This is a genomic window from Microbulbifer sp. ABE4_465 (assembly GCF_056160765.1).
The window spans coordinates 288358-345358 of sequence record NZ_JBSWXV010000003.1 but is presented as its reverse complement, the minus strand read 5'-3'; the positions used below and the strand labels follow the sequence as shown (position 1 = coordinate 345358).

Sequence of the window (57001 nt, the reverse complement as noted above, 5' to 3'; positions counted from 1 at the left end):
CCAGCTGATTGCCGTCCAGATAGACGAAGCTGTAGATAAGATGCGTGAGCTTGTTGAAGTCATAGCGCGCCAGGTCATGCCCGTCGCCCATGTAATAGCCCATTACTGCCAATTCGTCCGCACTCACCGGGGGTACATCCGCGCTCTCTTCCGCACAGGCAGCACCACCCAACATCACCAGCCACAGACCACACCAACGCCACCAGTTCCCCATCGCGAGTTCTCCTGCGTTATACCTCGTTATGTATTAGGGCTTGGATTCACCCTTGTTCCTGCGGTCATGCTACCGCCTGCAGCACACGGATGACAACGCTGTCACTCACAAATGCATCAACGCTGCGCACAGTGAGGCGCAATTGGCGCATGGGAGCAATGCGCCCGGCATCAAATGACAAGTGGCCGCCATGCAAGTTGGTTAGGATTGATCTAAAAGAGAATCCAAAGATTACCGAGAGAAAAGCATGGACAATCCGCATACAGCGTCAGAGATGGCCAGCACTCATACCGTCATGAACCAGCCTCGCCCACTGCAGGGTCATAACCTTTACGCTGGGGATACGGCATTGAAAGAGGCAGTGGCACGCAACGGCGGTCACTGGGGTGAAGACGACCTGCAACGTTACGGTGAAATCTGCGGGCGCCCGGAGTGGATTGAACGCGGTTTTCAGGCCAATCACTACAAGCCGGAGTTTGAACCCCACGACCGGGTAGGCAACCGCATCGACCAGGTCAATTACCACCCCGCCTACCACCAGCTGATGCAACTGGCGAAAAGTGAAGGGCTACACTCGTCGCCGTGGACGGACCCTAAGCCCGGCGCACACGTGGTGCGCGCCGCCAAATACTATCTGCACAGCCAGGTGGAATCCGGCCACGGCTGCCCGATCACCATGACTTTTGCCTCGGTGCCTTCCATCAAGCTCACTCCCGCTCTGGCAAAAGAGTGGCTGCCGAAAATTACCGATCGCGATTACGACCCCAGCAACCGCCCCCACACAGAAAAATCCACGCTCACCATCGGAATGGGGATGACGGAGAAACAGGGCGGCTCCGATGTGCGCGCCAACACCACCACGGCCACAGCAATCGGCGAAGGCGCCTACGAGATCGTCGGCCACAAATGGTTTACCTCCGCCCCCATGTGCGATGCCTTTTTGATGCTGGCGCAAACCGACGCCGGGCTCAGCTGCTTTCTGGTGCCCCGCTGGCGCCCGGATGGGTCGAAAAACCCGATTCAGGTACAGCGCCTGAAAGACAAGGCCGGCAACATCTCCAATGCCTCGTCAGAAATCGAGCTGCGCGGCGCGCTCGGTTGGCTGGTGGGCGAGGAAGGCCGCGGTGTACCGGCGATCATCGAAATGGTCTCGGCCACCCGCTTCGACTGTATGATCGGCTCCTCCGGCGGGCAGCGCCAGGCTGCACTTCAGGCGATATACCACGCCAGCCAGCGCAACGCGTTCGGTAAACGGTTGATCGAACAACCACTGATGCAAAATGTACTCGCCGACCTGCAACTGGAAGTGGAAGGCTCCGTCGCCATGACCATGCGCATGGCGCAGGCCATGGATCACCTGGACGACGAGCAACAGAAACTACTGATGCGCCTCGGTACCGCAGTGGGCAAATACTGGATCTGCAAACGCACCCCGCATCACGCGTATGAGGCGATGGAGTGTCTCGGTGGAAATGGTGTGATCGAGAATTTCATTACCGCCCGCCTCTACCGCGACGCCCCCATCAATGCCATCTGGGAGGGTTCCGGCAACATCCAGGCACTGGATGTATTACGCGCGGTGGCAAAAACACCGGCGGTGCTGACCAACTGGTTTGATGAGCTGGAAAAAAGCAAGGGTAGCGATCTGCGCTTTGACCGGGCACTGGCGCAACTGAAAAATCAGTTCGCGGACCTGGACAATATGGAATACCGCGCACGGCACATTATCGATCAACTGGCGCTGACCATGCAGAGCCATTTGTTAATGCAGGCCGGCAATACCCCGGTTGCAGAAGGGTTTATTGCATCCCGCCTTGATACACGGGGAGCGAACAATACCGGGACCTTGCCTGTAGGCGTGGATGTGAAAACGATTATCGAGCGTGGTAATCCGCTGATTTCTTAACGCCTTTCGCAAGAGCCTGCCCTGCAGGACAGGCTCCTACATGATCTAGTGGTCCATGCGGAAAGTTGTGTAACTGTTCGCTTCGCCAAAGCGCCCTGCTCTGCGTTGAGAAAGCTTGAAATAGAACCACTATTCCTGCGCTTTCTCGCCTTGATCTGAACACTTTGGCTGTGCTCCATAGTTACCGAACTTTCCGCATGGACCACTAGCGGGTCAATCTGAATAGCTTTTGTAGAACTGCTCCGCGGTTCGCCCGCTGTGGCTGGCACGGAGCATGGCGAACTGTTTGGCGGCCGTGTGGAGTTGTTGCCGGTCACCGGTGTAATCCGAAAAGTGCTGATCCACCATTTTCAGGTAGCTTTCCCAATTCGCGGGGTAGAAGCTCAGCCAGAGACCAAAGCGGTCGGCGAGAGATAGAGTTTCCTCTACCGTGTCACCGTGGTGCAGCTCACCATCGACGATTCTGGTTTGCAGGTTGTCCGACGCGCTTTCCGGTATCAGGTGGCGGCGGTTGGAAGTGGCGTACAGCAGTACGTTTTCCGGAGGCAGCTCCAGTGAGCCGGCGAGAATGGTTTTGAGGGCTTTGTAGCGCTCGTCGCCCTTTTCAAAAGAAAAGTCGTCGCAGAACAGGATAAAGCGGTAATTTTTGGCATCGCCGCTGTCGAGCTGGTCGACGATTTCGGGAAGGTCATCCAGATCTTGCAGGTTGACCTCAATACAACGCAGCCCGTCCTCGCCAAAGCGGTTCAATATCCCCTTGATCAGGCTGGATTTCCCGGTGCCGCGAGATCCCCACAAGAGCGCGTGATTGGCACTTTCGCCGCGCAAAAACCGTTGTGTGTTCGCCACCAGCTGGTGCTTTTGCTCGTCAATGCCCAACAGCTCATCGAGCCTGATTGGGTCCAGCCGGCGAACCGGTTTCAGCGCCGCGCGTTTGGGTCGCCATATGGCCGCCAGCGACTGGCTCCAGTCCATCCCTACTTCAAAGGCCTTTTTACTCACGAAAACTCTCCCTTGCCCGGTTTCCTGTAGGAAACTCATTGTGAACAGAGGGAGAGTTTAACGTTACTGTGTTGCGCCGGACTAGAGATACTGCCACCAATACATATCGGAAGTGAAGATGGCAATGTGTGGAAATAAATAAGAATCCGGCAAGTTTTTCCGATAGAGCTCCGGGCTACCAGGGAATATGCGAGCCATCCCAGAAAAGTAACTTACCGGAGTCACTGTCCTTTAACTGTTGCAAGACCGACACAATTCTTTCGGCACTTTGTGTCGCTGAATAGAGCTTGCCGTCGGGAATATTCCGCTGAAAAGGCTTGGACAGAGATGTGTCTGTTGTACCCGGGTGCAGCGCGACCACACAACAGGTATCGATTTTTCTACCCCACTCGATGGAGAGGTTTCGCACCAACATATTGAGCGCGGCTTTACTCATACGGTAGCTGTACCAGCCGCCCAGCTGGTTGTCTTCAATGCTTCCCACTTTTGCGGAAAGCGACGTCCAAACGAGTGGCGATTGGCGTTTGAGCAGAGGGTCAATCGCCTGAGCCAGATGTAAATGCGTGAGGGCATTGACCGTGACACTGTGATGAATCGCCTCACCATCACATTGCTGCAGGTTTTTCTCTGGCTGGTGACCGGGCCAGTGCAGAATGCCGCAGCAACACACGATCCAATTTGGCAAAGGCCATTTGCACAGCCACTCGCGAACAGGGGCAATACACCCGGGATCTTCCAGATCCGCGATCAGGTGATGATGCATATCCGAGATGCGATCCAGATCACCTCGACTGATCGTCAGCAGATTAGCTGTGGGCAATCGTTTTGAGAGAACAGCGCTCAAGGCAACACCCAGGCCGCCGCCCGCACCGGCGATCAGAATACAGTGTGGCGAACCATTGCCAACAGTTTCTTCTGGCATTCCTGCCTCGTCCCTCGTCGCCCCAGCCGCGGCTACTTCTTGGCTTTCGCCGGTGTCTCGGGTGCCATGTCCCCACGAGCCTCGGGCTTGACCACGCGCAGCATTGGCTCGTCGGATCGGAAAATCAAACCGTGAATTTCTGTCGCATTCTGCCCCTGCAACAGTTGTTGTAAAAACTGCACGATCTGCGCGGATATCTCCTGCCCTGGCACCAGCACCGGAATCCCCGGTGGATAGGGAACAATTTCGTCCGCGCAAGTGCGCCCCACCAGTTTTTTCTCTGCCGCCACCCCGTTGTCCATCAGTGGCAGCTCTTGGGTATCCGCAAAGTATGCATCCGCCGGCAGACAGTTGAGATGGGTAAACTCTGGCAACTGTCGGGCGGTCCCCGCATGGCTGCGCTTGCGCGGTTGCCGCGCCAGTTGCTTGAGTGCGTGCACCAGTCGCAGCAGTTTGCTCTCGGTGCTACCCAGTGTCACCAGGACGGTCACTGTGTTGTACGTGGTTTTCTCGACCTGAATACCGAACTGGTCGAACAGTTTGACCTGAATCTCTTTACCGGAGTAACCACTGCCGGATACGTCGATGGTCACTTTGGTTGGGTCCAGGCGAATATTGTCTTTGGCCAGGGTTGCCGGCACCAGATCGTCCAGGGTCAATGCGCGAAACACACCGGTTGCATCCACTTCCCGACGCAAAGTGGCGACCATCTGTGCACAGTGGCGCAAGCGCCCGTAACCTTCCATCACCATCTGTTTACGTGCCACATCGAGACTCGCGATCATCGAATACTGCGGGCTGGTGGACGCGTACATATTCAGGTTTTCGCGGAAACGGAACTCATCGAAATCCGGGTCCTGCACATGGATCATGCTGGCCTGGGAAAAGGCCGACAGCATTTTGTGGGTGCTCTGGGTGACATAGTCCGCCCCGCACTCCAGTGCCGTTGGGCGCAGCTCGGTGTGGAAGTAACCGTGCGCGTACCAGGCCTCATCGATCAGTACTTTCACCCCGCGCTCGTGGGCATAATCGATGATCGGCTTGAGGTCATAGCGCAGGCCGTCATAGGTACAGGAGGTGATCACCAACAGACCCGCATCCGGGTGCTCGTCCAGCGCGGTTTCGATATCCGCGCGGCATACCGGGCCGTAGATGCCGAATTGTGGATGCAGGGTGGACTTGAGATACACGGGTTCCACCCGGTTCATCACGATCGCGTGATGTACCGACTTGTGACAGGCCTGATCGACAATGATCTTGCCACCTCCGCCCAGAATCTGCTGAATCACCACCTTGTTGGCAGTGGAGGTGCCGTTGGTGAGGAAGAACGTCTGTTCGGCACCAAATGCCTGGGCTGCCAGGTCCTGGGCTTCCTGGATCACCGAGTGGGGCTCCAGCAGGCTGTCCAGTACCTGTACGGATACCGACAGGTCGGTATTGAACACGTGCTCACCCATAAAGCGGTAGAAGTCCCCTACCCAGGGGCTGTTGCGCAGACTGTCGCCACCGGAGTGGCCGGGGGTATGCCAGGCATCGCGGGCGGAGAACACATACTCCTTGAGGGTATCGGCAAACGGAGTGGAGGCGCGGCGGGCGATAAACGCCTGTACCAGCCGGAACATATGGTTGAAGTTGCACTCACGGCGGTCGAACAGCTCATCGAAGCGCTTGCGCACGGACGCAGGGGCACCGCCCTGGTCATTCAGGAACGAATCCTGTGCCACCAGAAAAACGTTCAACTGCGCCCGCAAGTCATGCATACGGTCGGCCAGTTGCTCTGCGGCCTTGAGCTCGTCGGCGTCACAGCCACCGTCGATAATCAGCGCCTGCAACTGGTCCTCTTCCCGCAGGCACTTCTCCAGTGCGCTGGTGGCGACCGACTCAAAGCGCAACCCGTAGGGGTTCTCGTGCTGAGCGGCGGTCGCATTGAGTGCGCTGACCCAAATGCTGCTCAGGTCGCGGTCATTACTGACCAGCGCCACTCGGCACTCCAGTGGCTGGCGCTGTTCGCAGAGATTGCCCAGATCAGGCATTGGCAGTTCTACACCCATAACATTTCTTCTTATCTTTCAGCATAGGAGACAGATACTAAATGAGGCTGACGCCGTTTAGGGGTAGACACAAGAAATTGGCGATAAGCACCAGAAAGCCGTAGGGATACGAAATCAATGATCGTCAAATGTGATCACATTAGAATTTTGCGCTCTGAACTTCGCCGTTAAATTGCAAACAGTGCTGAACGCGCACGCGCTGGACCGGTGACAGGTCGTTCACAGAAAAGTAATCAAATGCGGAGTGTTCGGACGACAAGGTGATATCGCCATTGCTGTTTCCCCCGCCGTTATTTCTCGTGCCATGGGCTTTCAAATGCGCGCGGAAGATAAACACATGTGAGTTGTATGCCCGGTGGTAATAGACGCCACTCAGGTAGTCAATGACGATCTCCCGGCCCAGCTCCTCTCTGCACTCCCGGTGCAGGGCCTCGTGAATGGTTTCCCCCAGGTCCAGCGCGCCGCCAGGCAGTCCCCAGTTTTTGTCCGCATAGGTGGCGCGCAGTTGCAGCACCTCACCCGCTTCATTGGTTATGACCGCGTGAGCACTCAGCCTGTAGGTGTCGTCAAATCCCATCCGTGGACCTTATCCGTATTGCTCGGCACCATTGAAGTCGTCTAAATCGTCGTGAGCGGGCCGCTGGCGCCCGCCCAGCAGATTCGTACCGGTGCCGCTTAACTTCCGGTACCCCGGGCCAGTTCAAATCCTATCCCCAGGGTCTGTACCGATTCATCGTAGTCGATCAGGCTTTCCCCGTAGCCGTTGAAGTATTTCACGTAACCGCGCACGCGGCTGCCCATTGGGAAACTCCAGCGCAATTCGCCGGCGCCCTTATTATCGGAGCGCAGGTTATTGCGCACCATGATCGAAATATTGTGGTCGCCGCGCTCTACCCCACCCACAAACTCGAAATGCCCCAGATAAAATTCCAGATCCGGGTTGTCGTCGTCTTCCCTGTCTTCCGGAATGCGATACCAGGGCTTGAAGGTGAAATACAGATTGTCTTTTTCAAAGGCAAAATTGGCGTAGACCCGGTTCCAGCTGCGGGACAGTGGCTCACTGCGGCCGTTGGACTGATGATTGAACGCGATCTGGTTAGCCACGTTCTGAAAGCCGAAAATGGTCCAGTCATTAAGCCAGGTCATGATCAGCTCAGGCTCGTGATTGGTCTCGCGAAATGGCGCGGAATCGTCCGAGTTGTACGCCTGCCAGAAGGAGCGGTTAGTGTAGGCAAAGCTCATAAACGACGCCTTGCCAAGGAAACCCCGCCACACCGGCACCTGGACCGAGAGCTGAAACTGCACCTCGATGGAATCCAGGTCGATCTCATTCTCCGTATCGTAATCTTCCAGCCCGCCCTTGTTGGGCTTGGGGTTGTAGGTTACCGGAAGCAGATAGTTGGTTTTATGGGATGCGAGGGTGAATGGATTCTGCGCCGCGTCGCGGATGGCCTGGGCGCGCTTGCTGATCAGCACATCGGCCGATTCCTGAGGTGGCACTTCCGGGGTCGTCGCAAACACCGGCGTTTCCTCCACCTGGCGGCCCTCGCGGATTACCGACAGCTCACAGCGAATCCGCATCTCTTCCAGTGTGATATTCGCCGGCGCAGTGAGCAATTGCTCACGCAAGCAGTTTTGCAGGCGCCGTTCTTCGCTCTGAAGCGAATCGTCGGTCTGCAGTATCTCGATTTCCTGGTTGCCAGCCTCCGCCGCGGGCATGTCTTCCGCGGCCACCACTTGCGCATTAACCAAGCCCGTTACGGATAGACAGGTACCCGCCAGCAGTACGGTGCAGAGCTTATTGAGAGAAGAGCAATAACGTCGAGCTGAAAACAAAAACTGGCGCTCCTGATTGGATTCAGGGCGCCAGTTTACATGGTTTGCGGACTGATAGTGTGCGGCCGGTCAGCCTATTGACGCACTGCCCAAATCAGCTCAGGGACGCCAAATCCGCTGACCACTCCAGGTCACGTAAACGCACCTGCCACAAACGGCCAGTGCTGCTTGGCCAGTCGTAACCCACCAGCAGTCCGCGCGGGTCCACAAAACAGTGGGCGTCCCGCTCGGCCTCGTCACCCTGATAGGAGAACACGGTGATATCCGGGCCGAGGTCATGGACCCCCTGAATCGTCGCATCACCGGCCATGACCCCGGCGCGACGGTGGCTCACACGGGGAGACAGGAGTTTGCCCCGCTGCGAGGGATCCACGATATCCGGGGCAATCACCTCACAACCAAATTCCATATCGCACAGGCGCAACAGAAGTGGCCCCATAAAAATCCGCATCAGAGGGAACAGCAGCCGGTTCCCCCCCTCCAGCACGATTTGCTGCGGCCCGTTGGGGCCGGTCCAGTCCACCTCGATAGGATCACCCATCGCCGCCACGGCACCATTACTGGGGGCAAGGCGATAGTGGGCATTCACCTCGTCCACCTCATCCTTCCAGTTCACCAGGCACTCGGTTACCAGGCCCGCATCCATCAGCGCGCGTACTTCAATCCCGTGCCCCTGTTCGCCCACCAGCCTGCGGCTGATAAGCAGCTGCCTGCCCTGTTCATCGCGCCCCAGTTGCCAGTCGTCCTGCACCGGCATGGTTCTGCCATCGCAACTGTACTGGTAGCGGCCCTGGGCCAGGTTAGCGGTCATTCGCATAAAAAATTCGTCCGTGATGTCGCTGGTTGCGGTAGGGGATAACCCCGGTGCAAACGCACAAAATTGATGCATATTTTCTGCTCGTTCGCTGGTGAACTCGGATGTGCAGATACGGCTTCAGCATCTTGTAGGGAGCTTTCGCGGGTACTCCGAGGAAATACTCGGAGGCGCCTGCAAAAAGTATTGCACAGCCCCCCGGTTTTGCTGCGCTTTGGTGAAGTTTTTACGAACATTTGTGGAACTATTTTTATCGTAAATTCCACCGCCCCGGGTGATAAACCTCTTCAATACGATGGTGATTTAGTGCTCACCAGTGCAGTTCTTGAGTATCACGCGCGCGTGATACCGCTTTCAGGCATAATCAACGAATTGCTCATTCAATTTGGTAGCAAGATTCACGGAACAACATATCCGGAACAACTTAAGGAGAGAGGCCATCATGCTCGAATGGCTGAACACACATATTGCCTACTGGCACTGGCTTGTACTGGGGCTACTACTCGTCACCGCGGAGATTTTTGTTTCCGGCTTTATCCTGTTCTGGTTCGGCCTGGCCGCGCTCTTTATGGGCGTTTTGCTGATGCTCGTGGGCATGCCAATTACCGCACAGTTGCTGATCTGGGCAGGGCTGTCCGTCGGGCTGGTCGCTGTGTGGCAAAAGTTCATCAAGCCCAACTGGAAGGATCGCACCACCTCCGGAATGGCGATGGAAGCGCTCAGCGGCCAGGTGGGCTCGGTCATTGACTCCAATATCGGCAAGCCTCGCGGACGCATGCGCTTCCCGGCACCGATTCTCGGCGAAGACGAATGGATGTTTATGAGCACCAGCGAAATCGCCGTTGGCGAGCGGGTGAAAGTGATGAACATTTCCGGCAACACGCTGGTTGTCAGCCCGCTCTGACATCCAGATACAAATATACAAAAAAATTTTGGGAGAAATTCAAATGGAAGGGTTATCCGTAGTACTGGCACTGGTGGTGCTGGTGATCATTACCGTTGGCATGGGCGTACGCATCGTGCCGCAGGGCTCCAAGCACATAGTGCAGCGGCTGGGCAAATACCACAGCACCCTGAACCCGGGCATGAACATAATCATCCCCTACGTGGATCAGGTGCCCTACAAGGTAACCACCAAGGATATCGTGCTTGATATTCCCTCGCAGGAAGTCATCACCCAGGATAACGCCACCATCATTGCCAACGCCGTGGCGTACATCAATATCGTGTCGCCGGAGAAGGCGGTGTACGGTGTTGAAGACTACGAAATTGCGATTCAAAACCTGGTGCAGACGGCGCTGCGCTCCATCGTTGGTGAAATGTCTCTGGACTCCGCCCTGTCCTCCCGCGACCTGATCAAGGCCAAACTGAAGGAAGCCATCTCCGACGATATCGCCGATTGGGGAATCAACCTGAAAACCGTGGAAATTCAGGATATCAACCCCTCCGCAACCATGCAGAAAGCGATGGAAGAACAGGCGGCTGCCGAGCGCCAGCGCCGCGCCACGGTAACCCGTGCAGAAGGTGAAAAGCAGGCGGCGATTCTGGAGGCGGACGGCCGCCTGGAAGCGTCCAAGCGGGATGCCAAGGCCCAGGTCGTACTGGCCGACGCCAGCCGTGAGGCGATTGAACGGGTAACCCACGCCATAGGCGACAAGGAAATGCCGGTTATGTATCTGCTGGGTGAGCGCTACATCAACGCGCTGGAGGAACTGTCTACCTCCGCGAATGCCAAAAACATTCTGCTGCCTGCGGATCTACCCAACGCCGTGAAAGGCCTGTTAAATCGATAAAACTGACGGCAGCGCTCCCGTATTACAGGTAGCGCTGCCAGAACTCCGCCTGACCGAACTCTTCGTCGAGGGCATAGGGTTTGAAGCCCACTTTACGATAGGCCGCCTGCGCCGGCAGGTTCTTCTCCAGTACCTCCAGAGTGATCTTGCAACAGCCGCGCGCTTTGGCCTCGGCCACCACCTTCTCAAACATCAATGTGCAGATTCCCGCCCCCCGCGCAGAAGGGCTCACGGTCACATCGTGAATATTGACCAGTGGTTTGCACATAAAGGTGGAGAACCCCATAAAGCAGTTCACCAGCCCCACCGCTTTGCCACCCTGGTATGCCATCACGGAAAACGCACCGGGAAACGCCGCCAGTCGATCCAGTAATTCTGCACGGCAGATGTCCGGTAGCGGCTCGCCGCCACCGCAGGGGTCCAGAGCATATTCATTCAATAGCGCCAACAGATCTGCGCCCTGTTGATCGTCCCGGTAATCGGCTATTACCGTTACCACATTGTTATTCGAATCTTCCAACTCGCCCTGTCTCCTTCTAATCCACTATTTTCAGTTACTGCGCAATCACGGTTTATTCCCCTGCCCGCCCGGCTTGTGCGTCCGCAACAATCTGGGATTGCACCTGAAAAAAGCGACGGTAATTTCGCACCCGTGCCCGCTGCGCCAGCAACCAGCGCACTTTTTTTCGGCGCCGGGACAGTGCCGCATTATGCTTGTTGAAACGACGTGGGCGGCGGATGCTGGTATTGCGAAGTCCCATGATCAGTCTCTTGCCGGTGGCGTGAAAGCAGATGAATTCAACCTGAGGGCGCAGGGTAACAGATGGCGATTACCGATGCAGACATTCCAGCGCAGGCATTCCCCGCCTGACTCAAACAGGATATTCTGCGCAGTCTCTGCACACCAACGGAATGATCCCCTTGTCTCAGCTCCAAGACCTGATAGAAAAAAACCACTCCTGGTCGGAAACCACCCGTAAGGAGAAGCCCGACTTCTTCCTGAAGCTCTCCGAACAGCAATCCCCGGAGTATCTGTGGATTGGATGTGCGGACAGCCGTGTGCCCGCCAACCAGATTGTCGATCTGTTGCCCGGGGAACTATTCGTTCACCGCAATGTGGCCAACGTGGTGGTGCCGTCGGATCTCAACTGTCTGTCTGTTATCCAGTTCGCCGTTGAAGTGCTCAAGGTCAAACACATCATGGTGGTCGGCCACTATGGCTGTGGCGGGGTCAAGGCCGCACTGGAAGACACTCGCCTGGGACTGATTGAAAGCTGGTTGCGCCATATCAAGGATGTACGCGACAAGCACCACACCCTGATCGAACTGTTCAAGGAACAGGACCGGGTTGACCTGCTGTGTGAGCTGAATGTGCTCGAGCAGGTTATTCACGTGTGCCAGACCACCCCGGTGCGCGACGCCTGGGAAAACGGTCAGGAGTTGTCCGTACACGGCTGGGTTTACGGCCTGTCCAACGGGCTGATCAATGACCTGCGGATCACCGTAGAAAACACCGAGCAGATCACGGACATGTACCACCGCGCGCTTACCAGTATTGCCCAGCGGGGCAAAGAATAGGTTTTGTTTGCTCTCGTCTTATTCCCGCCCTAATCGTGACCATTATCAAGCGCCGGGTTCCTTAACTTTCCCGGCGTTTTTCCCTAAACTCCACAGCCTTCAAAGTCGACCACTCGACCTTAACGAATAACGCTGTTTCCAGGGGTAATCATGTCCGACTTCCGTGTGTGGGAATGCCAGATCTGTGGCTGGATTTACGACGAAGCTAAAGGCTCACCGGACGACGGCATTCCCCCCGGTACCCGCTGGGATGACATCCCTGACGACTGGCTCTGCCCGGAATGCGGTGCCACCAAAGACGAATTCGATATGCTGGCGGTGGTGGGTACCGCTCCGGGCCACCAGCCCCAGGCCGACACCGCCAACCCCGAAGCGGCGCCTGCCATCGAAAAACCGGCCGCCTCGACGGCCGCCGCCGGTCGCATCTGGGAATGCATGGTGTGTGGCTGGGTCTACGACGAATCGAAAGGCGCACCGGAAGAAGGTATTGCCCCCGGCACACGCTGGGAAGATATCCCGGAAGACTGGACCTGCCCGGAATGCGGTGTCGGTAAAGAAGATTTCGATATGGTGCTGGTGAGCACGCCCGCCGCCGACGCAGGTGAGTCACAACCGCTCGAAGAGACGCGCCCGATACTCGACGACATCCAGCCGCTGGTGATCATCGGTACCGGCCTCGCCGGTTATCACCTGGCCAGGGAGTTCCGCAAACTCGATCAGCGCACACCGCTGACCCTGATCACCGGCGACGACGGTACCTTTTACTCCAAACCGCTGCTCTCCGCGTCCCTCGCCCATGGAAAAACCCCGCAACAACTGGCCACCGCCAGTGCGGAAGACATGGCGAAAGAACTGAACGCTGAAATCCTCGTGCACTCGCACGTCACCAACCTGGACCGCACCGCCAAGCTCTTGACGCTGGTATCCGACAGCGGCGGCATCAGCGCCGAACTCACCTACGGTCGACTGGTATTTGCCACCGGTGCCAACTGCGCGCCACTGCCGCCCATCGACGGCAACGGATTGTCCCGCCTGTTCCGGGTCAACAGCCTGTCGGACTATCATCGCTTCCGCACCGCCCTGGCCAACCGCAAGCGCGTACTGCTGATCGGTGCGGGCCTCATTGGCTGTGAGTTTGCCAACGACCTGATTCAGGCGGGCTACTCGGTGGATGTAGTGGACCTGCAGCCGTGGCCCCTGGCCAATCTGCTGCCGGAAGCCGCGGGGCGAGATATTCAGCGAGCGCTGGAAAGCGCCGGCGTGCGCTTTCACTTCGGCGCGGGCGTCAGCCAACTGGATCTGCAGGCGGGCGGACTCCGTGCACAGCTGGCAGACGACAGTGTGATCGAGGCCGACATCGCCCTGGCTGCCCTCGGCCTCAAACCCAATACCGGGCTGGCGGAAACCGCTGGTATCGACGTCTCCCGCGGAATCATCACCAACCGCCAACTGCAGACCAGCGACCCGGATATCTTCGCCCTCGGAGACTGTGCCGAGGTCGACGGTCACAATCTCTTCTTCGTCGCCCCACTTACCCAGAGCGCCCGCGCCCTGGCCCAGACCCTCACCGGCAAACCGACACCGGTGCAGTACGGCAGCCTGCCGGTTGCGGTAAAAACCACCCTGCGCCCCACCGTGGTATGCCCGCCCCGTGTGGGCAGCACCGCCGCAGACTGGAAGGTCACAGAGCTGGAAGGCGGTGTAGTGGCAGAGTATCTGGATCACGACGGCAAACTGCTCGGATTCGCCCTTACCGGCAGCGGTATCGCTCAGCGTGATGCGCTCAGTCAGCGCTGTGCGGCATTGATGAACGGAGAAGGATGAACAGCCAGGATTGAAACGGCGACGATAAAGAAAACCACGCATCGGCGGCGCTTTTCCCGTAGAATGGCCACCAGCACAAAATTTGACCACAAATTGATCGAAGTATGACGGCATCCAGTAATTCCGCCCCCTCCACTGCAGACCAGACCCCGCAAGCCCAGGTCTCAAAAGACGGCGCCGAGCGCACCCGCGCCCTACGCGACACGCTCGGCCAGTTCGCCACCGGCGTGACCGTAGTCACCACCCTGGACGCGGCCGGCCAGCCCGTGGGCATGACCGTCAACAGCTTCAACTCTGTTTCCCTGGATCCAGCCCTGATCCTGTGGAGCATCGACCGCAGCTCCCTCAGCTACAGCGCCTTCACCGAATGCGAGCGCTTCGCAGTGCATGTATTGAAGGGCGACCAACAGCACATCTCCAACCTGTTTGCCGGCCGCGGCGCAGACAAATTCGGCCAGGTGAAATGGCACCAGGGCGCCGAGGGCATCCCGCAACTGGATGACTGTGCCGCCCTGTTCCACTGTCGCCGCGCGCAGAATATCGAAGGTGGCGATCACACCATTCTGCTGGGTGAGGTGCTGGAATTCACCGCGGCCGGCGGCGAGCCCCTGGTATTCCACCGCGGCCGCTACCGCGCCCTCGCCGGCGAGTAAACGCCTGGTAGGATTCCCCATCAGGCCCCACGGGGCCTGCATTACCATCCAATACCCCACTTCAAACCTTTCCGGAATAAGCGTGTGTACCTAACGCGCCAAACGGTCTAAAAATCCCCCCCAAAATCCCGCCTCGCCGTTGTGACCCTGTCACCTCGTAGTCATACTTTTAAATCATCATTGGGAGACCTCCGCCACTGTGGACGTCGAAATGCGATCAGCCGATACCCTCTTCTGCTTTGCTCACCGGGGCTACCCCAAACGGGCCACGGAGAACACCCTGCAGGCCATCTCCCACGCACTGGAATTCGATATTGACGGTGTGGAAATCGACGTGTGGAATGTGGGGGGCGAACTGATCGTCAAGCATGACCGCCGCCTGGGCCGCCTGTTGGCGGGGCAGGAGCTGCTCACAGAGATGGCCCCCGCTGCACTGCGCCAGATGCTGCTGCCCGGCGGCGAACAGGTGCCCACACTGCGGGAAGTGCTGGAGCTGATCGGCAATCACGTGCAGCTGAATATTGAGCTGAAAGGCCCCAACTGTGCAGCCCTCGCCGCCAGGGAGCTGGAGTCCTACATTCGCGACAACGGCGCCAGTTACGAGCAATACATCATCTCGTCCTTCGATCACCGCCAGATCTATGAATGCCTGAAGTTGATCCCCCAGGTGCGCCGCGGCGTACTGATCGACGGCGTTCCCCTGGACCTTGCCGCCTGTGCCGAGCCGCTGCAGGCCTATTCCATGCACCACAGTCTCAACTTCGTGTGCCCGGAAATCATCGCCGACGCACAGAAGCGCGGCCTGAAAAACTACGTTTTCACCGTCAACCACCCGCAAGACCTCGCGCTGATCGTCGCCATGGGTGCAGACGGTGTATTTACCGACGAGCCGCAGCTGATCATGGATTACAACGCAGCGAAAACCGCCGAGGTGCTGGCGGAGCCGCTGCAACCCGCCAACGGCCTGAAGGCCGGCTAGCGCCGGCCAGGTCGGTCAATTGCGCTCATCCAGCATTTTCAATAGCTGGCCCACGCTGGGGCGGGTCTTATAGTCCTTGGACACATGGGCCCAGGTGACCTTACCGGACTTGTCCAGCAGGAAAATCCCCGGCGCCGCAACCGTGTGGTGATCCCGCCCGGACCAGTCCTCCAATACAATCCCGTAGGTCTTGTACTTCTCCGCCGTCTCGTCGTCAATCTGAACCACCACATCGAACGCCTCGAGGGCCTTGAGATCCGGATCCGACAGCACAGGGAAGGGAATCTCGTAGGTCGCCTTGGCCATGGCACCGGCATCCGGCTTGTCTGCACTGATCAGCACTGGTGTCACCCCGCGCTTTTCAAACTCCGGCCAGGCTTCCGCCAGCTGGCGAATCTGCACATTGCAGTAGGGGCACCAGCCGCCGCGGTAGAAGATCACCAGAATCGGCGCCTTATAGGCCAACAGCGAGCGCAGGGAAACCTCGTCGCCCTTGTGATTCAGCACGGTGAAATCCGCAGGTTTGGCGCCCGCCTTCAATCCCGCATCACCTGTCCCCAGCGCCGCGTCTTCCGTTACCGACAACTCTGGCATTCGCTCCGGTAATTTCACCTCCTGAGCCTGCGCTCCGGTAAATACACAGAACAACAACGAAAACAGACACACAAACCTTCTCATGGCGACTCCTTTTTCCCAATTGCGAACCTGTATTCAAATTACCATACTCTGAGCAACCCGCGTGGCGCATAATCGACAATTCACCGGACCGCAACAGTGTCCGCGCCACCACAACAGCAGCGAAGCGACTGAGAAGTAAGACTATGAGCAATGATCACCTGGAGAGCGTACTGGAACAGACCTGCGAAGAACGCTTCGAGTACTTTCTGGACCTGGTGGGTGAAGAGCGGGAAATCTGGATACTGATCAACAGCGACGAGCACTTCCTGAAGCTGCACAGCGAAGAGGATGGCGGCTTTGAGTATCTGCCCGTCTGGCCAAGTGTCGAATTCGCCGAGACCTACGCAGCAGCCGATAGCGACCTGAAGCCCAAAAGCATTCCCCTGCCCCAGTTCCTCAACCGCTGGCTGCCCGGACTGAAGAAAGACGGTATAGAGGTGGGGGTTTTTCCCGGTGCCGATAACAGCGTATGGATCACCGAACCCGCAGACCTGGAGAAGGACCTGCGGGATGAGCTGAACCGGTTTTAAGCCTGGAGTTGGATTCCCTCAATGCGCGTGATTTTTCGCCTGCATATACAGCTGGTCTTTTAAACGCGCACGCTCCGTCTTCAGCTCCCTAAAATGGTGATCATCCGTGGCCACACCCCGCTCTTCAAGCCCACGGATGGTCTTGTCCAGCTTGTGGTAATTGTCGTGGTCATTCTTGTACTGGATGCTGTCCTGAACCAGGTGGCGGATACTGTCGGCGAGGTCGGGGAATTCGGTGGCTAGAGTGCGCATGGTCATTGGCTGGGCTCCTCGTGGGTGGAGATTCACCTGTTCATTCTAGTGTCGAAGCGCGAGCAAACCACAAATCAGGCGACACCTACCTATATCAATCTATAACGGGCCTCAATTCGTCTAGCTCAACGGACTCGCGTCTATAGTTCTACCTGAAATCCTCTATCCCCAAACTAAATTGGAACAGGCGAAGGATCCCGTAATGACCGAGCCTCTGGTCGAGAGCAGCTATCGAGCGCAGCGCAAACCGAGATCCGCGTTCACGACTCGTGAAGAGTACCTTGAGCACGAATTGCAAATCATGGCCCCGCGCCGCTGGGCCCCCAATTACCCGTTCCGCGACTACCGCTTTGAGTGGGAAGACTGGATCCCCGCCATGGCAGCCACCATCGGCAAAGTCGTCATGGTGGCCGCCATCGTGGCGGCATTCGCCACGCCGCTGGGACTGTCCGCAGAATTTATGACGGAAAACATTCGCTTCGAAATGTTGATCGCCGCGGCTCTGTTCGCCTTCTTCCTTTCCGGATTCCTGAACCCCACCGCCAATCTTCCCGGCACCCACGGCCCCCTGATCCCCATGATTCCGCTGGTGGTTGCCTCCGGCGGGCACCCCATGGCACTGGGGATCATGATCGGGATACTGGGCTTTATATTGGGTATCACCAAAGGCGGAAGCCTGCTCACCAGGCTGACCAGCAACGGCGTGGCCGGTGGTCTGCTGCTGTATCTTGGGTTTATCGGCGTAACCAGCCAGGTGGGGCGCCTGTTTACCTGGGCGGAAAGCTTCGACAAAGGATACATCGCGTTCGTCGTACTCCTGGCGACCATCGTGATGTACGCCCTGCTCGAGCACTTCCGCAAACGCTGGCTGGCTATTCCACTGGGTTGCCTGCTGGCAGGCATTGTGGCTTTTGCATTGGGCGCACCGTTCGAATTCACCACCGAACCCGGCCTGCCCAACATGAACCCGGCGTACTGGTGGGGAGAAAACACCGGCTGGCAACTGGGCCTGCCGGATTTGAAGGCCTTTCTCGCCGTCACCCCCTTCGCCATTCTGGCGGTCGCCATGTGGTCCCCAGACTTTCTGGGCCATCAGGTATTTCAGAGGCTCAATTACCCGCCGAGAACCGACCGGGTAATCATGAATATTGACGACACCATGATCGGTGCGGCAACCCGGCAAACGGTCGGTAGCCTGTTGGGAGGCGCCAACATCACCTCATCCTGGGGAACCTATATCGTACCGGCCGCCATCGCCAAGCGCCCCATCCCGGGCGGCGCCGTGCTAACCGGTATTCTGTGTATCGCTACCGCTTTGCTGGGCTACCCAATGGACTTGGCGGTTTGGCCACCAGTGCTGAGCATTGCCCTGGTCGTGGGCGTATTCCTGCCACTCCTGGAAGCCGGCATGCAAATGACCCGCAAAGGCAAAACCACAGAATCCGCCGCGGTAGTTATTTTCGCCTCCGCTATCGTCAACCCGGTGTTTGGCTGGTCCCTGACAGTGCTCTTGGACAATCTGGGCCTGATCGGTTGCAAAGAGCGGGGGCAGGAGCTGGGGCACGCTGGCCGGTGGATTATTCCCGGTGTTGTTTTTGCGCTGCTGTGCGTTGTGATGTTGGCGATTGGTATGTTTCCAGGTGTTCCGGCGATGGTGGAAACCTTTAGAATTTCATAGTCATTATGAGGTTCACCGCGAACAACATTTAGCACCCGGTGCAACTCACTATCGCAGCGGGTGCAATATAACCAGGGCTGTGTGTCTCCAAACCCGACACCTCACCAACCCTTGACCGGAATACGGTTATGTCAAGATTTGACGCCGGCGAATTATTCAAGCCGCCAGATTTACAGGCGCTCGAAAAAGGAGGCTTTTTTTCTCGATTTCTTCGTGAAAAGCATCCGGCAACAAGGCCCAATCATGCACTTCAACCAGAATCGGAATGTTACTTTGGCTCAGGGCCTCTTTAAGCGCCCCGAGGCCAGATAAGGGCGCAGAAAGATCAACTGGATTGCGAAGCACCAGATCCAGGTCACTGCCTTCATGGGCCCCGCCTACCACCCGGCTACCACTCGGCTACCGAACGCCCAGACTTCAGCCTCCGGGACCCGCTCATCGAGAATTCGCAACACGCCTTCCGCGTATCGCGGCAACTGATCAAGCCTGGGTGTCATCAGTCATCTCCGACAATGCCTTTTGTCGCGGACTCCCTGAAAATGCCTTCAACGCCTATCTCAACAACTTTCCCGATGCTTCCAGCGACAGCTCAAAACTCTTGATGGCGGCATTACGGAATAGATCGTATTGAACACTGCCCGGCGTTACTTTACCCAACTCCTCGAGCGCAGCAGCCAGTGTATCCACCGTCCGGCACAGATGATCCACGTTTAGAGTCATCTTCCCTTCCAAGAGTCACAAAAATCGCCTTCCGGCCGATTATAGTGCTTACTCACTTAGTCACAACGGGTTCCAGCCGACGCACAGAGCCATGACTCACAGGTCAAAATTAGCCTCACCCCCCGTCCTGTAGCCTTCACCCCTGCCGCGTCATACAGGCGACTCAATTCGGCGCTTCCCGCCATCTTCTCTTTTATCCGCCGCACCACCATTCCTTCCAGCTTGCCCACCTGTAGTCATTAAACTACAATTCATCGGCATGGAAATTAAGCAAACGGACACATTTCGGAAGTGGGAAAGCGGCCTCAGAGACCAGAGGGCTAAAGCCCTGATTGCCGCCCGTATATTCAGGCTGGCCAATGGTCTTTCAGGAGACGCCAAGCCAGTGGGTGATGGCGTTAGAGAAATTCGTATCCACCATGGCCCCGGATACCGCATATATTATCAACAACGTGGAGACACCCTTGTCATACTTCTAAGCGGTGGTGACAAGAGCTCTCAGCAAAGAGATATCGCCACCGCCAAGCGGCTGGCAAAGGAGGTTTAAAATGGCTGAAAAACTTTACAATTACGACCCTGCCGCGGCGCTCGACAGTCCCGAGGCCATCGCCATATTCATGGCGGACGCCTTTGAATCCGGTGATGCCGCCTACATTGCCAAAGCCGTAGGCGTAGTAGCCCGCGCCAAAGGTATGTCTGAAATTGCCAAAGAAACTGGCCTTTCCCGCGAACAGCTGTACAGATCCTTCAGTGAAAAGGGAAACCCCACATTGAAAACGACACTTGCAGTACTGCGCGCCCTGGGTGTTGACATGACGGCGCGAGTACACCATTAGCAAGACTAAGGGCAATTCGCCAGGCGGTAACAGCCCCGGGGATAACGAATAGAAGCCCACTAGCTCCTCCCCCGCCTCTCCGATCACAGATGCTTCAAGCCGATACCAAGAATCATGCCCCAAAGATCAAAAAATCAACCTCACAACCCGCTTCCCGGAACTTTCGCCCTTGCCACTTCAAACAGGTGACTCAATTCCGCACTTCCCCTCACCTTCTCCTTTATCCGCCGCACCGCCTGGCTCACCGCACTGTAATGCACACCACCGAACACCGCGCCAATCTCCGGCAGCGTCATCCCCGCCAGATCCTGACAAAGCCACATAGCCACCGCCCGCGCCGGGTTCGCGCCAGAGCGTCCAGGCCCTGAGCGCTTATAAAGGTCGTCAGCCTGCCGCTTAAAAACCGTTGCAACAGCCTCCACGATCGTCACATATCCAACCGAAACCCCGCCATCAACGGCCATGCCACTCACCTCGGGCGGTATTTCACCAAGCCGTGAGCGCATTTCCTCCTGAAACACCTCACCGCCAAGAAATGGCGACTGCCGCTGACGCTCGTAAAATGCCGCCACCTCCTCATCCACCCCCTGCTCCACAAACTGCCGGTAGCCACGGAACTTGTCCCGGCGGCCCAACCCGGCATAGGTAAAATCCCGATACAGCCAGTCTGGCGATTTGCAAAGATTGAGGTACGCGGGATAGCTGGACCAGGGGTATTCCTCCAACTGATCCACCAGCGGGCGGCGTGTCTCAATTGGATTGCGGTGGATATATCGGGTTAGCGACAGATGATACTGATCCGCCTCCACCAGAATTGCTTTATAGCGCCCCCGAAACAATGGGCCATCTCGCCCCTGCAGCCGGTTAAAGCGCTGCGTGTAAACACCGTTGATATGGCGCATCGCCCGGCTGAGATTGCCTAGTGGGGTATGCAGAAGCAGATGGTAGTGGTTGCCCATTAGACAGTAGGCGTGCACCTGAACCTGAAACCGCTGATGGGCCTCAGCAAGCGTATCGAGAAACGCGGAATAGCAATCCGCATTGAGAAAAGTTTTCTGCCGGGCCAGGCCGCGATTCATCACGTGGTACCAGGCTCCGGGGTATTCGAGGCGTAGTGGTCTGCTCATCTCCTTAATTCCCACGGCTCCAATCCTCGTGGCCGTGCCGGACACGCACGATTAACACCTCCTCATCAGAGCATATCGAATATACGACTAAATGTGACCCTACAGGATGAATTCGAACAGGAGGTGAAATTTCATTTCTGACGGATGCCTCAAGTGGATTTTCAGACAGGAATAAAAACGCCTTCTCCAATTGCGAGTGATAAAGCTCCGCCTGGGGCAGCCCAAATAGTTTTACCCCCTCAAGAAAAATATCGACAACATCTTCTTCCGCCTTCTCTGTCAGGCGGTAGCTCACTGAGCGTCCCCGCCCTCTAATTTTCTCCGTGCGATCACCTTTAGCGCCTCCATGCTCTTATCTCCAACCCCGCTTTCAAAACCCTCGGAAACCAACGACTGCATGTTCGCAATTTTGAGAGCTCGCTCCTGATCCCGCCGAATCAAGTCCCTCATATAGTCACTACTGTTACTGTAACGGCCCGAATGCGCCTGTTGCTCCACCCAGTGCTTCAGCCCTTCGGGCAGGGAGATATTCATTGTGGCCATACCAGCCTCCACTATTTGGCAAACTTTGCCAATTATAGCCAACCTGTTGCCAGCGACCACCCCCGAAAAGTATCACCCTTGCACGTAGCAGCCACGATGCCATCACTTTTAGCCGAAGCTAAGCCTTCGAGAAGTGGGGATCTACCGGTAACCACGAGAACACTATGCCTCAAGGGATTTAGACGCAGTAATCCGATTAAAGCGTAATAAGATCGGTCAAAATACTGTTATGTCAAGATTTGACCCCTACAGGGCCAGTAGTTGTCGTGGTCATTCTTGTACTGAATACTGTCCTGAATCAGGTGGCGGATGCTGTCGGCGAGGTCGGGGAATTCGGTGGCTAGAGTGCGCATGGTCATTGGCTGGGCTCCTCGTGGGTGGAGATTCACCTCGTAATTCTAGTGTCGGTAGTGGTGCCAACCACATGAACTACCAATCAATTTGCTAAGCCATAACGGACCAGACCAGTGCGTAAGAACGAATACTAGTTTTCTCCAGCCCCTTGAGTTCGGCAGGGTTACTTATCGGGTTCAAGAGAATTGGTAACTATCAGTCTTCTCCAAATATCGCCGAATGAAGCCAAATAAACCGCTGACGAGCCTCAGCGAAGGCATCGAGAATAGTATTCCTACCTCGAGAATGTCTTCCCGTGGAGTCACGTCCTGAATCACTTTGCGGTACTGGCCTCCCGAGTATCGGAGCGTAGCCGTCACCCATGGAGAGACAAATTAGTGCGGACTAATATTAGGTTAAAATAGCCCCCGAATTGGCACCTACATATATCCTATTTGTAGTATGAGCTAGGCTTGAAAGGATATAGTAATTGTCCTGCAAGACCCACTTGCTTCCCTCTTACTTTACAACCTAACTGGTCACGACATATCCCTGGAACCTCGTAGGTTCCAAAACACCTGTCAAATAGGGAAAAAACGGTTGCGAAATTTTTATGGTGATAAGCACTATCTAGCGCATGATGCCACCGGTGCATAACAGGTGAAACAAAAATTTTCCCCCACCTACCATACGTCCAAGGTAAATCAGCATGAATAAAGTAACCATAATAATGACGAACAAAGTTATTCGCTATTATTGCAAAGGGCGGAAACCCCAACACTAAGAGCACACTGCCATCTATGAGAAATGTGCTTAAGCGGTTAATAGGATGAAACCTTTGCAAAGTCAACCAACTCATTCGACCATCAGAATGATGCAACATATGCGAGGGCCACAATAGCCAGAGATGCTCGAATCGATGACGCCAATAGCCGACAAAATCGCCGATAAATATCGCTAAAAAAATAACACCAATATCAGGAACGTACGTTACCCACCCTGAATTAATTAATGCAATTTCATGCACCATAAACCATTGGTACAACAAAACGAGCACTGGAGAAAGTAGGACTATATTGATACTCATTACAGAGATATTAAATAGGCTACTGTGAGTGCACTTCCTCACTGATGCTATTGCCGCTCGCCCCTTCACTAGAAAACAAAGCAAGAGAAAGACCACACCAGGTATAAGTAAACCATGAAAACCTGAAACAAGCGCATCCAGAGTATCAAGAAGTAAATCCGAAAAACCAGTCATATAAAGCTCAACCAAAAGACGCAGCCAATTGCAAAATATAAGCTCTCCGGATTACTACAATCCAGCTCCATGTTGGCACTGAGAGTCTAAAGTATCGAGCGCTGTAGCGGATGCCTTTGCGGAGTATACGACGCTGCCATCACCCGAGATGGATGCTTCAACTACACACACTCCCTCATCCCACTGTAGCTCCAACGCAGTACCTAGTGCCGGGCTTCCCGAAACCATCAACTCTTCTACACCGACGATCTCAGCAGCCAAGGAGCCACAACCACCACCACCCTGAACACAAACTTGAGCCTTATTCACAAATTCAGCTATTCCTTTCATAGCAGCTCCTCCATGGGATTCTGCTACGTACTCCCTCAGAGTTGGAATGGTAACAGCGACTAAAATACCGATGACTGCAACCACAATCATCAACTCCAAGAAGGTAAATCCTCGGATATTCTTCACAATTCAACCCAGCTCAACATAATAGTGACACCCTAATTAGCCACTTGTAATTCGACAAAAAAAAAGCCTCGCTACAGCGAGGCTTTTTTGCAGCCGACACTCTAAGAATGGCAACTACAATACAACTACGAACTTACGGAGTTGTTGTAAGGGCAACACCGGCACCTTCTTCACACTGATTCTGTGTAGCAGCGTTCGCATTTACTGTATTCGCTGTGTAGGTCACAGCACCATTTGCAGTGATTGCAGCTACAACAGAACAAGTGCCGTCGTTCCAAGTCAGGTTGACAGCGGTCGCTTCATCGGCAGTAGCACTTGCAGTCAGTTCTGCGGTAGCAGTGATTTCGGCGTTCAAAGAGTCACAACCCAAGTCAGTTTGAATGCAAGCTTGCGCCTTGGTAACAAAACTACCAACGCCTTTCATAGCAGCACCGCCGTGGGAAGTGGCAACGTACTCACGATATGCAGGAACTGCAACCGCTGCCAAGATTCCGATAATCGCAACCACGATCATCAATTCAATAAGAGTAAAACCCTGTTGCTTTTTCATTGTAACCGTCTCCATACAGACTGTTGTTTTTGGACGAAATCCCGTGAGGAAGTCGGCAGTTACAATACCGGGTTTGTGGCAAAACGCGCAAGCGCCAAGACTGAACAAAAAAACAGCAGGACTGGAGGTGAGCGCAAACCTTCTGAGTGACATTCATACAAATCGACCAAATAACACCCCAAACCTTTTTTAAGTGACGCTAATTGTCAGCTAGTGACCGCTTACAATCCTTGCTCTGATTCTGAACTAACGAATCCTAACAGGCCTCCTTAACGATGCTCGTTAACACTGTGATCTAATTGTCTTTTCAGTATTTGGCGGCCCGATGTTATTTCGCTATATTGGGGCACTGGCAGTTCAGTTTAAAAAAGCGCCGGAAAAGAACAAAAAACACACAACACAATTGCGAATCGACTCCAATGAGCAGCACCCCCCTGAGCGGACTGGCCAAACGGCTGGTTATCGACAAGGCCATCGATGAAGCCACAGCACACTCTGCAATACAAGCGGCCAAACGTGAGCGCCAAAGCTTCGCTCAGCATGCTGTTGAAACAAAGTTGATCAAAAGTCGCGACCTGGCCACTATCGCTTCAAGCGCATTTGGGTCCCCACTATTTGACCTGTCGAGTTACAACTTCGACCTCCTTCCTAAAGATATAATTGATGAAAAACTGATCACAAAGCATTTTGCGCTCCCTCTGTATAAGCGTGGAAATCGGCTATTTCTCGCAGTAGCAGACCCCACCAATCTTGCCGGGCTAGACGAAATCAATTTCAATACTGGTCTCAGCACCGATGCGGTATTGGTTGAAGCGGACAAGCTGGCAAAGGCTATAGAAAGCTTTCTTTCTAATAGCGGAGACATAGCGGGAGGGCTGGAGGGGCTTGATGATGAGGACCTCGACAGTCTCGATGTAGAAGGCGGATCAAGTACCGAGGAAAATGACAGTGAACCGGGTGGAGATGAAGCACCCGTTGTACGTTTTGTAAACAAAGTGCTACTTGATGCGATCCGCACAGGCGCCTCGGATATTCATTTCGAGCCTTATGAAAAAAGCTACCGAGTCCGCCTGCGTACAGATGGCGTTTTACATGAAGTTGCTCGACCCCCTATCCAGTTAGCCACCCGCCTTTCTGCCCGACTCAAAGTGATGTCGAAAATGGACATCTCCGAGCGGCGGGTTCCGCAGGATGGCCGGATCAAGATGAAACTGTCAAAGACCAAGGCCATTGACTTTCGGGTAAACAGCCTACCTACACTCTGGGGAGAAAAAATCGTACTGCGGATTTTGGACCCGTCTTCCGCAAAGCTGGGCATTGATGCGCTTGGGTACGAGGAAGATCAGAAACAAATTTATATGGATGCCCTGGCTCAACCTCAGGGGATGATTCTGGTTACCGGGCCAACAGGCTCCGGTAAAACCGTATCCTTATACACTGGCTTGAATATCCTCAACACCCCTGAACGCAACATTTCCACCGCAGAAGACCCAGTGGAAATTAACCTGGAGGGAATCAATCAGGTAAACGTTTCTAACAAGGTTGGGCTGAACTTTGCCGAGGCGCTACGCTCGTTCCTGCGCCAGGACCCGGATATCGTAATGGTCGGGGAGATTCGGGACCTGGAGACAGCGGAAATCGCAATTAAAGCGGCACAAACCGGTCACTTAGTGCTTTCAACCCTGCACACAAACTCTGCACCAGAGACCCTGACCCGCCTGATGAATATGGGTGTACCCACATTCAATATTGCGACCTCGGTGAGCGTAATTATTGCACAGCGGCTGGCCCGTCGCCTGTGCAATGAATGCAAAAAACCGGCGCAAATCCCCGATGAAATTTTGCAGGAAGAAGGGTTTGAATTAGTGACCATTCCTAAAAGTGAATGGCAAATCTATCAGCCGGTGGGGTGCGAACATTGCTCGAAGGGCTACAAGGGACGTGTGGGCGTATATGAAGTTGTTCGCGTCACGGACGGCATCTCACGCATTATAATGGAAGGGGGCAATTCTATTCAGATAGCCGACCAGGCCAAAAAAGAAGGCTTCAACAACCTGCGTATTTCAGCTCTCCGCAAAGTTGTGTTCGGGGTAACAAGCCTTGAAGAAGCCAACCGCGTAACCAACGACTAACGTTCATCTGAAATTACAGAACCGGGATAATCGCCATGGCCAATGCCGCCAACGCAGTAGCAACAACATACGTTTACAAAGGCATCGACGCCAAAGGGAATAAAGTTGAAGGGGAGACAAGCGGTACCAGTACTGCGCTTGTAAAAGCACATCTTCGGCGTAAAGGAATCATTGCAAATCGCGTTCAAAAAAAACCCAAGCCCCTTTTTGGTGATAGCAAAAAAATAAAACCGGGCGACATTGCTCTATTTACTCGTCAGCTTGCTACCATGATGAAGGCCGGTGTACCACTTGTACAAAGCTTCGAAATTGTAGCCGACGGATCGGACAACTCTGGGCTTAAAAAACTTATATTTAGCATCCGTGACGAGGTAGCTTCGGGTACAAGTTTTGCCGAAACTTTACGCAAGCACCCTTTATATTTCGATGAGCTTTTCTGCAACCTGGTTGATTCTGGCGAGCAGTCAGGTGCCCTCGAAACAATGCTTGACCGAATTGCTACATATAAAGAAAAAACAGAATCGCTAAAAAAGAAGATTAAGAAGGCGATGACCTACCCGATTGCAGTTATGATTGTAGCTGTTCTCGTCACAGCTATATTGTTAGTAAAAGTTGTTCCAACTTTCGCAGAGACGTTTTCGGGGTTTGGCGCAGATTTACCGGCGTTTACTTTATTCGTTTTGGGAATTTCAGAATGGATGCAAGCCAATTGGCTTATCGCATTTGTTGGAACGGTGTTAATTATTGGCGGAACGCTAGAGATTAAAAAACGCAATAAGAATGTAGCCCACTTTTTTGACCGCCTCATCCTAAAAATTCCAGTATTAGGACAAATCACATACAATTCAATTGCTGCGCGATTCGCGCGCACGCTTGCCACCACTTTTGCGGCAGGCGTACCACTAATTGATGCTCTGAAGTCGGTCGCAGGCGCCACAGGGAATGTTATTTATACCGAAGGGACACTTAAAATTCGGGATTCTGTCGCAACAGGTATAACACTTAATTCTGCGATGAGCTCTTCTAACTTGTACCCTCCGATGCTAGTTCAGATGACAGCAATCGGTGAAGAAACTGGTGCTCTCGATGAAATGCTGAGTAAAGCAGCAGATTTTTACGAAGAAGCTGTAGACAATATGGTAGACAATCTAACCGCACTGCTTGAACCAATGATTATGGCCGTACTGGGCGTGCTCGTAGGCGGCCTGCTGATTGCGATGTATCTTCCAATCTTCCAGCTCGGCAAAGTTATTTAAAATGATTGAAACTATAACTTCTCACCCAGCGCTGCTAATTAGCAGCGCTTTTGTTTTAGGCCTGCTAATCGGCAGCTTTCTGAATGTAGTTATACATCGCCTCCCAATCATGATGGAGCGGGAATACCAGCGAGATTTCTACGCCTACTTTGAAAAAACACCTTCAACTGAAGACAAGAAGCTACTCGATCAAAAATATAACCTGGTTCTCCCAAACTCACACTGCCTAGGCTGTAATCAAGAGATTAAGCCCTGGCAGAACATCCCCGTCATCAGTTTTCTACTATTGCGTGGGAAATGCAGTAACTGTGGCATTCGTATTTCCCAGCGTTATCCACTAGTAGAGCTTGTCACAGGCATTCTCACTGCCGTGGTTGTCTGGCAGCTGGGCTTTACCTGGCAGGCGTTGGCAGGGGTGTTTTTTACCTGGGCGCTGGTGGCGCTGACCGGGATTGATTTTGACAAGCAGCTTCTACCAGACAGCATCACCTTGCCACTATTATGGGCAGGCCTGCTGATTAACCTGTGGGGAGTTTTTGCTCCGCTTCAGGATGCAGTGATTGGTGCGATTGCTGGCTACCTTGCACTGTGGGGCGTGTTCCACGTGTTTAAACTGGTAACCGGTAAGGAAGGCATGGGCGCCGGAGATTTCAAAATTCTGGCTGCTATTGGTGCCTGGTTTGGCTGGCAGGTGCTGCCACTGGTGATTCTTTTATCTGCAGCTGTTGGTGCACTGGCGGGTATTATCTGGACATTGGTTTCCGGCCGAGACAAGAACCTTCCAATTGCTTTCGGTCCCTACCTTGCCGGTGCAGCATGGATTGCAATGTTGTGGGGAGAGCAGATTATGGGGTGGTATTTTCGCGTTTCCGGGCTGAGTTCCTGAAGCCATGTTTGTCGTCGGGCTGACTGGTGGAATCGGTAGTGGCAAATCCGCAGCGGCCGCTCGGTTTCGGCACCACGGGGTTAATGTGGTGGATGCCGACTTGGCTGCACGGGTAGTGGTTGAACCCGGCCGTCCAGCGCTGGATGCAATTGCACAGCACTTCGGGGCGGACGTGATTCTGCCGGAAGGCGAGCTTGACCGGGCTGCACTGCGCAAGCTGGTATTTGATAACCCCAGTGAGCGATGCTGGCTGGAACAGTTGACTCACCCACTGATTCGCGAAGAAATTATTTCCTCTTTGACTGCAAGTACAGTAACCCATTCCGCCCCTTACGCAATTCTAGAATCCCCCCTGCTACTGGAAACCAGCCAATCGGAACTAGTGCAGCGTGTTTGCGTTGTGGATATCCCGGAAGTGCTTCAGCTGGAACGCGCCAGTGCTAGGGATGCCAATTCTGTAGATCAGATCCGCAAGATCATGGCCGCGCAGATGCCGCGCGCAGATCGGTGTGCAAGGGCGGACGATATTCTGGATAATAGCGGCTCACTTGAATCCCTACACGCCCAGGTGGATACGCTTCACCAGAAGTACCTTCAACTGGCCACCCACTCTCAATAGTCGTCGCAATAGCTGTTCTTATGTCTGACCGTCCTTCCCCCGATTCTCATTCCGACAAACCCACCGTAGCCTGCCCCACCTGCAAAAAGCCGATGGAGTGGAGCTCCTCCAATCCTTACCGGCCGTTTTGCTGTGAGCGCTGTAAACTGATTGACCTCGGTGAGTGGGCCAGCGAGGGGCACAAGATTCCGGGGCAGCCGGTGTTTGATGATGTGATGAGTGAGGATTTGGATCCTAGCAAGACGCGGCATTGAGACCGCCTCGTCATCCCGGGCTTGACCCGGGATCCAGTGTGGCCGGGAGGGTCTGAGGAGCTGGATGCCGGATCAAGTCCGGCATGACGAGAGAGGATCAAGTCCGGCATGACGATAGTGGATCGATTCCGGCGTGACGGGTTCGCGCAACTCAGTTGGCTAGCCAGAGTCTGGCTTTGAGCCCGAGTCTTGATGTCATCCCCGAGGTCACTGTGCTGACCTTTCCTTCTGTATCTACAATCGCAATGGTCGGGGTTACCTGTAGGCCCCAGCTTGCACTGAGGGCACCGGCGGGGTCGTTGATGGTACGGAAGTTAAGGTTGTGTTTTTGCTGGTAGTTGGCCACTTCATCCGGGGTGCCGGACTGTAGGGCGATGGTGATTACCTGGTGATTTGTGGATAACTCGGACACTGCGGGGGAGACGACGCGGCAGTAGCCACACCAGGTGGCCCAGAAGTAAATCAGCACCGGGCCTTTCTGGGTCATTTTCTGCAGGCTGATGAGCTGGCCGTTGATGTCCGGCGCCAACAAATCCGGCGCTATACCTTTGGGCATATTGCGGCTGTGGTACCAGGAGACGGCGGTAACGACTACGGCCGCAAGAACTAAAAACTTGGTGAGCGACCAGAGTACCCGTTTAACGTTCACTGCCCTGCCCCCTCTGTCAATGTGTCGAGCCCCACCACCTGAATTTCATCGCCATCATAACGCCATTGCAGGTTGAACCCGCACAGCGCCATTCCATAAACCCGTTCGGGGTCTGGCTTTTGATAGGCTGGTTTGGGGTCTTGCGCGAGCACCTGTGTAATCAATTCCAAGAAGTCTGTTCCCCAATCATCGCTATAGTTTTTGGCCGCGGTACGAATATCTTCGGGGATAGTTACGATAGCGGCAGGAGGCGCTGACTCGGCCAGTTCGCTGGAAGCATTCGGTACGCTGTCGGCGTAGGGAATATAGGGTTTGATATCCAGAATCGGGGTGCCGTTTAGCAAGTCGGCGCCGGCGACGATCAGTTCGACTTTGGTGCCCGCTTTTTCATCCGTCACCCGAACTTCGATCAGGCGCACTACCGACAAACCAATATTGTTTGGACGGAATGGTGAGCGCGTGGCGAATACGCCGATTTTTTTGTTACCGCCGAGGCGCGGTGGACGCACTTTGGGGGACCATTGGCCGGCGACCTGGTGGAATTGCCAGGTGAGCCACAGGTGGCTGTGCTGTTCCAGGCCAACGACGGCTTCGGGGTCGTTGTAGGGGGGCAATAGTTCGATAGATGCGCGGCTGGCATCCGCCAGCAGGGGCTGGCGGGGGATGCCGAATTTTTCCGTGAAGCAGGAGTGGGTGGTGGCGATGGGAGTAATGTTCATTCTATTTTGTACGTCATCCCGTTACCGGATCGAGTCCGGCATGACAAAGCGATCCGGGATCCAGTGTTGGTGGTACGAAGCGGCCTCGGTGCCAATGCTCTGGATACCGGCATTCGCCGGCATGACGCGCGGGTATGACGAGCGCTAGATACCACCCATACACAGGTATTTGATTTCCAGGTAGTCGTCGATGCCGTACTTGGAACCTTCGCGGCCGCTGCCGGACTCCTTGATGCCACCGAAGGGGGCCATTTCATTGGAAATGATGCCTTCGTTGATACCGACCATGCCGTACTCCAGGCCTTCGGCGACGCGCCAGATACGGCCTATATCTCTTGAGTAGAAATACGAAGCGAGACCGAACTCGGTGTCGTTGGCCATCTGGATGGCTTCCTGTTCGGTTTTGAATTTGAACAGGGGCGCGACCGGGCCGAAAATTTCTTCTTTGAACAGGCGCATGGTGTCATCGGCGTCCGCCAGTACGGTGGGGGTAAAGAAGCACTCACCCATTTCGCTGGGGCCGCCGTCGATCAGGGCTTTGGCGCCTTTGCTCAGGGCATCTTCCACAAGGGCTTTTACATCGTCTACGGCACCCGAGTTGATCATGGGGCCGACTTCGATGCCCTCTTCCGCGCCATTGCCCATTTTCAATTCATTAACCGCGGCGGAGAATTTTTTCGCGAATTCTTCGTACACGCCTTCCTGCACCAGAATGCGGTTGGCGCACACGCAGGTTTGGCCGGCGTTGCGGTATTTACAGACGATGGCGCCTTTTACGGCTTCATCGATATCCGCATCGTCGAATACGATAAACGGTGCATTGCCACCGAGCTCCATGGAGGTTTTCTTCATGGTCTCGGCACACTGGGCTTCCAGTTGCTTACCTACTGCGGTGGAGCCGGTGAAGGTAAATTTCCGCACCAGCGGGTTGGACGTCATCTCACCGCCAATTTCCCGGGAGCTTTTACCTACCACCACATTGAATACACCTTTGGGGACGCCAGCTTTTTCTGCGAGCACGGCGAGGGCCAGGGCAGACAAAGGGGTTTCCGACGCGGGCTTGGCGATAAAGGTACAACCGGCGGCGAGTGCCGGGGCGACCTTGCGCGCGATCATAGCGCTGGGGAAATTCCATGGGGTGATCGATGCGGTGACGCCAACCGGCTGTTTGATGGCAACGATGCGTTTGTCTTTGGATGGCGGCGCGATCACATCGCCGTAAGCGCGCTTGGCTTCCTCGGAAAACCATTCCAGATAGTTGGCGCCGTAGGTGATTTCGGTTTTGGCTTCCGCGAGGGGTTTGCCCTGCTCTGCGGTGAGAATCGCGGCCAGATCGTCGACGTTTTCGATAATCAGGTTGTACCAGTCGCGCAGGACTTTTGCACGCTGTTTGACGGTGAGTTCGCGCCAGGCGGGCCAGGCTGCGTTGGCGGCCTCGATAGCACGGCGGGTTTCATCGGCGCCGAGGCTGGCGATGGTGGCGACGGTTTCGCCGGTAGCCGGGTTGGTGACATCCAGAGTGTTGCCGGAGTCCGCATCCAGCCATTGGCCGTTGATGTAGGATTGTTTGCGTAGGAGGTCAGGATTCTTGAGATTTAGCATTTGGGGCCCTTTCCTTGTGGTTGCCGGCAAGTTAGTGGGCGGCGCAGCTAGCTGATAAATATGCACCAGCTAGCTGCGCCTTAGCATCGAAGTTTGTGCCCGCTATTTTAGTCTCAGGCTGATTTCTCTGCCCTTACCTAAAGGGTATTGCGGCGCCCCTGCGCCGCTTCAACCGAATCGTACTTATTTCTTTTTCTTCACGAACTTCATCAGGCGGCGCTTCTTGGCTTTCTGGCGGTCGCTCAGTTTGTTTTTCTTACCCGCGTAGGGGTTGTCACCGGTGCGGAATTCAATTTTCACCGGCGTGCCGTGCAGGTCCAGAGCTTTGCGGTAGGTCTTTTCCAGATAGCGGACGTAATGATTGGGCACCTGCGCGGTCTGGTTACCGTGGATCACGATCACCGGTGGATTCTGGCCACCGGCGTGGGCGTAGCGCAGTTTGATGCGGTGGCCGTTGACCAGCGGTGGTTGGTGCTCGCTTACCGCCCACTGCAGGATACGCGTCAGGTGGTTGGTGGAGAGCTTGTCGGTGGCGGACTGGTATGCGGCCTCAATGGACTGGTACAGGTTGCCCACACCGGTGCCGTGCAATGCGGAAATAAAGTGAATATCCGCAAAGTCAACAAAGCGCAGGCGGCGCTCCAGTTCGGTTTTAACAAAGTCGCGATGATCCGGGTCCAGACCGTCCCACTTGTTCAGAGCCACAACCAGTGCGCGGCCGGACTGGATGACGGTACCCATCAGGTGCAGGTCCTGATCCACCAGGCCTTCACTGGCGTCGATCACCAGCACCACGACGTTGGCGTCTTCCACCGCCTGCAGGGTTTTGACGATGGAGAACTTCTCCACGGATTCCTTGACGTTTTTACGCCGGCGGATACCTGCGGTATCGATGATGGTGTAGGGCTTTTCATCGCGGGTGTAGTTGATATACACGCTATCCCGGGTGGTACCGGGCTGGTCGAAAACGACGACGCGATCTTCACCCAACAGGCGGTTTACCAGGGTGGACTTGCCCACATTGGGGCGGCCGACGATTCCGATCTTGATACCGGTGGCTTCGTCGGGCTGCTCTTCTTCCGGAGGTTCTGGCAGGTCACCTACTAACCGCTCCATCAGGGAGCGCACACCGCGACCGTGAGTGGCGGTAGTGGGGAAGAGCTCGCCAATACCCAGCTCGTAGAACGGCGCCAAGGCGATATCCGGGTTTACCCCGTCTACCTTGTTAGCCACGAGAATGGTGGGCTTGGAACGGGTGCGCAGGCGCTCGGCGATCATGTCATCCGCCGGGGTCAAACCGGCGCGACAATCCACCATAAAGAGGACGAAGTCCGCTTCCTCGATGGCCTGCATGGATTGCTGGGCCATGGCGGCGTCGATACCCTCTTCACCACCACTGATACCCCCGGTGTCCACCAGGATCATTTTGTGGCCTTCGAATTCGGCCTCGCCGTATTTGCGGTCGCGGGTAAGACCGGCGTAGTTAGCCACAAGGGCGTCGCGGCTCTTGGTCAGGCGATTGAACAGGGTGGATTTACCCACATTGGGGCGCCCTACCAGGGCGATTACAGGCAACATAATTCAAATATACTCAAAAACTGGCGGGTTGTTTTGGGCCCGACCAGAAATACGAACGCCCGCGGAATGCGGGCGATTGTTTAAAACCGGTGTGGTTTTGTCGTCGTCATCCCGGGCTCGACCCGGGATCCAGTGCGGATTCTGGACCCGCGCCGAGGCACCGGATACCGGATCGCTTTGTCATGCCGGACTCGATCCGGGGACGGTATGACGAGATTCGAAATCAACGCTCCAGGCGGAGGGCGGCCAGTTCACCGTCGTCGGACAGGGCGAACAGCAAGTCGCCGTCGGCCAGCAGCGGAATCCGGATCGGGTCGCGGTCGATACGGGTGCGCCCCACAAAGCGGCCGGTGTTTGGATCCAGGGCGTGGAGGTAACCATCCAGGTCGCCAACAACCACCACGTCACCAAAATACGCGGGGCCACTCAGCTCGCGCCGCAGCAGCTCACTGTTGGTCCACTGAATCTGTCCATTACCCACATTGTAGGCGTGGACACTGCCGTCGGCACCGCTCAGGAATACCTGGCCGGCGCCCACTGCCACACCATGGTTGGTGGAGGCGTCACGGGCCCAGAGGCCGCGGCCGTCTTCGCGGGAAAGGGCAACCACGCGGCCCTGATAGCTGGCAGCGAACACCAGCTCACCACGCACCAGCGGCGCGCCGTCGATATCCACAACGCGCTCCAGTTCTGCAGAACCCTGAGGAATGGCCACTCGCTGTTCCCAGCGGGTAAGACCATCTGTGGCGCTCAGCGCAATCAACTTGCCATTATCCAGGCCGGCGAACACCACGCCACCGGTAATTACCGGGCTGGAGGTACCGCGCAGGGTCAATACCGGCAATGCGGTATTGTGGCGCCAGCGCTGCTCACCCGTGCTGGCGTCCAGCCCGAGGAGCTTGCCGTCGACGGTTTGTACCACCACCATACCGGCGCCAACAGCAGGAGTTGCAACGACTTCGCTGCTGAGCTGGGTATTCCAGCGCTGTTCACCGGTGTTCAGGTCCAGCGCCACTACACGTCCGCGGAAATCCGCGACCACTGCCAAACCCAGGCCAACCCCTACACCACCACCAATGGATTGATCCACATCGGTTTTCCACAGGCGCTTGCCAGTGGCGCGGTCCAGAGCGTACACATCTCCATCGCTGTTGGCCGCAATGATCTTTCCGTCGGTGATGCCGGGCTTCAGCATGGCGTAGCGAAGAGCATCAATATCACCGATATTGGTGGACCACACTTCGCGCAGTTTTACACTTTCATGGATCTCAGTGAGCTCCACCGGGTCTGTGTCTTCCTTTTCATCATTGGAAGCACAGGCACTGATCATCGCGGCCAGGGCCACGGCAAGAAATCGGTTGAGTGTCTTGCCCGCCGCGAAGCGGTTACCGGTGTACGTGCTTATCATTGCGCGTTGTTCTCCATTTCTGCATTGTCTGAATCGTTGTCGGATTCAGACACCGGTGCGGCGTCCTTGGTTTCATCTGTTTGCGGCGCTTCGCCCAGACTTTCGATTTTCAGGTCCAGCAGACGGGTGTTGGCGGCCTGCTCAGGCAGGATTTGCGCGCGCGCTTCCTGATAGGCCGCGCGGGCGGCTTCTTTCTCGCCCTGCTGTACCAGGATATCGCCGCGGGTCTCAGCATAGAGAGAGGCAAATGCCGGCGGAACATCACCGTCCAACAGCTTTAACGCTTCATCGGTTTCACCGCGAGCGGCTTTTACCGCCGCAAGACGGCGTTTGGCCACCAGTTTCAGAGCCTCGTCACTGGAGTTATCCAGCGCCCACTGCAATTCTTTAGCCGCCGCTTCCAGATCATTTTCTTTCGCCGCCAGTGCCGCCAGTTCCAGGGAGGCCTGGGTGGCATATATACGCTTGGCGTAGTCGTCTTTCAGCTCGCGGGCGAGGGACTGGGCGGTGGTGAGTTGCTTGTTATCCGGGTTTCCCTCATTGGCGGAAACGGCTTCTACAAAGCTCTGGTACACATTGGACGCCGCCTCTGCATCACCGCGCTCTTTTCCCTGCCACCACTGCCAACCGAAGTAGGCTGTCAGCGCCAGTACAACGCCGGTTACGATGCCGGTACCATTTTCTTTCCACCAGCGCTTGATGGATTCAATCTGTTCTTCTTCTGTCAGATGGTCTGCCATTTGTTATTTGCCTTATTCCCGATACCAGGTCTTGAAACGTTGATCTTTTATCTTCTGCGCGATGCGGGCCAATACCCGTTCGCGGCAGATTAATTCTGCAAAAGCGCCGCGAGCTCGGAGACCGCAACGGTCTGCTGCTCGACCTCTGCACGCAGGGACTTCACCGTCACCTGCCCCGCAGCCGCCTCGTCTTCGCCGATGATCAGTGCGTAATCCGCATTGCTCTTGTCGGCCTTCTTCATCTGGCTCTTGAAGCTGCCGCCACCGCAGTGGGTCTGCAGGCGCAACCAGGGCAGATCACTGCGCAGCTGCTCGGCCGCGGCCAGGGCGGCTGATTGTACATCACCCACGGCCACCAGATAGGCATCCACCTGCTGATCCAGGGTGTCTGGCAGCACTTCCAGGGTTTCCAGTAACAGCACCAGGCGCTCCACACCGAGGCCGAAGCCTACTGCCGGGGTGGGTTTGCCGCCCATCTGTTCCACCAGGCCGTCGTAACGGCCGCCGGCACAGACGGTGCCCTGGGCGCCCAGGCTATCGGTTACCCATTCGAAAACCGTCTTGCCATAGTAGTCGAGACCGCGCACCAGGCGCGGATTCACTTCATAGGTTACGCCGGCCGCATCCAGGAAGCCGCGCAGCTGGTCGAAATGCGCGCGGGATTCGTCGTCGAGGAAGTCCAGCAGACAAGGGGCCCCTTCCAGCAGAGCCTGGGTATCCTGGTTTTTGCTGTCGAGAATCCGCAGCGGGTTCTTGTCCAGCCGGCGCTGACTGTCTTCATCCAGCTGATCCTTGCGTGCAGACAGGTATTCCACCAGTGCATCGCGGAAGGCTGCACGGCTTTCGCTGTTGCCGAGGGAGTTCAGTTGCAGAGTGACATGCTCGGATACGCCCAGCTGCTTCCACAGGCGCGCGGTCATCATCAGGATCTCCGCGTCGATATCCGGACCTTCAATGCCGAACACCTCCACACCAAACTGGTGGAATTGACGCAGGCGGCCTTTCTGCGGGCGCTCGTAGCGGAACATGGGGCCGAAGTACCAGAGGCGCTGGGGCTGAATCAGCAGGTTGTTCTGGATCGCCGCACGCACGGTACCGGCGGTGCCTTCCGGGCGCATGGTGACGCTGTCGCCGCTCTTGTCGTCGAAGGAGTACATTTCCTTCTCAACGATGTCGGTGGCTTCACCGACGGCGCGGGCGAACAGCTGGGTCGCTTCCAGAATCGGCGTGCGGATTTCGCTGTAGCCGTAACGGGCGAAGAGCTCACTGAGGGTGCTTTCCACGTATTGCCACACCGGGGACTGGGTGGGCAGCAGATCATTCATGCCGCGGATGGCGCGAAGTTGTTTCAACGGGTGTCCTTAACGTCTTTTCTGTCGTCATGCCGGCGGAGGCCGGTATCCAGTTTCGGAGCTGGATCCCGGATCGAGTCCGGGATGACGATGTATCTAAAATTCTGCTGTGCCGTCATACCGGCGGAGGCCAGTATCCAGTTTCGGAGCTGGATCCCGGATCGCCTTGTCATGCCGGACTTGATCCGGTACCGGGATGACGGGATGCCTAAATTACTCGGTGGTTTCCTTGGCGATGATGCTCGCTTCCTGGGCCTCTTTGGCAGCGGCCTTTTCGCGGATCAGTTTTTCCAGGTCTTCCACCAGGTTCTCATTTTTGAATTTGCGGTCCGGTTGGCCATCCACGTAAATCGCGTGGCTCGGGGTACCGCCGGCGAGGCCGATATCCGCCTCTTTTGCTTCGCCCGGGCCGTTCACGATACAGCCGATCACCGCCACATCCAGCGGAGTGGTGATGTCTTCGAGACGGGTTTCCAGTTCGTTCATGGTTTTCACCACGTCGAAGTTCTGGCGCGAGCAGCTGGGGCAGGCAATAAAGTTGATGCCCTTGGTGCGCAGGCGCAGGCTCTTCAGCAGGTCCCAGCCGACTTTTACTTCTTCCACCGGATCCGCGGCGAGCGATACGCGCAGCGTATCGCCGATACCGTCCAGCAATAGGGCACCGAGGCCGATGGCGGATTTGACGGTACCGGAGCGCAGGCCACCGGCTTCGGTAATACCCAGGTGCAGCGGCTGCTCAATCTGGGAAGCCAGTTTGCGGTAGGCGGCGGTGGCCATAAAAATATCCGAGGCCTTTACGCTTACCTTGAAGTCCTGGAAGTTCAGGCTGTCCAGGATGTCTACGTGGCGCAGAGCGGATTCCACCAGTGCATCCGGTGTGGGTTCGCCGTATTTTTTCTGCAGGTCCTTTTCCAGGGAGCCGGCGTTGACGCCGATGCGGATCGGGATATTCAGATCCCGCGCCTTGTCCACCACCGCGCGGATACGCTTTTCACGGCCGATATTGCCCGGATTAATGCGCAGACAATCCACGCCCAGGTCTGCGACACGCAGGGCGATGCGGTAATCAAAATGGATATCCGCCACCAGCGGTACAGCCACTTGCTTTTTAATCTCGCCGAAAGCTTCCGCAGCCTCCATGGACGGGACCGACACCCGCACGATATCCGCGCCCGCCTTCTCCAGGCGCTGAATCTGGTCCACCGTGGCGGCCACATCGCAGGTCTCGGTGTTGGTCATGCTCTGCACGGAGATGGGCGCACCACCGCCGACCGGCACATTGCCCACCATGATCTGGCGTGACACGCGGCGAACTATGGGTGACTCGAACTGCATAACAGAACCTGCGTTGGCTTTAAGCGGGTGTGGGTGACGGTAAAAAAACGGGGAGATTATAGATAGATTGGGCGCAAACCTACAGGCCACCTCATAGAATCTACTGCGCGAGTGCCTGGCGGCCCCCGGCGGTGCTGGTGCGCCAGCCCGGTCAAATGCTCATGTATTAACCATACACTCCGCTTTCTGCGCTCCGGCGGGCACCACCAGGCACCCGCTCGCTACGATTCTAAGAGGTCGCCGCACGACCAAGCCGACTTAGCTTCAGCCGCCCACAGTGAGCTTACGGGTGCGGCGATTGCCCAGCGGGGCGCTGTCCACCACTTCACCGGCATAGCTGACAGTGGTGGCGGCGGCATTGCCCAGCATCAGATTAAAAGGTGCCTCGCCGGTCAGCTCAACGGTCGAACCGGCAGGCTGCAGCTTCGCCAGCAGTTTATTGCCCGTAGCATCGGTTACTTCCACCCAGGACTCTTCGCTGAATGTCAGCGACAGCTCCTGACCCGGCGCGATGTTTGCAGCGGTCTCTGCGGTGATCGCAGGTGCTTCTGCGACCGCAACGGGCTCATGACTCGCTGCGGGCTCAACCACTACAGATTGGGCTGCAGTTACTGTGTCGGGTTCTGCAATCGCTTCGGAAGACGCATTTTCAGCAACCTCCAGTTCTGCACCGGTTTGTGGCAGATCCTCAATCTCGGAAGTAACCTCCACCGCGCCCTCATCAACTGACTTTGGCTCAACGGGTTCTTGGTCAACCGACCCTGATTCAGCAGCAAACGACTCAAATTCGGGCTCGACATCCTCCACCGGTAGCGGGTTCGCCTCGGTGGTAAAACTCTGCTCAGAGGTTGCCTCGACAATCGCGGGGTCGACCGCCGGCGCGGTACTTCCGCCCTGCAGGCCAAACCACCAGAAGCCACCCGCGGCCGCAATGGCCAGCACCAGCACAGCGGGCCCAAATAGTGAGCCTCCCTCGCTTTGCTGAGCGCCACGGGGCATTACAGCACCGCGAGGCATTTCCGGCACGTGGACCGCCGCCTGCGAGGGCACCTGCTGCGCAAAGGCATCCAGCACCGGGGCGCAATCCAGGCCCAGCTCCTTGCACGCATTGCGAATATAACCACGCACATAGGTGGCACCGGCTAGGCGGGCAAAATCGTTCTGCTCCAGCGCTTCCAGCTTGTCTGACGTCATGCACAGACGACTCGCCAGCTCATCAATCCCCAGCCCGGCCTGCTCGCGGGCAAGGCGTAACTGGTCACCGACGGATACGGAATCGACGGCCTCCTGGACCGGCTCTGAAATCGGATTATTACTGCTCATTTTCGGCCATCATCTGCTGATATTTCAGCGTTTCCGCTGAATAGGGAAAGAGATTCTTTAACGCCAGGGCGTAACTTCTTTCCTTGTCACGATTGCCAAAGATTTTTTCGATGCGGATTCCCAGCCACAGGGATTGCGGCACCTGCCGGTTCTTTTCACTGAAGCGATCCAGATATTGCTTGGCCTGGGTGTAATCCTGCTTCTCGAACTTGAGTTCGGCCAGTTCGAGCAGCGCCACAGGCAGGCCGGGGCTCAGCGACAGCGCCTTGGTAAACGCCTGCTCGGCTCCCTCCAGTGCGTGCAATCGGAGCTCGGCGCGGCCCAGATTGGCCAGCGCATACGAGCGACGATTGTAGGTCAGGTCCTCAGAGGCGACCTTGAACTGCTCCCGAGCCTCCTGATACCGCTCCTGCTGGTAAAGGAAAACGCCGTAATTAACCCTGGCCATGGAAAAACTGCGGTCATAGCGCAGCGCTTTTTCGAAATGGGACTCCGCAACAGCCAACTCGCCATCCGCCTGATACAACAGGGCGAGTCCGTGGTGGGCCTGAGGGTCTCTCTTCCCCAGCTTGAGGGCTTCCTGGAAGTGATGGCGGGCCATCTCGCGGTTGTCGCTACCACTTTGCAGATAGCGCAGTCCGAGCTGGATATGGGTCTCACGGGCCTTGTCGAGGTCGACCTGCTTACCGGGACCGGTGGCAACACAGCCGCCCAACAGCAGGGTAATCAGTAATCCGGCAAGGAGGGCCGGATTGGAAATTCTTGCTAACACTAGCCTCACCTTATGGTTATGGGGTGCGTACAGCCTCGCACGCCAAATCCATTCGGCAATGCCCGAAAGCAATCGGAGCCGTTATGCCTGGTTGACGATTTTTACCGGGCGCTCGGCGTTGCGATAACGCTCGGAGCGGCGGGTGCGGTCGTTTACCTGGCCGGCCAGCTGACCACAGGCCGCGGCGATATCATCACCCCGGGTGGTACGCACGGTTACGGTATAGCCTTTGTCCAACAAAATCTGTTGAAAACGTCGCAAAGCGTTGTTGCTGACCCGCTGATAGTCGGACAGCTCAAACGGATTAAAGGGTATCAGATTTATCTTTACCGGCACATCACGCAGCAGCTCCGCCAGTTGTTCGGCGTGCTCGGGGCGGTCGTTGACCTCCCGCATCATGGTGTACTCGATGGTCATCTTGCGATGATTGTCCGGCATGTTCTCGATATAGCGCTTGGCGCTGTCGAGCAGCATGGCAATGGGGTACTTCTTGTTGATCGGTACCAGCTCGTTGCGCAGCTCGTCATTGGGCGCGTGCAGGGAGATGGCCAGGCTGACATCGGTCACTTCCGCCAGGCGATCCAGAGCCGGTACCACACCGGAGGTGCTCAGAGTTACCCGACGCTTGGAGATGCCGTAGGCATTGTCTTCCATCATCAGGTTCATGGAGTCGACCACGTTGTCGAAGTTGAGCAGGGGCTCGCCCATGCCCATCATCACCACGTTGGTCACCTTGCGCGGTCCGTTCGGCTGCAATTGGCCGAAGGATTTACACGCGATCCACACCTGACCGATGATCTCAGCGGCGGTCAGGTCGCGGTTGAAGCCCTGCTTGCCGGTGGCGCAGAAGCTGCAGTCCAGGGAGCAGCCCACCTGGGAGGACACACATAAAGTGCCGCGGTCACCATCGGGGATATAGACGGTCTCGATCACATTGCCGCCGGCGACTTCGATGAGCCATTTGCGGGTGCCGTCGGCGGAGTCCATCTGCTTGAGGACTTTGGGGGCACGGATTTCGGCGATCTCGGACAGCTTGGCGCGCATGGCCTTGCTGACATTGGTCATCTGCTCGAAATCATCCGCGCCATTCTGGTGAATCCACTTCAGGACCTGTACCGCGCGGAAGCGCTTTTCGCCCAAACCGGCAAAGAAGTCCGCGAGCTTGTCTACGGACAGCCCCAGCAGGTTCACTTTTTCGGTTTGTACAGCAGTTTGTACTTCGGTCATGGGTTCACCTTGCACCGATTGCGGTGCGAATTTGGAGTAGCTGTAGAGGCCTGCGGACAGGCCCCTACTGTTGCACAGGCTGAATTAGCGCGCGCAGATTTCTTCGGAAGAGAAGAAGTAGCTTACTTCGCGCTCGGCAGAAGCAGCGGAGTCGGAACCGTGTACCGCGTTGGCGTCGATGCTGTCAGCGAAGTCTGCACGGATGGTGCCAGCGTCGGCTTCTTTCGGGTTGGTGGCGCCCATCAGGTCGCGGTTGGCCAGGATGGCGTTCTCGCCTTCCAGAACCTGTACAACAACCGGGCCAGAAGTCATGAATTCAACCAGGTCTTTAAAGAAAGGACGCTCTTTGTGCTCAGCGTAGAAACCTTCCGCTTTCTCCTGAGACAGCTGAACCATCTTCATGGCAACAACGCGCAGGCCCGCTTTCTCGAAGCGGCTCTCGATTTCACCGATAACGTTCTTGGCTACGGCGTCCGGCTTGATGATGGACAGGGTACGTTCCACGGCCATGATTTTCTCCATTTCTAGGTTTTGCAAAAAATTTGTCTTAAGACAGATACGAAAAGAGCAACTCAGGGCCAAATCTACTCAGGCCATGGCTGCTCTTCCCTAGATTCTCTCACCGCGCAAACTGTTGATTAATTAACCAATCCGGGTTCGCGGAGCGCGGATTATACGCGTTGATTGATGAAGTTTGTACTGTTTGATTCGGCTTCCTACACGTCATCCCGGGCTTGACCCGGGATCCAGGGAACAGCGCTCCGTAGCGCTGGATGCCGGATCGAGTCCGGCATGACGACGGGGAGGTTACTCGTTTTCTTCGATCCACGCGGCCTGGATGGCCTCGAGGATCTTCTCGCCGCAGCGGTCGGGATCGTCGTCGAATTCCGGCAAATCCATCACCCACTTGCGCAGGTCAACGAAGTTGACCGTCAACGGATCCTTGTCCGGGTAGGCATCGCTGAGCTCGATGGCGATGTCGTGAATGTCGGTCCATTTCATACCGGCAGCCCTCAGTGTTTTTCGGAAACCTGATTGATGGTGTACTTGGGAATCTCGACCACCAGGTCTTCTTTATCCACAATCGCCTGACAGGACAGGCGGGATTCCGGCTCCAGGCCCCAGGCCTTGTCCAGCAGATCCTCTTCCAGCTCGTCCGGCTCGCCCAGGGAATCAAAGCCCTCGCGCACGATCACGTGGCAGGTGGTGCAGGCGCAGGCCTTTTCACAGGCGTGCTCAATGTCCACGCCGTTTTTCAATGCGGCGTCGCACACGCTGATGCCCGGCTCCACTTCAATCACCTTGCCATCGGGACACAGCTCTTCGTGGGGTAGGAATACGATTTTCGGCATAACTTATTTCTCTATTAATCGCGACCGCCCTCAGGGCTTGTCGAATTCATCCAGACTGTGGCCCTGCATGGCGCGCTTGATGGAAGCATCCATGCGGCGCGCTGCGAAGGGTTCGGAAAGCGCGTTCAGCTCGTCGATACGGGAGCGAATCTCTTCCGCGGTGCCGCCGTTATGGGCCAGGCGCAGGGCTTCCATACCGCGCTCAAGCTCGCCGAGTTCACTCTCGCTCAGCAGTTCCGCACCATTTTCCTGCAAGGCAACAAGCATCGCCTCCAGGGTACGCTCCGCTTCCACCTGGGCCTCGCGCTGGGCGCGCACCGCAATATCTTCCTCGGCGTTGGCGTAGGAGTCCTGCAACATGCGGGTGATTTCGGAATCCTCAAGGCCGTAGGATGGCTTGACGGTGATATCCGCCTGCACACCGCTGCTCTTTTCCATGGCGGTGACGGACAACAGACCATCCGCATCCACCTGATAGGTCACGCGGATATGCGCGGCACCGGCCACCATGGGCGGGATGCCGCGCAGTTCGAAACGAGCCAGGGAACGGCAGTCGCTCACCAGCTCGCGCTCGCCCTGCACCACGTGAATGGCCATGGCGGTCTGGCCGTCTTTGAAAGTGGTGAATTCCTGGGCCTTGGCCACGGGAATGGTGGTGTTGCGGTGAATCAGTTTCTCGGTGAGCCCACCCATGGTCTCGATACCGAGGGACAGCGGAATCACATCGAGCAACAGCAAGTCTTCACGAGATTTGTTGCCGACGAGTACATCCGCCTGAATCGCCGCACCGATGGCGACCACCTGATCCGGGTCGATATCCGCATGGGGCTCGCGACCGAAAAATTCCTGCACTTTCTCCCGCACACGCAGGGTGCGGGTAGAGCCGCCCACCAGCACCACCTCTTCCACGTCGTCCGCGGTGAGATCCGCATCGCGCAGGGCACGCTTGCAGGCGCGCTGGGTTTTACTGATCAGCGGATCCAGCAGCTCGGCGAGTTTGACGCGATCCAGTTGCGCGGACCAGTCACCGTATGCGACCGCCACCGAAGCCTCGGCGGCCAGTGCCTCTTTGGCGGCACAGGCGGCATTCAGCAGTTTGCGCTGGGTGCCGGCGTCGAGGTCGGTACCGAGCCCCGCTTCCGCCGCCATCCACTCGGCCACGGCGCGGTCAAAATCATCACCGCCAAGGGCACTGTCGCCACCGGTAGACAGAACCTCAAATACGCCTTTGGACAGGCGCAGAATGGAAATATCGAAGGTGCCGCCGCCGAGGTCGTAAACGGCGATGGTTTTGTCGCCTACATCGCTGCCGTCGTCGGCCTTGTCGAGGCCGTAGGCTACCGCCGCGGCGGTAGGCTCGTTCAGCAGGCGCAGCACTTTCAGCCCCGCCAGTTTGGCGGCGTCCTTGGTGGCCTGGCGCTGGGCGTCATCGAAATACGCGGGCACGGTGATCACGGCACCGTCCAGCGGGCCGCCCAGGGACTCGGCACCGCGCTCTGCGAGAACCTTGAGGATTTCCGCAGACACCTGCACCGGGTTCACTGCACCGGCCACCGTTTCGATGGACGGCATGCCGGAAGTGTCTTCGCGGAATTTGTACGGCAGTTGCTCGCCGAAGTGTTTGATATCGGCGATGCCACGCCCCATCAGACGCTTGATGGAAATAAGGGTGTTGTAAGGATCTTCACCGGCGGCGGCGCGCGCCCCGTAGCCCACTTCCACGCCCTGCTCGGTGTAGCGCACCGCAGAGGGCAGAATGGATTTGCCATCTTCCGCGGGCAGCGCTTGTGCAGAGCCGCTGCGCACCGTTGCCACCAGGGAATTGGTGGTGCCGAGGTCGATGCCTACGGCGCGCTTGCGCTCGTGGGGTTCGGGGGTCTGGCCGGGTTCGGAGATCTGCAGTAATGCCATAAGTCAGTCTTAGTCCAATAAATCTTCTTCGAGCTCTTCGATCTGGCGCTGCAGCTTGGCGAGAAACTGCAATTTCAATAGCGCACTTTTTGCGTCGTCCAGCGCACTCTTTTCGAGAGCCTGCGCGAACGCCTGCTCCTGAGCCTTGAACAACTGCGCGGTTTCACTCGCGAGATCTTCGAGTTCCGCTTCCGGGTCTGCGGCTTGGCGCACGTCTTCCAAACGCTCGCGCAGAATCATCTGCTGCATCAGGAATTCGCCGTCGGCAGTGGTCTGCTCCGGATTGATTTCCACACCGGCCAGCTTCAGCAGGTAAGCGGCCCGCGCAACCGGATCCTTCAGCGTGTTATTCGCCTCATTGATCTGCGCCGCGTACTGCATCGCAAGCATCTGCTCGCGCTCGGACTTTGCGGCAAAACGGTCCGGGTGAAACTCCTGCTGCAGCTCGCGGTAGCGCTTTGCCAGCGCCGGGCGATCTACGGTGTAGGAGACCGGGAGGCCGAAAATTTCGAAATGATTCTGTTGCATCTCTTTGAAGCCTGGAATTAGAAACCTGAAGTCAGGAAATCCAATAACAAAAAGGCCGGCATGCAGTTGCGCACCCGGCCTTGTTGCTGCTGCGCTTGAGCCTTAAACGTGAAAGCTCTCGCCGCAGCCGCACTCATTCTTGACGTTGGGATTCTTGAAGGCGAAGCCTTCGTTCAACCCCTCTTTGACAAAGTCCAGCTCGGTGCCGTCCAGGTAAGCGAGACTTTTGGGGTCGACAATCAGCTTAACTTCGCCCGCGTCGAACACTTCATCTTCCGCTTCGGCCTGGTCGACAAACTCGAGAACGTACGCCATACCGGAACAGCCGGCGGTCTTCACACCAACGCGAATACCAATACCTTTACCGCGACTGGCCAGCTGTTTGGCAACGTGTGCCCGGGCCGCTTCGGTCATGGTAATTGCCATCGGTGCTACTCCTTACTTCTCTGTCTATTCAGTGCTGGCGCTTAGCCGGCAGCCTGTTCTGCTGCTTCGCCGCTCTTCTCACCGCGTTTCTCGCGGATATTGTTCACCGCCGCCTTGATGGCGTCTTCCGCCAGTACGGAGCAGTGAATTTTCACCGGCGGCAGTGCCAGTTCTTCGGCGATCTGGGTGTTTTTGATCTGTGCCGCTTCGTCCAGAGTCTTGCCCTTCACCCACTCGGTGAGCAGGGAGCTGGAGGCGATGGCAGAACCGCAACCGTAGGTTTTGAACTTGGCGTCTTCGATGATGCCGTTGTCGTTTACCTGAATCTGCAGACGCATTACGTCGCCACAGGCCGGGGCGCCAACCATACCGGTACCCACGTTGTCCGCTTTGTCGTCCATGCGGCCAACATTACGCGGGTGTTCATAGTGGTCAATTACTTTATCGCTATAGGCCATGACTATACCCTCTCAAAAATTCTCTATTTGCGCGGCAGCTTAGTGCGCAGCCCATTCGATGGTGCTGAGGTCAACACCATCCTTGTACATATCCCACAGAGGGGAGAGTTCGCGCAGCTTTTCTACTGCCTTCCTTACTTCTTTGGCCGCGGTATCCACGTCCTGTTCCGTGGTAAAACGACCAAAACTGAAGCGCAGGGAACTGTGAGCCAGCTCGTCGTTCACACCCAGGGCGCGCAGCACATAGCTGGGCTCCAGGCTCGCAGAGGTACAGGCGGAGCCAGAGGAAATCGCCAGATCCTTCAGGGACATGATCAGACTTTCCCCTTCCACAAACGCGAAGCTCACGTTCAGGTTGCCCGGCACACGCTGCTCCACAGAGCCGTTGATGTGCACTTCTTCCATATCGCTGATCTGGCTCCAGAAGCGATCGCGCAGGGCGACCATGCGCTTGCCCTCTTCTGCCATTTCTTCCTTGGCAATACGGAAAGCTTCGCCCATACCTACTGCCTGGTGCGTTGGCAGGGTGCCGGAACGCATACCGCGCTCGTGACCACCGCCGTGCATCTGGGCTTCAATACGCACGCGCGGCTTGCGGCGCACGTACAGGGCGCCAATGCCTTTGGGGCCGTAAACTTTGTGTGCGGAGAAGGACATCAGGTCCACTTTCAGCTCCGCCAGATCGATCTCGATCTTGCCGGCGCTCTGGGCCGCATCCACATGGAAAATGATCTTGCGCTCGCGGCACAGTTCGCCGATAGCGGCGATATCGTTGATCACACCAATTTCGTTATTGACGTGCATCAGGCTCACCAGGATGGTGTCTTCGCGCAGCGCTTCCAGAACCTGCTCCGGATAGACGATGCCGTCTTCCTTCGGGTTCAGGTAAGTCACCTCAAAGCCTTCGCGCTCCAGCTGGCGGCAGGTATCCAGCACGGCTTTGTGCTCGATCTTGGAAGTGATGATGTGCTTGCCGCGGCCCTGATAGAAGTGCGCAGCACCTTTAATAGCGAGATTGTCGGACTCGGTGGCACCGCTGGTCCAGACGATTTCGCGCGGGTCCGCGTTGACCAGTTCCGCTACCTGGCGACGGGCATCTTCCACCGCCTCTTCCGCCTTCCAGCCAAACAGGTGGGAGCGGGAAGCCGGGTTGCCGAAGTTGCCTTCCATGGTCAACTGCTCCGCCATTTTACTGGCGACGCGCGGGTCTACCGGACAGGTTGCCGAATAATCCAGATAAATGGGAAGCTTCATAGTCTCTTGTCTCCAATCGCCGATTTGCGTCGGCGCCATACTGCTATCGCTAAATGCGCTCAAATTTCCTGTAGCCAGGCCGCTCTGCCTGACCGGGCGGCCGGCACCTTACTGCAAGCCGCCGATAATCGCTACTTTCTGCTCAATCACGTCGGCCAGTGCTGCACTGCGGCCATCCTGACGGCGAGCCACTTCCTGCACCTCGGCGCGCTCAACCATATCCGCCAGACTGATGCCATTCAGGAAGCTGTGAATCTGGCGACTGAGGTCGGTCCAGAGATAGTGGGTGAGGCACTGCTCACCGGCGGAACAATCGCTGTTGCCGCCACAGCTGGTGGCGTCCACGGATTCGTTGACCGCATCAATGATTTCCGCCACGCAGATCTCTGCACTCTGCCGCGCCAGGCGGTATCCACCACCGGGTCCGCGTACACTTGAGACCAGGCCGGACTGGCGCAGACGGGAAAAAAGCTGTTCCAGATAAGACAGGGAGATATCCTGACGCTTGGATATATCCGCCAGACTGATAGGGCCGCGTTCGGCGTGCAACGCCAGGTCCAGCATTGCTGTGACCGCATACCGCCCTTTGGTTGTTAAACGCATACCCTCTCCTGCCCTTCACCTGGGAAGTCGCACCAGTCAGCACCGTTTGGGCCACCAAACCGGCACTTGCGAATGATTCGCAACCACCCCGCAACCCTTACCGGCACTGCGGATTCGGGGCGCGAGTATGGAATAACCCACTACTTCAGTCAAGTATATAGCCGAGCGTTTCAGTCGGGTATTTGGCGGCTGCCTAGACCTGTTGGTTATCGCGATTTACCACCCAGGCATAACGGTCATAACGAGCAGGCGTGAACTGTCAGTCGGGCCTACCTTTACCACCACTGCGATAGATATGGTTCTGAATCGCGGTCAGCATGCCGCGCAGAATACCCAGCTCCATATCGTCCGGACGCACCCGGCTGAACAGTCGGCGCAGGCGGGTCATGGTCTGACGGGGGTTGTCCGGGTCGATAAAGCCCAGCTCCCCCAAAGCCAACTCGAGGTGCTCATAATAGAGCTCCATATCGCCCGCTTTGGCCGGGGGCCTGTCCCAGTCGGTGAACTTCAGCGCTTCCCCCTTATCCGCCTCCAGCGCCGCCATACGGGCCTCGTACACCAGCACCTGCACGGCGGTGGCCAGGTTCAGGGAGCTGTACTCCGGATTGGAGGGAATATGCACGTGGAAATTGCAGGCCTGCAGCTCGTCATTCGTCAAACCGCGGTCTTCGCGGCCAAACACCAGGGCGACTGGATGAGATTTGGCCTCGGCCACGGCACGCACTCCGCACTCCCGGGGCGTCAGCAGTGGCCAGGGGATACGGCGCTCACGGGCGCTGGTGGCCACCACCAGGCCGCAATCCGCCACGGCCTCTTCCAGAGTTTCCACCACCACGGCGCTATCCAGCAGCTCGGAAGCACCCGCCGCACGCCACACCGCATTGGCAGCGGGAAACTCCCGCGGCTGCACCAGATACAGCTGGCTCAGCCCCATATTCTTCAGCGCCCGCGCCGCGCCGCCGATATTGCCCGGGTGCGCACTGTTCACCAACACCACGCGAATGTTGTCCAGCGCTGCGAGAGCTGACTGGGAAGCCATTTGGGTTGAGGTTTCCGAAGGAGAGGTCGCCATGGGGATTCCGGGGTAAAAGCTGGTTTGGGCCTTGATTCGGCCGGGATTATGACGCGGCAAGCCAGGTCGCAGGATACCGCTGCGTTACCCTACACTTGCCTGTTACAAAACGGGCGCGGAGTGTAGCAAAATTGAACGGGAATCCCTACAATCTCGCCCGTCGGCGAGCCCGACATTGCTTTTTACCATCCACAATCCACTACTGATCGCGGAATTCCTATGGAACCCATGCTGAATATTGCCCTGCGCGCGGCGCGCAAGGCCGGTGAACTGATCGAACGCGCCTGGGAGCGCGGCGACCTGATGAAGTTTGAAGAGAAGGGCCGCAACGATTACGTGACGGAAGTGGACAAGGCCAGCGAACAGGAGATCATCTATCACCTGCGCAAGGCCTACCCCAAACACAGCATCCGCGCCGAAGAAAGTGGCGTCCAGGAAGGCGCTGAGCCTGAATACGAGTGGATTATCGATCCGCTGGACGGCACCACCAATTTTATCCACGGCCTGCCCCACTTTGCGATCTCCATCGCCTGCAAATACAAAGGCCAGATCGAGCATGCGGTAGTGCTGGACCCGATCAAGCGCGAAGAATTTACCGCAAGTCGCGGCCGTGGCGCGGCACTGAATGGCCGCCGCATTCGCGTTTCCAACCGCCAGGGAATGAACGGCGCACTGATCGGCACCGGCATCCCGTTCAACGGCGATTCCTTTGAGAATATCGATGGCTACCTGGCAGCAATGAAAGACATTGCCGGACAGACCGCGGGCATTCGCCGCCCGGGCGCAGCCGCACTGGACCTGGCCTATGTTGCCGCCGGTCGCTTTGATGGCTTCTGGGAAATGTATCTGAACACCTGGGATATCGCAGCGGGCTCGCTGCTGGTGAAAGAAGCCGGCGGCCTGATCAGCGATTTCCGCGGCGGTAATGACTACCTGGATTCCGGCAACCTGGTTTGCGCCACCCCCAAGACCTTCAAGCCTCTGCTGCAAATCGTGGGCAAGCACCTGGGTAAGGTTCGCCAATAAATCTACTGTCGACCCGTGAACGGTGGCAGCATCTGGTGGCGGAACACTCCGCTACCGCGCCGCCACCGGTCTGACTGAGACAAGATTCAGGTTGCCGTCACAGGTAATTCGTCTTTTAACCGTCGCGCCTCATCAAGAACCTTCTGAAGTGGTCGCGGCCGGCCAATATGGTACCCCTGCAACAGGTCTACACCGATTGCCTCCAGCTTTTCCGCCGTCGCCTGATCCTCGACAAACTCAGCAATCGTCTGCGCTTTAAGGCGGTGCGCAACCTGATTGATCGACTCGACAATCATCAGGTCGACGAAATTGGACTCCACCTGCCGCACGAAACTGCCGTCTATCTTGATGTAATCAATGGCAAAGTTTTTCAGGTAATTAAACGAGCTCAGACCATTACCGAAGTCATCCAGTGCCACAGTGCAACCCATAGCGCGCAAGTCCGCAACAAACTGACTGGCGCTCTCCATCTGGTTGATCATGGCGGTTTCAGTAATTTCCATGCCCAAGTGTTGCGGCGAAATGGCAGAATCTTCGAGCAACCTGAAAAACTGCTTCTGAAACGCACTATCTCCAAGTGCATCTGCCGACAGGTTTAACGCCAGCTTCAGCTGGCTAGCGGCAACAGCGGCCGCCTGATTTTCGAAAAGTTCCCGTACAATCCAGCTGTCGACCTGCTGCATCAAACCGTAGCGCTCTGCCGCTGGTATAAATGCACCGGGCAAAATCAGATTTCCATCGGTATCCAGCATTCGCACCAAAACCTCATAGTGATGTATCCGCGTGGAATCCTTCGCACTAGCGATCGGCTGCGCATACAGACGGAAACTCCCTTCATCCAGCGCTGCACGTATGCGCGAGGCCATGTGAATTTCCCGATGCTGCTCTGCTGCGGCGCTTCGGTCCGCCTCGTACAACATCACCACTCCGCGACCGGCGTGCTTGGCGGAGTAACAGGCCACATCGGCCTGGCTCATCAAGTCTGCGACCTGGCTATTGCTACGGGAAATTTCCGTCACTCCCACACTTGCGCCCACGTCAAAGATTCGCCCACTCCAAGGGAAACGCAGAGCGATAATCTTTCGTACCAACTGCTCACACCGCGCCAGCCCCTGATCTTTGTCGCAATCCCGAAGCAGAATGCCAAACTCGTCACCGCCCAAGCGGGCCACACAATCGGACTCACGCAAATGGCCGCGCAGGAAACGCGCAACATTTTTCAGCAATGCATCACCAGCCTGATGGCCGGCACTATCATTGATTACCTTGAAGCGATCCAGATCCATATACGCCAGCACATGAACCCGCTCCGTATTTCGCACGGTGCTAACCGCCTCCAACAGCTCTCGCCGGAATGCTTCCCGGTTTGGCAGATGGGTAAGATGGTCGTGACTCGCCTTGTAGCGAAGTTGCTGAATCAGCTGGCGTGTTTCCGTGACATCCTGGAATACCAGAACGGCGCCAAGCACCAACCCATCACTGGTACGCAGCGGTGAAGCCGAACACTTGACGTCGTAACACTCCCCTCCCCGGTGGTGCAGTACGGTACCTTCCGGTGACATCACAGGCAGGTTCATGTTGAGGCAATCTTGTGCGGGACCGGTAACAATCGCTCCTTTCCGGCCACTGGACAAACGTAGCACTTCACCTACTTCGCGCCCCTTGGCCTCGGTGAGTTTCCAGCCGGTCAACAGCTCGGCAACGGGGTTCATAAAAGTAATTCGCTGACGCCCATCGGTGGCAATAACTGCATCCGCAATCGCGTTGAGAGTCACCTGCAGCTGCTCTTTTTCTTTCTCCAGAGACTCTGCCATATTCTTGTTTTCGGTAATATCCCGCAAAACGCCAATCAGCCTTAGTGGTTTTCCACCGTCAGCGGATTCCATAACGTGCGCGACTTCATGCACCCAACGCATTCTTCCCGCGTCGGTTTCCACCCGGTACTGACAGTCGATTTCCGCCGCGTCACCGTCAATATGTGCCTTCTGGGCCGATAACAGGCGCGGGCGATCAGCTTCCGCGACCCGTGCAGTCCAATCACTGCGACAGGTTAGGCTGCCTGCGTCGATCCCCATACCACCGCTCAACCACTCCGAAAAGAATGTCTTGCCGGATTCCAGGTCCCAGTCATAAACCACCTGACCGGTAACCGTCAGCGAGAACTTCCAGCGCTCTTCAGCGCGGGCCAGCTGCTCTTCGCTCCGCTTTCGCCAATCGACATCTTCGACTTGCACTATGGCATACAACGGCTCGTTGCGAGACCCTCTCGCCTGGGTACAGGACCAGTGCCCCCAAACGCGCTCACCACTTTTACGGATAAACTGCCATTCGGCATCCTGGACATACCCGAATTCAAAATCCTGCGGCGGACGCTCGTACCCTCGCAAACCGTCCCGCTGATTGCCTGTACCAGAATTTGGCAGCGCGACCACTTCCCCGACACGCAGCCCGCGCAATTCAACTTCGGTAAATCCAATAAACCGACAGAAACTTGCGTTTGCCTGCAGAATCCGGTTGTCCAGCGTCACCAGTAGCATACCGATGCGCGATGACGCCATTGCCGCACGAAAACTGCTCTCCACCTCCACAATCCGGGCGCTCCGCTTTCGCTCGATGCGGGATATCACCGCCATGATGTATGCAGGCAACATGGCGGCGTACAGAGGAAAAAAATCCAGTGCGCCGGTGAACGACCGCATCTCCGCCGGCAGCCAGGTGAGGGCGTTAGTGAACACCGCCAACTGTGCTACCACCGCAACAAAAACAAGTAGCAGCGTTTGTGTTAAGTCAAGGCGGGAGGCAGCCCAAATCAGGGGCAGCGCAATAAACACAAATGGATGGGAGAAGGTAAACAATACGATGAATATGCAAACTAGCGCGCAGGCTGAAACCGTGATCAACTGGAGAATGGCACTCGCGGCCAACGTCTCCCGCCCGGCACCAATGGAAAACAGGTACACCAGCGGGAAAAAAACACTGATCCCGACAACGTCTGCCAGGTACCAAACCATAAACACATCGATGAGGGGCAGTCCGGCAAACAGCGTCGCAACCAGGGAACCAAAACCAGCGCCAAATACGGTTGGGATAAGGGCGCCAAAAAAGATAAACCTCAGCCAGCGTCCCGCACCATCGAAAAAGTCGCCGTCCGCGCAAAAAAATCGCAACATGGACGCCGCAACACAGGCCTCCACCACCCCGGCCAGGGAATACAGTGGCGCGTTGGACAGGGTTACATCACCGACAACAGCAGCAGCAAGGGTTCCAATATAGGACCCAAGAAGCAGAAGTGGCCAGGATCGGCTGGCATATCGATACAGGAATGCAATGGTGAAGGCATCGGCAAGCCATATGGTTGCGATACCATCACTGACAGAAAGGAACTGTTTACAAAGGTAAGCGAGACAGAAGGTACCGAAAGTGAGCACCAGTACCGTCAACCCGCTCGCGCGCCCCTGCTCCGTGTGCTGCAATCTCGAATCGACAGGCACTCGCATGCCGCTCTGGCCTGCATCGTTCTGTTGTGCGACGCCCACATCGGGATTTGGAGCTTTCAATCAGTACTTCCTTTCACTGTTTTACTATGTCGCGGGGACGCATTCCCCCCTCCCGTTCGCTCAGTGTCGTTGCCCGCACTCCAGCAAGGGTGTGCAGCACGAGTTCTAATGCTCACCTTCAATCCCGTCGACATCAACCTGATCAAGTGACAAACCATAACGCAATCCTTCGGCGAGGCTCGTCAGGTCGTAACTGGCGGGTACACAGAAATCGACGTCGTCACTGCGCTGATCCAGAATACCCACCAGTGGGATATGTGCGGTGGTCGCATCTCCGCGCAGAATGGCAGCGAAGTCCCTGAGTGACACGCCGGGTAATTCGCTGTCGATCAGAATGATATCCGGGCGACCGGTACGCGCGGCAAATATTCCACGCATGGCATCATTGCACGTCTGAACTTCAGCCTGCTGCACGGAGGCCAGTACGACTTTGAGGCGGCTAGCATTGGCGGTTCGACCGGTAATGTAGAGCAGCCGGCACGGAGGAAGCATCTGGGCATAATCCGGGCGTGCCGCCATCGTCAGTACTTCGCTGGGGGCATCGTTCATCATAAACTCGATCCAGAATACCGAGCCTTGCCCCTCTTCACTGTCGAAGCCAATTCGCCCACCCATAGCCTCAGTCAGCTGCCTGGCAATTGCCAGTCCGACGCCGGTGCCCTCAATTTTCCCCTGCTCCGCACCAAGGCGGTTAAACGGTTCAAACACTTGAGGCTGCTTACCCGCAGCAATGCCACAGCCGGTATCGAGGACACTCAACCTCAGCCACCCTTCTGCCTGTGGTGCCAGGGAAATCACCACTCGGCCGCCCTCGCGATTGTACTTGATCGCATTGCCAACCAGGTTGAGAACAACCTGCTTGAACCGCACCGGGTCGGCGAGAACATAGGCGCGCTCCCAGCCAAGCGGCTCGAAGGTGAGATTGACCTTGCGGGTATCCGCCAGAGGCTCTAACAACTGCCGGCAATCTGCCACCAGGTTGGCCGGCTGCACGGGCTCGATGGAGGGCGCCAGGCGCTGGCTGTCGATGCGCGCCAGGTCCATCACATCACCGACCAGGTGCAGGAGGTGCTGCCCGGCCTTGCGGATTTCAGCAAGGCGCAGTCTCTGGTTCGGGTTCAGGCTTTGATCCAGTTCCACCATCTGGCTGTAGCCAAGAATGGCATTGAGCGGGGTGCGCAATTCGTGTCCCAGGCTGGAAATCAGCTCCGTGCGATCGCGGTTTTGCTGTTTGAGCCGCAGCAGTTCTTCTTTCGCCCGCATCTGTTTCTTTTTTGTCGCAGTGATGTCTTCGAGCGTCCCGAGCACCCGCACCGGGCGCCCCGCACTATTGCTCTGGACGTTACCGCGCGCCCGCACCCAGATGGTACTGCCATCGCGATGCTTGAGGCGAAATGCCACATCCAGCGGCAATCTCTCCCGGACATTGTCCTCCATCGCCTGCTTCACATCGGGGTAGTCCTCCGGAAACATGTGGGTCTTCCAGCGAGCCAGCGCGGCCCTGACATCGGGATCGCTCTGCCCGCGGGCGTACCCCAGCATGCTCCAGCAGGTGTTATCGAGAACGACTTCGTCTACGCGTAAATCCCACTCCCAGTGGCCATCCCCGATGGCGTCCAGGGTTTGCTGTAATCGTTCACCAGAAAAATTTGAGAGGGATCGTGCGGTGAGCGGCTCACTGTAATCGGTACAGCCACCGAGAAAGAATCGCTGGCCGGCAGGGTCGCTGAACACGCGGGCCCAGAGCCGCAACCATACCAGCTGACCTTCGCGCGTATAGGCTCGGAAAGTGGTATCGGCGAAAGCGCCCTGCTGACACAGGCGGTTGCGCAGCGCTAGTAGCCCGTCGCGATCATCGGAGTGGACCAGCCCCAGGTCACCACTCCATATACCGGACAGCGCGGCTTGGGGGTCCTGGTGCAACTGCAGCCAAAGGCTCCCGATAGAGCGCTGCTCTCCGGTTTCCGGGTGCCATTCCCAGATTCCCTGACTCCCACTCAGCAGAAGGCTGTGCAGGTACTGCGCCTGATTCAATGCCTGCGCTGGCGACAGACCTTCCAGCTCGCCGGGGCTGGCGAGGTACAGGCCAAATGGACTGGAGTGTATGGGGGTCGTCTTCGACACCGTATTGCCGTGCAGCTGCTCTATTAGGAAAGGCCGCGCGTGCGACCGGAATACGGCTAGTGAATCACTTATCGCCGGATAAAAAAAGGCCCCGCAATGCGGGGCCCAAAATAGCGATGATGAGAGAAAACGGGAAGTCACGCATTATTACGTTTGCCATAACCCGTGATGGATTCCCGGAGCGTGGACCTCGCGGCCCACGCTTAAAGTATTGCAACCGGTGTGCCAACTTTTCAAAAATTGCCAAAAAACGGTGTTTTCTAACTCCCCCCCAACCGGTTTGAACGAAAAACATACAGGCA

General features: G+C 56.6%; 58 protein-coding genes (1 of these 58 cut by a window edge). 17 read left to right on the top strand and 41 right to left on the bottom strand.

Annotated features, from left to right (window positions below):
* Positions 1 to 214 carry the 5' end (the start) of a glycoside hydrolase family 18 protein gene (locus ACXAG1_RS08535; RefSeq protein ID WP_475093611.1) on the bottom strand. The gene continues 902 nt to the left of window position 1, outside the view, so the window shows 214 of its 1116 coding nt (coding positions 1-214); it begins with the start codon at positions 212 to 214; its stop codon lies off the left edge, out of view.
* A 247-nt stretch (positions 215 to 461) separates the two neighbouring features.
* On the opposite strand from ACXAG1_RS08535, the gene ACXAG1_RS08530 reads away from it, so the two are divergent.
* A complete protein-coding gene (locus tag ACXAG1_RS08530) occupies positions 462 to 2120 on the top strand; it encodes an isovaleryl-CoA dehydrogenase (protein ID WP_475093612.1) in 1659 nt (552 codons plus the stop codon).
* A gap of 213 nt (positions 2121 to 2333) precedes the next feature.
* Here ACXAG1_RS08530 and ACXAG1_RS08525 read toward each other — a convergent pair whose 3' ends face one another.
* From ACXAG1_RS08525 to ACXAG1_RS08500, 6 genes are all read right to left on the bottom strand, one after another.
* On the bottom strand, positions 2334 to 3122 hold the full coding sequence (locus ACXAG1_RS08525; protein WP_475093613.1) for an ATP-binding protein: 789 nt from the start codon (positions 3120 to 3122) through the stop codon (positions 2334 to 2336).
* Positions 3123 to 3297: 175 nt separating this feature from the next.
* A complete protein-coding gene (locus ACXAG1_RS08520) occupies positions 3298 to 4044 on the bottom strand; it encodes an SDR family oxidoreductase (RefSeq protein ID WP_475093614.1) in 747 nt (248 codons plus the stop codon).
* 32 nt (positions 4045 to 4076) lie between these two features.
* Positions 4077 to 6095 (bottom strand): aminotransferase class I/II-fold pyridoxal phosphate-dependent enzyme, encoded by a 2019-nt coding sequence (locus ACXAG1_RS08515; protein ID WP_475093615.1) that lies wholly within the window; start codon positions 6093 to 6095, stop codon positions 4077 to 4079.
* Between the two features lie 139 nt (positions 6096 to 6234).
* On the bottom strand, positions 6235 to 6672 hold the full coding sequence (locus tag ACXAG1_RS08510) for an NUDIX hydrolase (protein WP_475093616.1): 438 nt from the start codon (positions 6670 to 6672) through the stop codon (positions 6235 to 6237).
* Between the two features lie 98 nt (positions 6673 to 6770).
* Complete coding sequence (locus tag ACXAG1_RS08505) at positions 6771 to 7847, bottom strand: phospholipase A (RefSeq protein WP_475119479.1); 1077 nt, start codon at positions 7845 to 7847, stop codon at positions 6771 to 6773.
* A 178-nt stretch (positions 7848 to 8025) separates the two neighbouring features.
* On the bottom strand, positions 8026 to 8748 hold the full coding sequence (locus ACXAG1_RS08500) for a hypothetical protein (protein ID WP_475093618.1): 723 nt from the start codon (positions 8746 to 8748) through the stop codon (positions 8026 to 8028).
* A 439-nt stretch (positions 8749 to 9187) separates the two neighbouring features.
* Between ACXAG1_RS08500 and ACXAG1_RS08495 the strand changes: the two genes are divergently transcribed.
* Together ACXAG1_RS08495 and ACXAG1_RS08490 are read left to right on the top strand one after the other, a co-directional pair.
* The gene (locus ACXAG1_RS08495; protein ID WP_475093619.1) at positions 9188 to 9649 is read left to right on the top strand and encodes an NfeD family protein; all 462 of its coding nucleotides are present in this window, start codon (positions 9188 to 9190) and stop codon (positions 9647 to 9649) included.
* A 43-nt stretch (positions 9650 to 9692) separates the two neighbouring features.
* On the top strand, positions 9693 to 10538 hold the full coding sequence (locus ACXAG1_RS08490; protein WP_475093620.1) for an SPFH domain-containing protein: 846 nt from the start codon (positions 9693 to 9695) through the stop codon (positions 10536 to 10538).
* A gap of 22 nt (positions 10539 to 10560) precedes the next feature.
* Here ACXAG1_RS08490 and ACXAG1_RS08485 read toward each other — a convergent pair whose 3' ends face one another.
* The gene (locus tag ACXAG1_RS08485; RefSeq protein ID WP_475093621.1) at positions 10561 to 11058 is read right to left on the bottom strand and encodes a GNAT family N-acetyltransferase; all 498 of its coding nucleotides are present in this window, start codon (positions 11056 to 11058) and stop codon (positions 10561 to 10563) included.
* A gap of 52 nt (positions 11059 to 11110) precedes the next feature.
* The gene (locus ACXAG1_RS08480; RefSeq protein ID WP_475093622.1) at positions 11111 to 11299 is read right to left on the bottom strand and encodes a hypothetical protein; all 189 of its coding nucleotides are present in this window, start codon (positions 11297 to 11299) and stop codon (positions 11111 to 11113) included.
* Between the two features lie 160 nt (positions 11300 to 11459).
* Here ACXAG1_RS08480 and can point away from each other — a divergent pair, with 160 nt between their 5' ends.
* From can to ACXAG1_RS08460, 4 genes are all read left to right on the top strand, one after another.
* Positions 11460 to 12116 carry a carbonate dehydratase gene (gene can, locus ACXAG1_RS08475; protein WP_475093623.1) on the top strand — a complete coding sequence of 219 codons (657 nt, stop codon included), beginning with the start codon at positions 11460 to 11462 and terminating at the stop codon, positions 12114 to 12116.
* Positions 12117 to 12266: 150 nt separating this feature from the next.
* Positions 12267 to 13940, top strand: a complete 1674-nt coding sequence (locus tag ACXAG1_RS08470) for an FAD-dependent oxidoreductase (protein ID WP_475093624.1) — start codon at positions 12267 to 12269, stop codon at positions 13938 to 13940.
* A 104-nt stretch (positions 13941 to 14044) separates the two neighbouring features.
* Positions 14045 to 14593 carry a flavin reductase family protein gene (locus ACXAG1_RS08465; protein WP_475093625.1) on the top strand — a complete coding sequence of 183 codons (549 nt, stop codon included), beginning with the start codon at positions 14045 to 14047 and terminating at the stop codon, positions 14591 to 14593.
* 211 nt (positions 14594 to 14804) lie between these two features.
* Positions 14805 to 15572, top strand: a complete 768-nt coding sequence (locus ACXAG1_RS08460; RefSeq protein ID WP_475093626.1) for a glycerophosphodiester phosphodiesterase — start codon at positions 14805 to 14807, stop codon at positions 15570 to 15572.
* A 15-nt stretch (positions 15573 to 15587) separates the two neighbouring features.
* On the opposite strand, the gene ACXAG1_RS08455 is transcribed toward ACXAG1_RS08460, so the two are convergent.
* Positions 15588 to 16250: a peroxiredoxin-like family protein gene (locus ACXAG1_RS08455; RefSeq protein WP_475093627.1), complete on the bottom strand. Its 663-nt coding sequence runs from the start codon at positions 16248 to 16250 to the stop codon at positions 15588 to 15590.
* Positions 16251 to 16393: 143 nt separating this feature from the next.
* Between ACXAG1_RS08455 and ACXAG1_RS08450 the strand changes: the two genes are divergently transcribed.
* On the top strand, positions 16394 to 16780 hold the full coding sequence (locus ACXAG1_RS08450; protein WP_475093628.1) for a DUF2750 domain-containing protein: 387 nt from the start codon (positions 16394 to 16396) through the stop codon (positions 16778 to 16780).
* Positions 16781 to 16798: 18 nt separating this feature from the next.
* On the opposite strand, the gene ACXAG1_RS08445 is transcribed toward ACXAG1_RS08450, so the two are convergent.
* Positions 16799 to 17038: an HP1242/YdcH family protein gene (locus ACXAG1_RS08445; protein ID WP_475093629.1), complete on the bottom strand. Its 240-nt coding sequence runs from the start codon at positions 17036 to 17038 to the stop codon at positions 16799 to 16801.
* A 196-nt stretch (positions 17039 to 17234) separates the two neighbouring features.
* Here ACXAG1_RS08445 and ACXAG1_RS08440 point away from each other — a divergent pair, with 196 nt between their 5' ends.
* On the top strand, positions 17235 to 18710 hold the full coding sequence (locus tag ACXAG1_RS08440) for a DUF3360 family protein (RefSeq protein WP_475093630.1): 1476 nt from the start codon (positions 17235 to 17237) through the stop codon (positions 18708 to 18710).
* A gap of 552 nt (positions 18711 to 19262) precedes the next feature.
* Here the strand turns inward: ACXAG1_RS08440 and ACXAG1_RS08435 are convergent.
* Entirely contained in the window at positions 19263 to 19430 is a 168-nt protein-coding gene (locus tag ACXAG1_RS08435; protein ID WP_475093631.1) for a hypothetical protein, read from the bottom strand.
* A gap of 259 nt (positions 19431 to 19689) precedes the next feature.
* Between ACXAG1_RS08435 and ACXAG1_RS08430 the strand changes: the two genes are divergently transcribed.
* Positions 19690 to 19977 carry a type II toxin-antitoxin system RelE/ParE family toxin gene (locus tag ACXAG1_RS08430; RefSeq protein ID WP_475093632.1) on the top strand — a complete coding sequence of 96 codons (288 nt, stop codon included), beginning with the start codon at positions 19690 to 19692 and terminating at the stop codon, positions 19975 to 19977.
* A 1-nt stretch (position 19978) separates the two neighbouring features.
* On the top strand, positions 19979 to 20266 hold the full coding sequence (locus ACXAG1_RS08425) for an addiction module antidote protein (RefSeq protein WP_475119478.1): 288 nt from the start codon (positions 19979 to 19981) through the stop codon (positions 20264 to 20266).
* A 140-nt stretch (positions 20267 to 20406) separates the two neighbouring features.
* Here the strand turns inward: ACXAG1_RS08425 and ACXAG1_RS08420 are convergent, their stop codons facing one another.
* The 6 genes from ACXAG1_RS08420 to ACXAG1_RS08395 all read right to left on the bottom strand — a co-directional run bounded on the left by ACXAG1_RS08420 (position 20407) and on the right by ACXAG1_RS08395 (position 24536).
* The gene (locus ACXAG1_RS08420; protein ID WP_475093634.1) at positions 20407 to 21408 is read right to left on the bottom strand and encodes a helix-turn-helix domain-containing protein; all 1002 of its coding nucleotides are present in this window, start codon (positions 21406 to 21408) and stop codon (positions 20407 to 20409) included.
* Positions 21398 to 21688: a type II toxin-antitoxin system RelE/ParE family toxin gene (locus ACXAG1_RS08415; RefSeq protein WP_475119477.1), complete on the bottom strand. Its 291-nt coding sequence runs from the start codon at positions 21686 to 21688 to the stop codon at positions 21398 to 21400. The genes ACXAG1_RS08420 and ACXAG1_RS08415 overlap by 11 nt, the downstream gene beginning before the upstream one ends.
* The gene (locus tag ACXAG1_RS08410) at positions 21685 to 21936 is read right to left on the bottom strand and encodes a type II toxin-antitoxin system ParD family antitoxin (RefSeq protein ID WP_475119476.1); all 252 of its coding nucleotides are present in this window, start codon (positions 21934 to 21936) and stop codon (positions 21685 to 21687) included. The genes ACXAG1_RS08415 and ACXAG1_RS08410 overlap by 4 nt, the downstream gene beginning before the upstream one ends.
* 784 nt (positions 21937 to 22720) lie before the next feature.
* A complete protein-coding gene (locus ACXAG1_RS08405; protein WP_475119475.1) occupies positions 22721 to 23530 on the bottom strand; it encodes a sterol desaturase family protein in 810 nt (269 codons plus the stop codon).
* Positions 23531 to 23584: 54 nt separating this feature from the next.
* Positions 23585 to 23986 carry a type IV pilin protein gene (locus tag ACXAG1_RS08400; protein WP_475119474.1) on the bottom strand — a complete coding sequence of 134 codons (402 nt, stop codon included), beginning with the start codon at positions 23984 to 23986 and terminating at the stop codon, positions 23585 to 23587.
* Between the two features lie 133 nt (positions 23987 to 24119).
* Entirely contained in the window at positions 24120 to 24536 is a 417-nt protein-coding gene (locus ACXAG1_RS08395) for a pilin (protein WP_475119473.1), read from the bottom strand.
* A gap of 419 nt (positions 24537 to 24955) precedes the next feature.
* On the opposite strand from ACXAG1_RS08395, the gene pilB reads away from it, so the two are divergent.
* Genes pilB through yacG form a run of 5 tightly spaced genes read left to right on the top strand, consistent with a single transcriptional unit; the run spans position 24956 to position 29683 of the window.
* The gene (pilB, locus tag ACXAG1_RS08390; protein WP_475119472.1) at positions 24956 to 26668 is read left to right on the top strand and encodes a type IV-A pilus assembly ATPase PilB; all 1713 of its coding nucleotides are present in this window, start codon (positions 24956 to 24958) and stop codon (positions 26666 to 26668) included.
* Between the two features lie 35 nt (positions 26669 to 26703).
* The gene (locus tag ACXAG1_RS08385; protein ID WP_475119471.1) at positions 26704 to 27924 is read left to right on the top strand and encodes a type II secretion system F family protein; all 1221 of its coding nucleotides are present in this window, start codon (positions 26704 to 26706) and stop codon (positions 27922 to 27924) included.
* Between the two features lies 1 nt (position 27925).
* Positions 27926 to 28810, top strand: coding sequence for a prepilin peptidase (locus ACXAG1_RS08380; RefSeq protein ID WP_475119470.1), 885 nt, complete (start codon positions 27926 to 27928; stop codon positions 28808 to 28810).
* A gap of 4 nt (positions 28811 to 28814) precedes the next feature.
* Positions 28815 to 29429 (top strand): dephospho-CoA kinase, encoded by a 615-nt coding sequence (gene coaE / locus ACXAG1_RS08375; protein WP_475119469.1) that lies wholly within the window; start codon positions 28815 to 28817, stop codon positions 29427 to 29429.
* Between the two features lie 20 nt (positions 29430 to 29449).
* Complete coding sequence (gene yacG / locus ACXAG1_RS08370; protein ID WP_475093643.1) at positions 29450 to 29683, top strand: DNA gyrase inhibitor YacG; 234 nt, start codon at positions 29450 to 29452, stop codon at positions 29681 to 29683.
* A 151-nt stretch (positions 29684 to 29834) separates the two neighbouring features.
* Here the strand turns inward: yacG and ACXAG1_RS08365 are convergent, their stop codons facing one another.
* The 21 genes from ACXAG1_RS08365 to trmJ form a co-directional block, all read right to left on the bottom strand.
* Positions 29835 to 30332, bottom strand: coding sequence for a protein disulfide oxidoreductase (locus ACXAG1_RS08365; protein ID WP_475119468.1), 498 nt, complete (start codon positions 30330 to 30332; stop codon positions 29835 to 29837).
* Complete coding sequence (tsaA, locus tag ACXAG1_RS08360) at positions 30329 to 31051, bottom strand: tRNA (N6-threonylcarbamoyladenosine(37)-N6)-methyltransferase TrmO (RefSeq protein ID WP_475119467.1); 723 nt, start codon at positions 31049 to 31051, stop codon at positions 30329 to 30331. Before tsaA ends, ACXAG1_RS08365 begins: the two co-directional genes overlap by 4 nt.
* A 144-nt stretch (positions 31052 to 31195) precedes the next feature.
* The gene (locus ACXAG1_RS08355) at positions 31196 to 32653 is read right to left on the bottom strand and encodes an NAD-dependent succinate-semialdehyde dehydrogenase (protein WP_475093646.1); all 1458 of its coding nucleotides are present in this window, start codon (positions 32651 to 32653) and stop codon (positions 31196 to 31198) included.
* A 183-nt stretch (positions 32654 to 32836) separates the two neighbouring features.
* Positions 32837 to 34231 (bottom strand): ribosome biogenesis GTPase Der, encoded by a 1395-nt coding sequence (der, locus tag ACXAG1_RS08350; protein WP_475093647.1) that lies wholly within the window; start codon positions 34229 to 34231, stop codon positions 32837 to 32839.
* Between the two features lie 223 nt (positions 34232 to 34454).
* Entirely contained in the window at positions 34455 to 35639 is a 1185-nt protein-coding gene (bamB, locus tag ACXAG1_RS08345) for an outer membrane protein assembly factor BamB (RefSeq protein WP_475119466.1), read from the bottom strand.
* Positions 35636 to 36379: a YfgM family protein gene (locus tag ACXAG1_RS08340; protein ID WP_475119465.1), complete on the bottom strand. Its 744-nt coding sequence runs from the start codon at positions 36377 to 36379 to the stop codon at positions 35636 to 35638. The genes bamB and ACXAG1_RS08340 overlap by 4 nt, the downstream gene beginning before the upstream one ends.
* Positions 36380 to 36468: 89 nt before the next feature.
* Positions 36469 to 37731 (bottom strand): histidine--tRNA ligase, encoded by a 1263-nt coding sequence (gene hisS / locus ACXAG1_RS08335; RefSeq protein WP_475119464.1) that lies wholly within the window; start codon positions 37729 to 37731, stop codon positions 36469 to 36471.
* A gap of 213 nt (positions 37732 to 37944) precedes the next feature.
* A complete protein-coding gene (ispG, locus tag ACXAG1_RS08330; protein WP_475093651.1) occupies positions 37945 to 39066 on the bottom strand; it encodes a flavodoxin-dependent (E)-4-hydroxy-3-methylbut-2-enyl-diphosphate synthase in 1122 nt (373 codons plus the stop codon).
* A 264-nt stretch (positions 39067 to 39330) separates the two neighbouring features.
* Positions 39331 to 40389 (bottom strand): RodZ domain-containing protein, encoded by a 1059-nt coding sequence (locus ACXAG1_RS08325; RefSeq protein WP_475119463.1) that lies wholly within the window; start codon positions 40387 to 40389, stop codon positions 39331 to 39333.
* Entirely contained in the window at positions 40379 to 41161 is a 783-nt protein-coding gene (pilW, locus tag ACXAG1_RS08320) for a type IV pilus biogenesis/stability protein PilW (RefSeq protein WP_475093653.1), read from the bottom strand. The genes ACXAG1_RS08325 and pilW overlap by 11 nt, the downstream gene beginning before the upstream one ends.
* 81 nt (positions 41162 to 41242) lie before the next feature.
* Positions 41243 to 42388 carry a dual-specificity RNA methyltransferase RlmN gene (gene rlmN, locus ACXAG1_RS08315; RefSeq protein ID WP_475093654.1) on the bottom strand — a complete coding sequence of 382 codons (1146 nt, stop codon included), beginning with the start codon at positions 42386 to 42388 and terminating at the stop codon, positions 41243 to 41245.
* Positions 42389 to 42472: 84 nt separating this feature from the next.
* Positions 42473 to 42898 carry a nucleoside-diphosphate kinase gene (gene ndk, locus ACXAG1_RS08310; RefSeq protein ID WP_475093655.1) on the bottom strand — a complete coding sequence of 142 codons (426 nt, stop codon included), beginning with the start codon at positions 42896 to 42898 and terminating at the stop codon, positions 42473 to 42475.
* A 297-nt stretch (positions 42899 to 43195) separates the two neighbouring features.
* A complete protein-coding gene (gene iscX, locus ACXAG1_RS08305) occupies positions 43196 to 43390 on the bottom strand; it encodes a Fe-S cluster assembly protein IscX (protein ID WP_475093656.1) in 195 nt (64 codons plus the stop codon).
* Between the two features lie 11 nt (positions 43391 to 43401).
* On the bottom strand, positions 43402 to 43740 hold the full coding sequence (fdx, locus tag ACXAG1_RS08300) for an ISC system 2Fe-2S type ferredoxin (RefSeq protein ID WP_043317355.1): 339 nt from the start codon (positions 43738 to 43740) through the stop codon (positions 43402 to 43404).
* 30 nt (positions 43741 to 43770) lie between these two features.
* Positions 43771 to 45651 carry a Fe-S protein assembly chaperone HscA gene (gene hscA, locus ACXAG1_RS08295; protein WP_475119462.1) on the bottom strand — a complete coding sequence of 627 codons (1881 nt, stop codon included), beginning with the start codon at positions 45649 to 45651 and terminating at the stop codon, positions 43771 to 43773.
* Positions 45652 to 45660: 9 nt separating this feature from the next.
* The gene (gene hscB / locus ACXAG1_RS08290) at positions 45661 to 46179 is read right to left on the bottom strand and encodes a co-chaperone HscB (RefSeq protein ID WP_475119461.1); all 519 of its coding nucleotides are present in this window, start codon (positions 46177 to 46179) and stop codon (positions 45661 to 45663) included.
* A gap of 102 nt (positions 46180 to 46281) precedes the next feature.
* The gene (iscA, locus tag ACXAG1_RS08285; protein WP_475119460.1) at positions 46282 to 46605 is read right to left on the bottom strand and encodes an iron-sulfur cluster assembly protein IscA; all 324 of its coding nucleotides are present in this window, start codon (positions 46603 to 46605) and stop codon (positions 46282 to 46284) included.
* 41 nt (positions 46606 to 46646) lie between these two features.
* Positions 46647 to 47063, bottom strand: a complete 417-nt coding sequence (iscU, locus tag ACXAG1_RS08280) for a Fe-S cluster assembly scaffold IscU (RefSeq protein WP_475119459.1) — start codon at positions 47061 to 47063, stop codon at positions 46647 to 46649.
* A gap of 39 nt (positions 47064 to 47102) precedes the next feature.
* Positions 47103 to 48317 carry an IscS subfamily cysteine desulfurase gene (locus tag ACXAG1_RS08275; protein WP_475093661.1) on the bottom strand — a complete coding sequence of 405 codons (1215 nt, stop codon included), beginning with the start codon at positions 48315 to 48317 and terminating at the stop codon, positions 47103 to 47105.
* A gap of 108 nt (positions 48318 to 48425) precedes the next feature.
* Entirely contained in the window at positions 48426 to 48920 is a 495-nt protein-coding gene (gene iscR / locus ACXAG1_RS08270) for a Fe-S cluster assembly transcriptional regulator IscR (RefSeq protein ID WP_475093662.1), read from the bottom strand.
* A gap of 259 nt (positions 48921 to 49179) precedes the next feature.
* Complete coding sequence (trmJ, locus tag ACXAG1_RS08265) at positions 49180 to 49959, bottom strand: tRNA (cytosine(32)/uridine(32)-2'-O)-methyltransferase TrmJ (RefSeq protein ID WP_475119458.1); 780 nt, start codon at positions 49957 to 49959, stop codon at positions 49180 to 49182.
* A gap of 252 nt (positions 49960 to 50211) precedes the next feature.
* Here trmJ and ACXAG1_RS08260 point away from each other — a divergent pair, with 252 nt between their 5' ends.
* Entirely contained in the window at positions 50212 to 51018 is an 807-nt protein-coding gene (locus ACXAG1_RS08260) for an inositol monophosphatase family protein (protein WP_475093664.1), read from the top strand.
* An 86-nt stretch (positions 51019 to 51104) separates the two neighbouring features.
* Here ACXAG1_RS08260 and ACXAG1_RS08255 read toward each other — a convergent pair whose 3' ends face one another.
* Entirely contained in the window at positions 51105 to 54575 is a 3471-nt protein-coding gene (locus ACXAG1_RS08255) for an EAL domain-containing protein (protein ID WP_475093665.1), read from the bottom strand.
* Positions 54576 to 54680: 105 nt separating this feature from the next.
* Positions 54681 to 56699 (bottom strand): hybrid sensor histidine kinase/response regulator, encoded by a 2019-nt coding sequence (locus ACXAG1_RS08250; protein WP_475119457.1) that lies wholly within the window; start codon positions 56697 to 56699, stop codon positions 54681 to 54683.
* Between the last annotated feature and the right edge of the window lie 302 nt (positions 56700 to 57001).

Excerpts from the sequence above, each read along its gene's own strand:
- ACXAG1_RS08455 (WP_475093627.1), bottom strand. The coding sequence starts at position 16,250 with ATGAGAAGGTTTGTGTGTCTGTTTTCGTTGTTGTTCTGTGTATTTACC.
- ACXAG1_RS08380 (WP_475119470.1), top strand. The coding sequence starts at position 27,926 with ATGATTGAAACTATAACTTCTCACCCAGCGCTGCTAATTAGCAGCGCT.
- ACXAG1_RS08480 (WP_475093622.1), bottom strand. The coding sequence starts at position 11,299 with ATGGGACTTCGCAATACCAGCATCCGCCGCCCACGTCGTTTCAACAAG.
- ACXAG1_RS08450 (WP_475093628.1), top strand. The coding sequence starts at position 16,394 with ATGAGCAATGATCACCTGGAGAGCGTACTGGAACAGACCTGCGAAGAA.
- ACXAG1_RS08385 (WP_475119471.1), top strand. The coding sequence starts at position 26,704 with ATGGCCAATGCCGCCAACGCAGTAGCAACAACATACGTTTACAAAGGC.
- iscU (WP_475119459.1), bottom strand. The coding sequence starts at position 47,063 with ATGGCCTATAGCGATAAAGTAATTGACCACTATGAACACCCGCGTAAT.
- iscX (WP_475093656.1), bottom strand. The coding sequence starts at position 43,390 with ATGAAATGGACCGACATTCACGACATCGCCATCGAGCTCAGCGATGCC.
- ACXAG1_RS08520 (WP_475093614.1), bottom strand. The coding sequence starts at position 4,044 with ATGCCAGAAGAAACTGTTGGCAATGGTTCGCCACACTGTATTCTGATC.
- ACXAG1_RS08430 (WP_475093632.1), top strand. The coding sequence starts at position 19,690 with ATGGAAATTAAGCAAACGGACACATTTCGGAAGTGGGAAAGCGGCCTC.
- trmJ (WP_475119458.1), bottom strand. The coding sequence starts at position 49,959 with ATGGCTTCCCAGTCAGCTCTCGCAGCGCTGGACAACATTCGCGTGGTG.
- ACXAG1_RS08325 (WP_475119463.1), bottom strand. The coding sequence starts at position 40,389 with ATGAGCAGTAATAATCCGATTTCAGAGCCGGTCCAGGAGGCCGTCGAT.
- hscB (WP_475119461.1), bottom strand. The coding sequence starts at position 46,179 with ATGCAACAGAATCATTTCGAAATTTTCGGCCTCCCGGTCTCCTACACC.
- yacG (WP_475093643.1), top strand. The coding sequence starts at position 29,450 with ATGTCTGACCGTCCTTCCCCCGATTCTCATTCCGACAAACCCACCGTA.
- ndk (WP_475093655.1), bottom strand. The coding sequence starts at position 42,898 with ATGGCCGTGGAACGTACCCTGTCCATCATCAAGCCGGACGCCGTAGCC.
- ACXAG1_RS08460 (WP_475093626.1), top strand. The coding sequence starts at position 14,805 with ATGCGATCAGCCGATACCCTCTTCTGCTTTGCTCACCGGGGCTACCCC.
- ispG (WP_475093651.1), bottom strand. The coding sequence starts at position 39,066 with ATGCAGTTCGAGTCACCCATAGTTCGCCGCGTGTCACGCCAGATCATG.
- fdx (WP_043317355.1), bottom strand. The coding sequence starts at position 43,740 with ATGCCGAAAATCGTATTCCTACCCCACGAAGAGCTGTGTCCCGATGGC.
- ACXAG1_RS08515 (WP_475093615.1), bottom strand. The coding sequence starts at position 6,095 with ATGGGTGTAGAACTGCCAATGCCTGATCTGGGCAATCTCTGCGAACAG.
- ACXAG1_RS08495 (WP_475093619.1), top strand. The coding sequence starts at position 9,188 with ATGCTCGAATGGCTGAACACACATATTGCCTACTGGCACTGGCTTGTA.
- coaE (WP_475119469.1), top strand. The coding sequence starts at position 28,815 with ATGTTTGTCGTCGGGCTGACTGGTGGAATCGGTAGTGGCAAATCCGCA.
- iscR (WP_475093662.1), bottom strand. The coding sequence starts at position 48,920 with ATGCGTTTAACAACCAAAGGGCGGTATGCGGTCACAGCAATGCTGGAC.
- ACXAG1_RS08405 (WP_475119475.1), bottom strand. The coding sequence starts at position 23,530 with ATGACTGGTTTTTCGGATTTACTTCTTGATACTCTGGATGCGCTTGTT.
- ACXAG1_RS08465 (WP_475093625.1), top strand. The coding sequence starts at position 14,045 with ATGACGGCATCCAGTAATTCCGCCCCCTCCACTGCAGACCAGACCCCG.
- iscA (WP_475119460.1), bottom strand. The coding sequence starts at position 46,605 with ATGGCAATTACCATGACCGAAGCGGCCCGGGCACACGTTGCCAAACAG.
- ACXAG1_RS08260 (WP_475093664.1), top strand. The coding sequence starts at position 50,212 with ATGGAACCCATGCTGAATATTGCCCTGCGCGCGGCGCGCAAGGCCGGT.
- hscA (WP_475119462.1), bottom strand. The coding sequence starts at position 45,651 with ATGGCATTACTGCAGATCTCCGAACCCGGCCAGACCCCCGAACCCCAC.
- ACXAG1_RS08340 (WP_475119465.1), bottom strand. The coding sequence starts at position 36,379 with ATGGCAGACCATCTGACAGAAGAAGAACAGATTGAATCCATCAAGCGC.
- ACXAG1_RS08395 (WP_475119473.1), bottom strand. The coding sequence starts at position 24,536 with ATGAAAAAGCAACAGGGTTTTACTCTTATTGAATTGATGATCGTGGTT.
- ACXAG1_RS08435 (WP_475093631.1), bottom strand. The coding sequence starts at position 19,430 with ATGACTCTAAACGTGGATCATCTGTGCCGGACGGTGGATACACTGGCT.
- ACXAG1_RS08530 (WP_475093612.1), top strand. The coding sequence starts at position 462 with ATGGACAATCCGCATACAGCGTCAGAGATGGCCAGCACTCATACCGTC.
- pilB (WP_475119472.1), top strand. The coding sequence starts at position 24,956 with ATGAGCAGCACCCCCCTGAGCGGACTGGCCAAACGGCTGGTTATCGAC.
- ACXAG1_RS08410 (WP_475119476.1), bottom strand. The coding sequence starts at position 21,936 with ATGGCCACAATGAATATCTCCCTGCCCGAAGGGCTGAAGCACTGGGTG.
- ACXAG1_RS08470 (WP_475093624.1), top strand. The coding sequence starts at position 12,267 with ATGTCCGACTTCCGTGTGTGGGAATGCCAGATCTGTGGCTGGATTTAC.
- ACXAG1_RS08440 (WP_475093630.1), top strand. The coding sequence starts at position 17,235 with ATGACCGAGCCTCTGGTCGAGAGCAGCTATCGAGCGCAGCGCAAACCG.
- tsaA (WP_475119467.1), bottom strand. The coding sequence starts at position 31,051 with ATGAACATTACTCCCATCGCCACCACCCACTCCTGCTTCACGGAAAAA.
- ACXAG1_RS08275 (WP_475093661.1), bottom strand. The coding sequence starts at position 48,317 with ATGAAGCTTCCCATTTATCTGGATTATTCGGCAACCTGTCCGGTAGAC.
- der (WP_475093647.1), bottom strand. The coding sequence starts at position 34,231 with ATGTTGCCTGTAATCGCCCTGGTAGGGCGCCCCAATGTGGGTAAATCC.
- ACXAG1_RS08355 (WP_475093646.1), bottom strand. The coding sequence starts at position 32,653 with ATGCTAAATCTCAAGAATCCTGACCTCCTACGCAAACAATCCTACATC.
- ACXAG1_RS08490 (WP_475093620.1), top strand. The coding sequence starts at position 9,693 with ATGGAAGGGTTATCCGTAGTACTGGCACTGGTGGTGCTGGTGATCATT.
- ACXAG1_RS08425 (WP_475119478.1), top strand. The coding sequence starts at position 19,979 with ATGGCTGAAAAACTTTACAATTACGACCCTGCCGCGGCGCTCGACAGT.
- bamB (WP_475119466.1), bottom strand. The coding sequence starts at position 35,639 with ATGATAAGCACGTACACCGGTAACCGCTTCGCGGCGGGCAAGACACTC.
- ACXAG1_RS08510 (WP_475093616.1), bottom strand. The coding sequence starts at position 6,672 with ATGGGATTTGACGACACCTACAGGCTGAGTGCTCACGCGGTCATAACC.
- ACXAG1_RS08445 (WP_475093629.1), bottom strand. The coding sequence starts at position 17,038 with ATGACCATGCGCACTCTAGCCACCGAATTCCCCGACCTCGCCGACAGT.
- ACXAG1_RS08500 (WP_475093618.1), bottom strand. The coding sequence starts at position 8,748 with ATGCGAATGACCGCTAACCTGGCCCAGGGCCGCTACCAGTACAGTTGC.
- rlmN (WP_475093654.1), bottom strand. The coding sequence starts at position 42,388 with ATGACCGAAGTACAAACTGCTGTACAAACCGAAAAAGTGAACCTGCTG.